The organism is Microbacterium sp. AC026 (genome assembly GCF_979258475.1).
Window position 1 is genome coordinate 1 of record NZ_OZ409857.1, and the last position, 57,671, is coordinate 57,671.

Sequence of the window (57,671 nt, forward strand, 5' to 3'; positions counted from 1 at the left end):
ACCCGCTGACGGGGACGATCGATGCTCCGATCGGCCGGCATCCGAATCACTCCTGGAAGTTCGCCGTCGTTCCCGACGGCAAACCGTCGGTGACGCACTATGAGACCCTCGAGGCCTTCCCGGGAGCCTCGCTGCTCGAGATCCATCTCGAGACCGGACGCACGCACCAGATCCGCGTGCACATGGCGGCCCTGCGGCACCCGTGCGCGGGCGACCCGCTCTACGGAGCAGATCCGACGCTGTCGGCACGGCTCGGACTCACCCGACAGTGGCTGCACGCGCACAAGCTCGCCTTCACCCACCCGGCGACGGGGGAGTGGGTGCAGTTCGAGTCGGGGTACCCCGCGGATTTCGAACGTGCCCTGGAGATCCTGCGCGGCGAGTGAATCGACGCCGTCGATGTCGGCGATGTGGGTCAGACTGAGCCCATGAGCATCGAGGTGCGACCTGCTACCGACTTCGACGACGTGGCCGCTCTCGTCGGCCCCAAGAAGCCGACGTCGAACGTGTGCTTCTGCCTGAGCTACCGCATCGGCAGCGCCGAGAACAGGGCGCTGCGAGGCGATAAGCGAGCGGAGCGCGTGCGTGAGCTCTGCCACCAGGATCCGCCTCCAGGCGTGATCGCGTACCTCGACGACGAACCCGTGGGCTGGGCGGCGGTGCATCCGCGCAGGGAGACGAGCTTCGCGCGCAACAGACTGATCCCGCATGTCGACGATCTCGATGTGTGGTCGCTCTGGTGCATCCGCGTCCGTCCAGGCCATCGGAAACAGGGCATCTCGCACGCTCTGATCGACGGAGCGGTGGCTCATGCGAAGAAGAGCGGCGCGCCCGCGATCGAGGGGTATCCGGTCGACAACCGTGGCGAGACGGTGAATCTCACGATGGCCTACGTCGGCACGATAGGGCTCTTCGAGAGTGCCGGATTCGCGAAGGCGGCCGATACCGGCTCGACGCTCGACGGCTTCCCGCGGGTGCTCATGCGACTCGATCTGCGAGATCCGCGGAAGAGAGCGAAGAAAGCGTGAACCCGACTGCACGTCAGAGGCAATACATAGTGTGAGCACAGACAGTGAGATCATCCGGCGGTCGCTGAGTCGGCCTGAGGCGTTCGCCGAGCTGTTCGACCGACATGCACGTGCGGTGAACGCGTTCGCGACATATCGGGTGGGTGCCCATGCCGCCGAGGACGTGCTCAGCGAGACCTTTCTCGTCGCCTTCCGCCGTCGAGGGGACTTCGACCTGAGCAAGCACTCAGCCTCTCCCTGGCTGCTCGGAATCGCCTCGCGGCTCATCCGTCGGCACAGAGCCGTCGAGGCACGGCATTGGCGCTCGTTCGCCGCGGTCGTCGGGGAGGACCATACGTCGCTCGGTGGACTCGATGACGCGATGCGGCGCGTGGACGCCGAGCGCGAAGTGCGTGCCCTGCGGCAGAAGATCGCGGCGTTGTCCCCGAAGGATCGGGAGACGCTTCTGCTCTACGCCTGGCAGGGGCTGAGCTACGAAGACATCGCGGAGACTCTCGGTGTGCCTGTGGGCACCGTGCGCTCCCGGTTGAATCGCGTTCGCACGCGACTCGATCCGGCGCGAAAGGCCCGTTCGTTCGAGATGCAGCAGGAAGGAGAAGTCCGTGGACGTGTTTGAGAAGGTTCAGAAGACCAAGCCGGATGTCGATGGTGTGGACTCGCATCTCGACTCGGCCCGCGCTCGACTGATGAGCGAGATCGCCGCGGGGAAGACCTCGGTGTCCGCTCGCCCTGCCGCACCGAAGCGGCTCGTGGCCGGCGTGCTCGTGGGCGCCGCACTGGCGGCCACGGCGGGCGTGCTGGTGATCACGGGACTCACCGAACAGCCGAAGCCCGTGATCGAGGCCGTTCCGACGCGGGAGCCAGGACAGACGCTGAAGCCGTCGCCGACGCCCGCGCCGACACAGGAGCCGATGACGGCTGCGGGGGCCTTCGGTGCCGCCGCGACTGCGGCTCGGTCCTTCACCGGCCTGACGCTGGCACCGGGACAGTACCTGCGCGTGCACACGCAGTCGGAGCAGATCGTCTATCACCAGCCCGATCCGAACGGCGGGCAGTATCAGGCGGATCGGTCGAACGCTCAGAACGCCTGGCGCGGAAGCTCCTCCTGGAACTCCTATGCGCCGGCCGACCCGACGCAGCAGTGGTTCTTCGCCACCGATCAGCCCTGGACGGTGAGCGACACCTTCGGGCCGGACGCCGCGGCGCTCGCCCAGGCGCACAAGGAGGCGATGGCCTCGGGCGGCGATCCGTACTTCTCGAACGGGCCGTCAGCACCCTGGGCCACCCCGGACGGGTACGGGCTCGTGGCGTTCTTCTCGGCGATGCCCACGGACCCGGCGGCGCTCATCGCGTGGATCCGAGAGAATCAGGGGATCGTCGCGGGCGATCAGGACTACAAGGTCGGGTGGGTCCTCATCGAGCTTCTGTCGTACAACATGGGGTCGGGGGCTGAGCGGGCGACGATGTACGACGCCCTCAGCATGCTTCCCGGGTCTGAGATCGTGTCCGCCGATGCGACCTCGGCGACGCTGCGGTTCTCGGCGTCGACAGAGGCTCTGTCGGGTCAGCCAGCGGTTCAGCGGCGCTCGATCACGATCGACACGACCACGGGGCTCGTCACGGAGACGACCGCGGTGCTCGACGTCGCCTCTTCGCTGATCCCCGCCTCCCTGGCAGACGAGAGGCATGTCTTCACCGTGAGCGTCGTGGACTCGCTCCCTGAAGCGACGCAGGACCCCGGAGCGGCAGGTGCGGCGACGCTCGATGTCGGATGCCGAAAGTAGACTCGAAGGCATGGCATCCGACTCCTTCGTCCACCTGCACGTGCACAGCGAGTACTCGATGCTCGACGGGGCGGCGAAGATCGCGGCGATGACGCAGGCGGCGGCAGATTACGACATGCCGGCCATCGCCGTGACCGATCACGGCAACACCTTCGCGGCGTTCGAGTTCTACAAGGCGGCGAACGCCGCGGGCGTCAAGCCGATCATCGGTCTCGAGGCCTATGTGACTCCCGGCACGCATCGCAGCGACAAGACGCGTGTGCAATGGGGCTCCCCGGATCAGAAGAGCGACGATGTCTCCGGCTCCGGTGCCTACACCCACATGACGATGTGGAGCGAGAGCACGCAGGGGATGCACAACCTCTTCCGTCTCAGCTCGCTGTCGAGCATGGAGGGCTACTACTTCAAGCCCCGCATGGACCGGGAGCTCCTGCAGACATACGGCAAGGGCCTGATCGCCACCACAGGATGCCCCTCGGGTGAGATCCAGACGCGACTGCGCCTCGGCCAGTACGACGCCGCACGTGCGGCGGCCGCCGAGTTCCAGGACCTGTTCGGCAAGGAGAACTACTTCGCCGAGATCATGGATCACGGTCTCTCCATCGAGCGCAGGGTCATGACCGATCTGATCCGGCTCGCGAAGGATCTGAACATCCCGCTCGTCGGCACCAACGACTCGCACTACACGCACCAGCATGAGGCCGATGCCCATGAGGCGCTGCTGTGCGTGCAGTCCGGTTCGACGCTCGACGATCCCAACCGGTTCAAGTTCGACGGCGACGGGTACTACATCAAGACCGCCGCAGAGATGCGTCAGCTGTTCCGCGACCACCCCGAGGCCTGCGACAACACGCTGCTCATCGCCGAGCGGTGCGAAGTCGAATTCAACACCGCGGCCAACTACATGCCGCGCTTCCCCGTGCCGGACGGCGAGACGGAGGACAGCTGGCTCATCAAGGAGGTCGAAGCGGGCCTCCACTACCGATACCCGAGCGGCATCCCCGACAAGGTGCGCAAGCAGGCCGAGTACGAGACCGGCATCATCCTGCAGATGGGGTTCCCCGGCTACTTCCTCGTCGTCGCCGACTTCATCAACTGGGCGAAGGACAACGGAATCCGCGTCGGTCCGGGCCGTGGCTCGGGCGCCGGGTCGATGGTCGCCTATGCCATGAAGATCACCGACCTCGACCCGCTCGAGCACGGTCTCATCTTCGAGCGCTTCCTCAACCCCGACCGCGTCTCGATGCCCGACTTCGACGTCGACTTCGATGACCGTCGCCGCGGCGAGGTCATCGACTACGTGACGAGGAAGTACGGCTCCGAGCGCGTCGCTCAGATCGTCACCTACGGCACGATCAAGTCGAAGCAGGCTCTGAAGGATGCGGGGCGTGTGCTGGGCTTCCCGTTCAGCATGGGCGAGCGGCTGACGAAGGCGATGCCGCCGCCCGTCATGGGCAAGGACATGCCTCTCGACGGCATGTTCGACTCGGCGCACCCCCGCTACAAGGAGGCGAGCGAGTTCCGTGCGCTCATCGAGACCGATCCCGAGGCGAAGACGGTCTTCGACCGCGCCCTCGGTCTCGAAGGTCTGAAGCGCCAGTGGGGCGTGCACGCCGCCGGTGTGATCATGTCGTCCGAGCCCCTGCTCGACATCATCCCGATCATGCGCCGCGAGCAGGACGGCCAGATCGTCACCCAGTTCGACTACCCGTCCTGCGAGTCGCTCGGGCTGATCAAGATGGACTTCCTGGGGCTCCGCAACCTCACGATCATCTCGGACGCTCTCGACAACATCCGCACCAACCGCGGGGAGGAGCTCGACCTCGAACACCTCGCCCTGGATGACCGCGGCGCCTACGAGCTGCTCGGTCGCGGCGAATCGCTCGGCGTCTTCCAGCTCGACGGCGGGCCGATGCGATCGCTGATGCGCCTGATGCGTCCGGACAACTTCGGCGACATCTCCGCGCTCATCGCGCTGTACCGCCCGGGTCCGATGGGTGCGAACTCGCACACGAACTATGCGCTGCGCAAGAACGGCCAGCAGCCGATCACACCGATCCACCCGGAGTTCACCGAATCGCTCGCCGACATCCTCGACGAGTCCTACGGCCTGATCATCTACCAGGAGCAGGTGATGGCCATCGCCCAGCGCGTGGCCGGGTTCTCGCTCGGCCAGGCCGACATCCTGCGCCGAGCGATGGGCAAGAAGAAGAAGTCCGAGCTCGACAAGCAGTTCGAGGGCTTCCAAGCCGGCATGCACGCGAACGGGTACTCCGACGGTGCCGTCAACGCGATCTGGGAGATCCTCCTCCCGTTCTCGGACTACGCCTTCAACAAAGCGCACTCGGCGGCATACGGGGTCGTCTCGTACTGGACCGCCTACCTCAAGGCGCACTATCCCGCCGAGTACATGGCCGCGCTGCTCACCAGCGTCGGCGACTCGAAAGACAAGATGGCGCTCTATCTCAACGAGTGCCGTCGAATGGGCATCAAGGTGCTCCCGCCCGATGTCTCAGAGTCGATCAAGTACTTCGCCGCTGTCGGCGACGACATCCGATTCGGGCTCGGTGCCGTCCGCAACGTCGGCAGCAACGTGGTCGAGGGCATCATCGCGGCCCGCAAGGATGAGCGATTCTCCTCGTTCCATCACTTCCTCGAGAAGGTCCCGCTGCACGTCTCGAACAAGCGCACGGTCGAGTCTCTGATCAAGGCCGGCGCGTTCGACTCGATGGGCGACTCGCGCCGTGCGCTGCTCGAAGTCCACGAGGATGCCGTCGAGGCGGCTGTGGATCGCAAGCGGAACGAAGCACAGGGTGCGATCGGCTTCGACTTCGACAGTCTGTATGACGGAATGGAAGAGGCGCCGCCTGCCAAGGTGCCCGCCCGCCCCGAATGGATCAAGAAGGACAAGCTCGCTTTCGAGCGCGAGATGCTCGGGCTCTACGTGTCGGACCACCCCCTGGCCGGGCTCGAGGTGCCTCTGGCGAAGCACGCGTCGATCTCGATCCACAACCTCATCAACTCGGAGGACATGCAGGACGGTGAGCAGGTCACCGTCGCCGGTCTCGTCACGAGCGTGCAGCATCGCGTCGCGAAGGCCAGTGGCAATCCGTACGGAATGATCACCGTCGAGGACTTCAACGGCGAGGTGACGGTCATGTTCATGGGCAAGACGTACACCGAGTTCCAGCACATCCTGCAGCAGGACTCGATCCTCGCCGTGCGCGGCCGGGTGTCGAAGCGTGATGACGGACTCAACCTGCATGCGCAGTCGGCGTTCGCGCCGGATGTCGGTTCCTTCGACGCCGCGGGTCCGCTCTCGCTCGTGCTCGCCGAGCAGAGGGCGACGGAGCGGGTGATGCACGAGCTCGCCGACGTGCTGCGCCGTCACAACGGGGACACCGAGGTCGTGCTGCGGGTGCACCGCGGCGGCACGGCGAAGGTCTTCGACGTGCCGATGCCGGTCAAGGTCTCGGCCGATCTGTTCGGAGATCTCAAATCGCTGCTCGGGCCGACCTGCCTGGGCTGAGCACCAGCGGACGCTGCCGCTCGATGGGTCCTCACGGACGCACCGGGTAGTATCGGGACGCGTTCGGGTGCACGACGACTAAGGCTCTGCACCGTGGCGAAAGGACCCTCCCCATGAGCACGGAATCACCCTTCCTGAACAGTGACGACTCAGCTGCAGACCGGTCGTCGGCGTCAGACGAGTCACCTCTCGACGAGGACTTCTCCGATGACGACGGCGTCCTCTATGACGATGAGGTGACGCCGGAGTACGGCATCCTCGGATTCACCCTGCGGGAGCTGCTCATCGTCGGCGTGTGGCTGATCGCCTTCATCGCGTCGTTCTTCCCGTACGTCGGGGACTCGTCCATCTGGGGTGCCGGAATCCAGTGGGTCCTCCCGATCGGCGTGCCGACGGTCGCCGTGTTCCTGCTGGTCCTCCGCCGTTTCTCACCCGACGGCATCCGCCGGGTCGGCTCGCTGGGGATCGACCAGTTCGCTTCCGTGGCGTTCTCCGTCTCAGCGGTCTTCTGGCTCGGCGCACTCTGGAACGCCGTCGCGTTCGCGATCGAGTTCGGTGTCTTCGGGCTGCCCTGGAACGGCGTCGTTCAGCTGCTCGCAGCGCTCGCGCTCGTCGTCCTCACGGTCTTCGCTCCGCTGGTGCCCGGCCTCAAGGAAGACTTCCAGGGCCGACTCGTCACGCTCGCGCACCGCAACGCCAATCCGGTCCGACCGGTCATCGCGCGTCCCCGCCCCGAGCCTGCCGCCCCGGGCGCCGACGCTCCCGTCGCCGTCGAGGCCGATACTTCGGCCGACACGGACCTGCGACCTGCGTCGTACGCATCGCCCGCCTCGTCGAGCGATGTCGCTCCTGAGGCCCACACCGCCGCGACGGATGCCGCGCCGACGGCCTACGCGACGGACGCTGCACCGACGGCCTACGTGACGGACGCCTACGGGACGGACGCCGCGCCGACGGCCTACGGGACGGACGCCGCACCGACGGCCTACGCGACGGACGCTGCCCCGACCGCCTACACGACACCCTCGGCGGAGGGGATCGACGTCGAACTGTCCCGTGAGCAGGCGACCGATGAGGTCGCCCGTCTCGATATCGCCGAGCAGGTGCCACTGTCCTCCCACGCGTCGGGCGGGGGGACCGGGACCGAGGAGACGACCTCCGATGAGGAGTACACCCCGGCGTACTCGCGCCGGTCGCGCGGCCAGGAACCCGAGATCGTGTCCGACACCGGAAGCATCGAGTCGCTTCTCGGTGCGACCGCGCGCGATGTCTCGTCGCCCGAGACGACCGCGTTCCCCGCCGTCGAACACGACTCGGACTTCGCCGCGACGAGCCCTCAGGACGCCTACTCGACCCCGCAGCCCTTCTGGATCCTCGCGCCGACCGAGCGGGACGTGCATGACGAACGCGGCGAGGTCATCTTCCGAATCGGACCGAATGCGTGGGCGCTCGTCATCGAGGACCGCGGTGGCGCCTATGTCATCCGACACGACGACGGTCGCATCGGCTACCTGCACGACATCTCAGACATCACGAAGGGCTGATCTTGCGCACGATCGATCTGCGAGGGCGCACGCTCTCGCCGGCTGACATGCTCGCGGCCGTGCCGCGAGCCACCCAGGCACGGGCCGAGGCTCTCGACACCGCCACGCGCATCGTCGAGGACGTGCGCGAGCGCGGCGAAGAGGCGCTGCGCGGGCAGGCTGAACGCTTCGATCGTGTCACGGGTCATGAGATCCGCGTGCCCGCGCAGCACATCGCCGATGCTCTCGAGACCCTCGCGCCTGCTGTCCGCGATGCCCTCGACGAGGCGATTCGCCGGGTGCGCATCGCCTCCGAAGCCCAGGTTCCCGAACGTCGGATCACCCGGATCGGCGCCGGCGCGACGATCACCCAACGCTGGCAGCCTGTGCACCGCGCGGGCGTGTACATCCCCGGCGGCAAGGCGGTGTATCCCTCCAGCGTCATCATGAACGTCGTCCCCGCCCAGGTCGCGGGCGTCGAGCAGATCGCGCTCGCTTCACCGCCCCAGGCGGATCAGGGAGGTCGCGTCCACCCCACGATCCTCGCCGCGGCAGGCCTCCTCGGCATCACGGAGGTGTACGCCATCGGCGGCGCCGGCGCCATCGGTTCCTTCGCGCACGGCGTCGCCGGCATCGGACTCGACCCGGTCGACGTGCTGTCAGGGCCCGGCAACAACTACGTCGCCTCCGCCAAGCGGGCGGTGGCCGGGGTCGTCGGCACGGACTCCGAGGCGGGGGCCACCGAGATCCTCGTCGTCGCAGATGCCGCCGCCGACCCGCGTCTCATCGCCGCCGACCTCGTCAGTCAGGCCGAGCACGACGAGCAGGCTTCGGCCGTCCTCGTCACCGACTCTCCTCAGCTCGCCGATCGTGTCGCCGAAGAGGTGGCGCGGCAGGCCGGCGCGACCCGTCACGCGACCCGGGTGGCCGCAGCTCTCGACGGACCGCAGTCCGCGATCGTGCTCGTCGACGACCGTGCCATGGCCACGGCGTTCAGCAATGCGTACGCTCCCGAGCACCTCGAACTTCACCTCGAGGATGCCGAGGACTCCGCCGACAGCTTCACGAGCGCAGGTGCGGTGTTCGTCGGCGACCACACGCCGGTGAGTCTGGGCGACTACATGGCGGGCAGCAACCACGTTCTGCCGACCGGGGGACAGGCGCGCTATGCGCCGGGACTCGGCGCCTACACGTTCCTTCGTCCGCAGCAGGTGATCTCCTACGATCGGGCCGCCCTGGCCGAGGTCCGTGAGGGGGTCGTCGCCCTCGCCGAGACCGAAGTGCTCCCCGCGCACGGCGAGGCGATCGAGGCGCGTTTCACCGCGTAGGATCGGTCAGATGCACTGCCCCTTCTGCCGTCACTCGGACTCTCGCGTCATCGATTCCCGCACCAGCGACGACGGTCTCTCGATCAGGCGCCGTCGTCAGTGCCCTGAGTGCGGCGGGCGTTTCACGACCACCGAGACGGCCAGCCTCAACGTCATCAAGCGTTCGGGCGTCATGGAGCCGTTCAGTCGCGAGAAGGTGATCTCCGGCGTGCGTAAGGCGTGTCAGGGGCGCCCCGTGACCGAGGCCGATCTGGCGGTCCTCGCTCAGCGTGTCGAGGAAGCCGTGCGGCAGACAGGTGTCTCGCAGCTCGATACGAACGAGATCGGCTTGGCCATCCTCGGACCCCTCCGCGACCTCGATGAGGTCGCATACCTGCGGTTCGCGAGCGTGTATCAGGCTTTCGACTCGCTCGAGGATTTCGAGAGCGCCATCACGGATCTGCGTGCCGACCACGTCAAGCCGGAGCCTGCCGACCGGTAATCTGGCAGGGATGTATCCGCTGCTCTTTCGCGCTGTCCTGTCGCGCTTCGACCCCGAGTTCGCCCATCACGCCGGTATGGCGGTGATCCGCGTGCTCGGAGTGCCGCCGCTCTCCTGGGCGACGCGGGCACTGACGAAGCCGGATCCGTCGCTGCGTGTGGACGCACTCGGACTGAGCTTCTCCTCGCCCTTCGGCATCGCCGCCGGGTTCGACAAGAACGCGATCGGTGTCCGCGGTCTTGCAGCGCTCGGCTTCGGGCACGTCGAGGTCGGCACCGTCACCGCGATCCCGCAGGAGGGCAACCCGAAGCCCCGACTGTTCCGGCTGATCGCCGATCGTGCGGTCATCAACCGCATGGGATTCAACAACGAGGGCGCGGATGCCGCGGCCCGGCGCCTCGCGCGGTTGCGTCGCGGCGCCCCTGACACGGTCATCGGAGTCAACATCGGCAAGAGCCGGGTCGTCGACGTCGAGGACGCCACTGCCGACTACGTCGCTTCGGCGACGCGGCTGGCCCCGCTGGCCGACTACCTGGCCGTCAACGTCTCGTCCCCGAACACCCCGGGTCTTCGGGGACTGCAGGCGGTGGAGACGCTGGCTCCGCTGCTCCGGGCGGTGCGCGCGGCATCCGGAAAGACTCCGCTGCTCGTCAAGATCGCCCCCGATCTGGCTGACGACGAGATCGCCGCGATCGCGAAGCTCGCCGTCGACGAGGGCCTCGCCGGCATCATCGCGCACAACACCACGATCAGCAGGGATGGACTCACGACGGACGCGGCGACGGTCGCGGGCATCGGAGCGGGCGGCCTCTCCGGCGCGCCCCTCAAGGAGCGCTCGCTTCAGGTGCTGCGTCTGGTTCGCTCGACCGTGCCCGCCGAGTTCTGCGTCATCGCCGTCGGGGAGTGGAGACGCCCGCGGACGTGCAGGAGCGACTCGAAGCGGGCGCGACGCTCGTGCAGGGCTACACGGCGTTCCTGTACCGCGGTCCGTTCTGGGGACGCGAGATCAACCGGGGCCTGGTCGCACGCTGAGAAGCTGCGCGTACGAACGAGAGAGGCGCCTCGTGCTCATAGAGCACGAGGCGCCTCTCTCGATGATTCAGGGGATCAGGCGGGGCGGTCGCCGCGCTTGACCTGCGGCTTCGGCAGACGCATGAACCGCATCTGCAGCGACCGCATCGCGGCGTACCAGCCGAGACCGCGCTCCATGCGGTCCTTGCCGAACTTCGCGGCGACCTTGCGCTTGACGCGCATCCCCAGCAGGACCATGCCGCCGATCGCGAGGATCAGGTACGCCATCATGACCAGGTACGCCCAGCCGGCGATCGCGAAGCCGCCGATGGCGAGGTTGGCCGGAAGGAGCGAGATGAGGATGACGAGCACCATGACGCCCATCACGAACTCGGCGGGGTGCCATCCGGCGTCCACGTAGTCGCGGACCCAGCGGCGCTGCGGGCCCTTGTCGCGAGCCGGGAGGTACTTCTCCTCGCCGGCCGCCAGACCGGCCTGCGCGCGGTTGCGTCGCTCGCTGAGCTCGGCGCGCGCTGCGGCCTTGGCCTCCTTGGTGTTCGCGACCAGAGGACGGCGGCGGGCCGCTTCCTGCTCGGCCCGGGTCGGCGTCGCGCGTCCCTTGCCCGACGCGGTCGTCTCGGCGGCGTCGTCGTTCGTCGAAGGGGGGACAGGGGTAGTGGCCACGAGGTTCCTCGGTTCAGTGAAGGCGGATCACCTTAAGATTACTCGCATGACATCTCCTGCCCAGCCCGGTGACCAGAATCTGTCCAGCGAACGCGAGCCGGCCGTCCTCGAGGCCGCAGCCACAGGGTTCCCGGCCGCGCTGAGCGACCTGGGCGCACTCGTCCGCATCCCCGGCATGGCCTGGCCCGCGTTCGACCAGACGCAACTCGAACGCAGCTCGGAGGCGGTCGCCGCGCTCGCGACGGCGACGGGGGTCTTCGACGACGTGCGGGTGCTGCGCGCCGCGATCCCGGGCACCGACGAGCACGGGCAGCCTGCCGTGCTCGCGACGCGTGCTGCGCGCAACGGCAAGCCGACGATCCTGCTCTACGCGCACCACGACGTGCAGCCTCCGGGAGACGACGCGCTGTGGGAGACGCCGCCGTTCGAGCCAACGGTGCGCGACGGACGCCTGTACGGGCGCGGAGCCGCCGATGACAAAGCGGGCATCATGGCGCACATCGCCGCGATCCGCGCTGTGGCCGAGGTCGTGGGCGACGATCTCGAGCTCGGGATCGCGATGTTCATCGAGGGGGAGGAGGAGTACGGATCGCGCTCCTTCGCTCAGTTCCTCGCGGACAACAAGGAAGCGCTCCGGGCGGATGCGATCGTGGTCGCCGACTCTGGCAACTGGGATTCGGTCACCCCCGGCCTCACCGTCTCGCTCCGTGGCAATGCGCGCTTCACCGTGCGCGTGCGCACCCTCGACCACGCGTCCCACTCGGGCATGTTCGGCGGAGCGGTTCCGGACGCCATGATGGCCACGGTGAGGATGCTCGCCACGCTCTGGAACGAGGACGGCTCCGTCGCCGTCGAGGGGATGACCGAGCGCGACGCGCCGACGCCGGAGTACACCGAGGACACGCTCCGCGATGAAGCGGGTCTTCTTCCTGGCACGTCTCCGGTCGGCGGCGGCAGCATTCTCAGCCGGATCTGGAACAAGCCGGCGGTCACGGTCATCGGGATCGATGCGACGAGCGTCGCCGCGGCGTCGAACACCCTCCTTCCCGAGGTGACGGTGGTCGTGAGCGCGCGCGTCGCGCCAGGTCAGACGGGGAGGAGGCGTATGCCGCCCTCGAGGCGCATCTGCGCGCGAACGCGCCGTTCGGTGCGGAGCTGACCTTCACCGACGTCGACCTGGGAAACGGCTTCCTCGTCGACACCAGCGGCTGGGCGGTCGCCCTCACCCGCGATGCGATGCGCGACGGGTACGGTGTGCCGCCGGTCGACCTCGGCGTCGGCGGTTCGATCCCGTTCATCGCTGATCTGGTGCGGGAGTTCCCCGACGCGCAGATTCTCGTGACCGGCGTCGAGGACCCGCACTCGCGTGCCCACAGCCCGAATGAATCGCTGCACCTCGACACGTTCCGCCATGCGGTCGCGACCGAGGCTCTGCTGCTCTCGCGCATGAACGACATCATCATCTGAGCCGCATCCGCGAGCCTGAGGGTAAAATCGAGATACCAGCCGTGCGAGCGCGGCCCGTCACAAGGAGCGACATGAGCGACACCACACTGACTTCGGCAGAGACCACCCAGGCGCACGGCGTGAAGCTGACCGATGCCGCGGCCACGAAGGTCAAGAACCTTCTCGAGCAGGAGGGCCGCGATGACCTGCGTCTGCGCGTAGCCGTTCAGCCCGGCGGATGCTCCGGCCTGATCTACCAGCTGTACTTCGACGAGCGATTCCTCGAGGGCGACGAGACCGTCGACTTCGACGGCGTCGAGGTCATCATCGACAACATGAGCGTCCCGTACCTCGACGGCGCCTCCATCGACTTCAAGGACACGATCTCGGAGCAGGGCTTCACGATCGACAACCCCAACGCCGCAGGCAGCTGCGCCTGCGGAGACAGCTTCCACTGATCCGAACCCCTCCGCCAACCTGCGTGGTTGGCATGAATCAGGTGTGAGGTTGCCCTAGACTTGGGTGTGCCCTGTCCGCAATCTGAAAGGTGCATCGTGCCCTCGAAACGCCGCCTTCGTTGGGCCGCTCTCCCCCTGGGAGTAGCGGCAGCCGTGGCCCTGGCGGGATGTACTGCCACTGAGCTGAACGGTTACCTCCCGGGCTTCGTGGAGGGTGAGCCTGCGGCCACCAACCAGACCGAGCGCGTCTCGTCGCTCTGGGTCAACTCCTGGATCGTCCTCCTCGCCGTCGGCGTGATCACCTGGGGCCTGATGGCCTGGGCCGCGATCGCCTACCGTCGCCGGAAGGGTCAGACCGGACTGCCCGTGCAGATGCGGTACAACATGCCGATCGAGATCTTCTACACGGTCGTGCCGCTGATCCTCGTGCTGGGCATGTTCTTCTTCACCGCGCGTGACCAGTCGGCGATCGAGACGAAGTGGGACGAACCCGACGTCGAGATCACGGCCATCGCCAAGCAGTGGGCGTGGGACTTCCAGTACGACGGTGAAGAAGAGGACAACTCCGACGCCGTCTGGACGATGGGAATCCAGGCCCAGCCGGACGCGGACGGCACCATCGATCAGGCGCAGCTCCCGACGCTGGTGCTGCCGGTCGACCAGAAGGTCACGATCAACCTGCAGTCCCGCGATGTCATCCACTCGTTCTGGATCATCGACTTCCTGTACAAGAAGGACATGTACATCGGGAAGGACAACTCCTGGTCCTTCATCCCGACCCGAGTCGGCGAGTACGCCGGCAAGTGCGCCGAGCTCTGCGGCGAGTACCACTCGATGATGCTCTTCAACGTCAAGGTCGTCGAGCAGGACGAGTACGACGCCTACCTCCAGACTCTCGAGGAGGAAGGCAACACGGGAGACATCACGGACGCGTACGACCGTCTGTCGAACTACCCGGGGACCACCGCCCCGACCTCCGAGGAAGGAGAGGAGTAAGCCATGTCGACCACTGAAGCCCCCCGCACCGACGAGGCCCTCGCTCTCGACCCACCACCCTGCCCGCACGTCAGGCTGCTCTCATGAGCTCGTCGCGTGTCGAGCAGAAGGGCAACATCGTCGTCAAGTGGATCACCTCCACCGACCACAAGACGATCGGGTACATGTACCTCATCGCCTCGGTGCTGTTCTTCCTCCTCGGCGGCGTGATGGCACTCGTCATCCGTGCAGAGCTCTTCGCTCCGGGAATGCAGATCATCCCGACCAAGGAGCAGTACAACCAGCTCTTCACGATGCACGGCACGATCATGCTGCTGATGTTCGCGACACCGCTGTTCGCCGGATTCGCCAACGCGATCCTGCCGCTGCAGCTCGGCGCCCCGGACGTCGCCTTCCCGCGTCTGAACGCGTTCGCGTTCTGGCTGTTCCTCTTCGGCTCGACGATCGCCGTCGCCGGCTTCCTCACCCCGCAGGGTGCGGCCTCGTTCGGATGGTTCGCCTATCAGCCGCTCGCCAGTGCGTCCTTCTCTCCGGGTGCCGGTGGAAACCTCTGGATGCTGGGTCTCGGCATCTCGGGCTTCGGAACGATCCTCGGCGCCGTGAACTTCATCACCACGGTGATCACGATGCGCGCACCGGGTATGACGATGTGGCGCATGCCGATCTTCTCGTGGAACACGCTCATCACGAGCCTCCTCATCCTGATGGCCTTCCCGGTGCTCGCCGCCGCGATCTTCGCCGCAGGTGCGGACCGCGTGCTCGGCGCTCACATCTACGACCCGGCCAACGGCGGTGTCCTGCTCTGGCAGCACCTGTTCTGGTTCTTCGGTCACCCTGAGGTCTACATCATCGCTCTGCCGTTCTTCGGCATCGTCTCCGAGATCTTCCCGGTCTTCAGCCGCAAGCCGATCTTCGGATACAAGACGCTCGTGTACGCGACGATCGCGATCGCCGCACTGTCCGTCGCCGTGTGGGCTCACCACATGTACGTGACCGGCTCTGTGCTGCTGCCGTTCTTCGCCCTCATGACGATGCTCATCGCAGTGCCGACGGGAGTGAAGATCTTCAACTGGATCGGCACGCTGTGGCGTGGATCGGTGACCTTCGAGACCCCGATGGTGTTCGCACTCGGCTTCCTGGTGTCGTTCGTCTTCGGTGGCCTGACCGGTGTCATCCTCGCGGCTCCGCCGCTTGACTTCCACCTGTCCGACTCGTACTTCGTGGTCGCGCACTTCCACTACGTCGTCTTCGGCACCGTCGTGTTCGCCATGTTCGCCGGGTTCTACTTCTGGTGGCCGAAGTGGACCGGACGCATGCTCAACGAGCGCCTGGGCTACGTGCACTTCTGGATGCTGTTCATCGGCTTCCACATGACGTTCCTCATCCAGCACTGGCTGGGCGTCGACGGCATGGTGCGTCGCTACGCCGACTACTCGCCGGAAGACGGATGGACGTGGGGCAACCAGGTCTCGACGATCGGCGCGATCATCCTCGGTGCCTCGATGCTGCCCTTCTTCCTGAACGTGTGGATCACGGCTCGCAAGGCTCCGAAGGTCACGGTGAACGACCCGTGGGGCTACGGCGCTTCGCTCGAGTGGGCGACGTCCTGCCCGCCGCCGCGTCACAATTTCACCTCGATCCCGCGTATCCGCAGTGAGCGTCCCGCGTTCGACCTGAACCATCCCGAGGCTGCGGAGTTCACGCCCGCTGCGCCCGGCGAGCGAGAGGGCCACTGAGCCATGCGCGACAATGTCATCCTCTGGTGGGTCCTGACCGCCTTCTTCGCCCTGGTCGGCGTCGTCTACACCGGCTGGCACATCCTCGCCACGCCGTCGGACAACTTCGCCGCGCGGATCGAATGGGTCGGCACCGTGGCGCTGTTCTTCGCCGCGTTCATGGGCGCGATGATCGCGTTCTACCTCGACCGCACGCACAAGGCACAGAACGGCGAATTGCCTGAGGACATCCTCACGAGCGACATCGACGACGGAGACCCCGAGCTCGGCGAGTTCAGCCCCTGGTCCTGGTGGCCGATCGTCCTCGCGGGTTCCGCTGCCGTCTTCGTCGTGGGACTGGCCGTCGGACACTTCCTGCTTCCGATCGGCCTGGCGATCTTCGTCGTCGCGATCGTCGGCTGGGTCTACGAGTACTACCGCGGGAACTTCGCCCGCTGATCTGCATGCAGAAAGCCCCTGGGATCTCCATCCCAGGGGCTTTCTGCATGTCCTGTCGCTACGCGCGGCTGCGGACACGGGCGATGCCCGTCAGCGGGTCGACAGGCCGACGGTGGACGCCGTCGGCGTCCTCCACGGGATAGCCCTCCCTGACCCAATACTCGAACCCGCCGATCATCTCGCGAACGGCGTAGCCGAGCTTCGCGAACTCCAGAGCGCCCTTCGCGCCGGCGTTGCACCCCGGGCTCCAGCAGTAGACGACGACGGCGGCGTCGAGGGGGATCTCGACAGGAGCGCGGCTCGCGATCTCGCTGTAGTGCATCTGTGTCGCTCCAGCGACGCGTCCCTGCGCCCACGCTTCCTCTGAGCGGACATCGATGATGACGATGTCGTCTTCGGAGCGGAGAGCGGCATACACATCGCTCGCATCGGTCTCGTAGGCGAGCTTGGCGGCGTAGTAGTCAGCGCGATCGATCATGCGCTCAGCCTAGGCAACGGCGCGAGGTCCCGCCGTCATCATCCGGACGGCGGCGCACTGGAATCCGCCAATGTGGAGTGCAGGCTCAGAGCTCCGCTGTCATCTGGACGCGGCGTCCGTATCGGTCGAGGCCGAGGGAGGCCTCGGTCTCCACCAGGCCGCGCTGGAACGGCGTCTCGGGGATGCTCTCGAGGAACCCGCAAGACGAGTAGAAGGGCGCGTTCCACGGGATCTCGGCATAGGTCCGCAAGGTCATGCGCGTGTAGCCGCGATCCCGCGCCTCATCGAGTGCAGCGCTCACAAGGCGGCGTCCGAATCCCTGTCGTCCCACGGTGGGGAGGACAGACAGCTGTTCGAGGTGCGCATGACCGTCGGAGTCCAGGACATGGACGAAACCCACAGGGGAGGAGCCCTCTGACTCTTCCAGAACGAGAACGAATCCCGGCCCGGCGAGGCGTTCGGCACCGTTCGCAGCGGGAGGCCATACTGGCGCCCCCAGACTGTCGATCAGGAGAGCGTCAGCCTGGGCCTCGATGGCGGTCAGGAGCTCCGCATCCTCGGACGTGGCGGGCCTGATCGCAGCGCTCATCGGTTCGTCTCCGCGATCGCAGCGACCGCTTCGATCTCCACCAGCTGGTCGTCGTACCCCAGCACGGTGACGCCCATGAGGGTGCTCGGTACGTCGTGCTCCGCGAAGGCCTCGTGAACGACGTTCCATGCCGCGACCAGATCAGCCTGAGACGACGACGCCACGAGGACCCGCGTGCTGATGACGTCGGCGATCGTGGCGCCACTGGCGCGCAGCGCGAGATCGAGGGTCTCCAGGCAACGTGACGCTTGCGCGGCGTAGTCGCCGGGGGCCGTGGTGGTTCCGTCGTCCTCGAGCGGGCAGGCGCCCGCGAGGAAGATGAGTCGGGAGCCCGCCGGAGCAGTGGCGGCGTAGGCATAGGGGGCGGCAGCGAGATCGGCGGATCGGATGAGTTGGACTGCGGAGCTCATGACACGATCCTTCCACGTTCACTTGAGAGCCTCCCGGACATGAAGAAGGCCCTGTCCGAAACGGACAGGGCCTTCTTGCGGGGAGCGGCGATGTTACTCGTCGTCCTCGGACTTCTTCTTGCGAGGCTTCCTCACCGGCTCGGTCGCGATGACCGTGCTGGGAGTGTTCGCCGTCTCGTCGACGTGCGTCTCGCTGACGGTGATCGGAGCGTCGGGGACGCCGGCGCGCTCATGGGCGCCCTGGATCTCCGCCGCCTCGGTCTCATCGTTCTGAGCCGTGACGTGGTGCTGGTGAGCGTCCGCAGCTTCGATCTCCGCCTGCGTGAGCGGCGCGAGCCGGTCCTCGAAGAACCACCGTGAGATGGAAGAACGGAGGTTCTCCGTCCACGAGATTCGTCCCTTCGCGTTCGGACGCACGACCAGAGGCTCGTAGTTGTCCACATCGATGAGCTTCCAGCGGTCGTACGTGTCGACCGGCTGGTGCACCTCGATGAACTCGCCGCCGGGAAGGCGGACGATGCGTCCGGACTCGAAACCGTGCAGCACGATCTCGCGGTCCTTCTTCTGCAGCGCGAGGGCGATCCGCTTGGCGATGAAGTAGCCGAGGACCGGTCCGACGAACAGCAGCGCCTGGAGCGCGTGGATCACGCCCTCCATGGTCAGCATGAAGTGCGTCGCGATGAGGTCGGAGGATGCTGCAGCCCACAGGACGGCGTAGAAGATCACGCCGGCGACGCCGATCGCGGTGCGGGTCGCCGCGTTGCGCGGACGCTGAGCGATGTGGTGCTCGCGCTTGTCTCCCGTGATCCACGCCTCGATGAAGGGGTAGATCGCGACGAGCACGATGAAGAGCCCGAGGACGACCAGCGGCAGCAGGATCCCGAACGACCAGGTGCGATCGAGGAAGACCACGTCGAGGTTGGACGGAGCGAGGCGCAGGGCGCCGTCCGCGAATCCGATGTACCAGTCAGGCTGAGTACCGGCGGAGACGGGGGAGGGGTCGTACGGGCCGTAGTTCCAGATCGGGTTGATCTGGAAGAACGTCGCGATCAGCACGATCGTGCCGAAGACGATGAACAGGTAGCCGCCCATCTTCGACATGTACACCGGCATCATCGGGTAGCCGACGACGTTGTCGTTCGTGCGGCCGGGGCCGGCGAACTGCGTGTGCTTGTTGACGATCATCAGCATGAGGTGCACGGCGATGAGGCCGATCACCAGCAACGGCAGAAGCAGGATGTGCAGCGTGTACAGGCGTCCGACGATGTCCGTACCCGGGAACTCGCCGCCGAAGAGGAGGAACGAGGTCCAGGTGCCGATCAGCGGGATGCCCTTGATCATGCCGTCGATGATGCGGAGGCCGTTGCCCGAGAGCAGGTCGTCGGGAAGCGAGTATCCGGTGAAGCCCTCGGCCATCGCCAGGACGAACAGCACGAAGCCGATCACCCAGTTGAGCTCGCGGGGCTTGCGGAACGCACCGGTGAAGAACACGCGCAGCATGTGCACGCCGATTCCCGCGACGAAGACGAGTGCGGCCCAGTGGTGGATCTGGCGAACCAGGAGACCACCGCGGAGGTCGAACGAGATGTGCAGCGACGACTCGAGTGCCGCCGACATCTCGATGCCGCGCATCGGAGCATAGGCGCCCGTGTAGTGCGTCTCGACCATGGAGGCCTGGAAGAAGAACGTCAGGAAGGTTCCGGACAGGAACACGACCACGAAGCTCCACAGCGCGATCTCGCCGAGCATGAACGACCAGTGGTCGGGGAAGATCTTGCGGCCGAGCTCCTTGACGAAGCCGGAGATGCTGGTGCGCTCATCGATGTAGTTCGACGCGGCGCCGACGAATCGGCCGCCGAGAGGCGCCTTGTTGTCCTTGTCCTCTTTGGACAGCGTTGCGGTGCTCAATGGCGCTCCCAGAAGCTCGGGCCGACGGGCTCGGTGAAGTCACTGCGTGCGACGAGGTAGCCCTCGTCGTCGACGGTGATGGGCAGCTGCGGCAGCGGACGCGCGGCAGGTCCGAAGATGACCTTGGCGTGATCCGTGACGTCGAACTGCGACTGGTGGCAGGGGCAGAGGAGGTGGTGCGTCTGCTGCTCGTAGAGTGCCACCGGGCATCCGACGTGCGTGCAGACCTTCGAGTACGCGACGATGCCGTCGTACGACCAGTCCTTGCGGTCTTCGGCCTCGATGAGCTGCTCGGGGCGCAGGCGCATCATCAGCACGATGGCCTTGGCCTTCTCCTCGAGGTAGCCGTCGTGGTGGCTGAGCTCTGCGAGATCCTCGGGGATCACGTGGAATGCGGATCCGAGGGTCACATCCGCTGCGCGGATCGGGGTGCCGTCGGGGTCGCGCACGAGACGCTGGCCCTTCTCCCACATGGTGTGCTTCAGCAGCGTGACCGGATCGCCCGCGGTGGGGTCGTCGGGTGTGCTGTGCGGAGCGAGACCGCGGAAGAGCGTGACACCGGGGATGATCGAGGCCACGATCGCCGCGAACAGCGAGTTGCGGATCATCGTGCGTCGTCCGAAACCGGACTCCTCGTTGGCCGTGGCGAACGCCTCGACGACGGCCTCTCGCGTCGAGTCCTTGCCCCGGGTGGGGTGACGGTGCTCGATGTGCTCCTTGTCGCTCATCAGCGCCTTGGACCAGTGGATCGCGCCGATGCCGATCGAGAGCAGCGCGAGTGCGATGCCCAGACCGATGAAGAGGTTGTTCTGACGGATGTCGATGAGCGCGCCGCTCTCGATGGGGAAGAGCATGTAGGCGGCGACCGCCCAGATGCTTCCTGCCAGCGAGAGATAGAACAGCGTGTAGACCGTGCGCTCTGCAGCCTTCTCAGCGCGCGGGTCCTTGTCGGTCATCCGCGCGCGGTGCGGCGGCAGCCCCGGGTTCTGCACGGGATCGCTGACTGCGACACCCAGCCCCGGAGAGGGCTGGTAGGCCCTGTCAAGAGCCTGCGAGTCGTCGTCGTGTGCCATGGTGCTCCTCGTACGTTCCTCTTCGATGAATAAGCGTCAGTTGGACTTCGCCGTGATCCACACGGTGATGGCGACGAGCGCGCCGATGCCGAAGATCCAGACGAACAGGCCCTCGGAGACGGGACCGAGCGAACCGAGCGAGAAACCGCCGATCTGCACGGACTGCTGCTGGTAGAGCAGAGCCGAGATGATGTCGCGCTTGTCTTCGTCCGACAGGTTCATGTCGCCGAAGACGGGCATGTTCTGGGGACCGGTGACCATGGCCGCGTACATGTGCAGCGCGCTGGTCTCGGTCAGTGCGGGGGCGTACTTGCCCTCGGTGAGTGCTCCTCCGGCGGCCGCCACGTTGTGGCACATCGCGCAGTTGACGCGGAACAGCTCCGCTCCGTTGGCGACGTCGCCTTCACCGTCGAGGATGTGGTCCTCGGGGAAGGTGGGGCCGGGAGCCGACTCCTGCACGAATGAGGAGATCGCGAGGATCTGCTCCTCGGTGAACTGCGGCTCCTTCTGCGGCGCCTGGGGCCCCTGCATCTGCAGCGGCATGCGGCCGGTCGACATCTGGAACTCGACCGCGAGCTCGCCGACGCCGTAGAGGCTCGGTCCGTTCGCCGTGCCCTGCAGATCGAGACCGTGGCAGGTGGCGCAGTTGGCCGTGAACAGCTTCTCGCCGTCCTCGACGGTGAGCGTGCTCGCCGCGGTGGTCTGGGTGTCGGTCGCAGCGAAGGCTGCGGACGTTCCGGCGTACACGGCGCCGGTGATCATGAGGCCTGCTCCGATGAGGGCTGCCGCAGCCAGGGGACTGCGACGGCCATTCGAACGGCGCTTCTTCTCTCGTGCCATCTCGGGGATCAGCTCCGCTCTTATTTCAGGAAGTAAATGACGACGAACAGCACGATCCAGACGACGTCGACGAAGTGCCAGTAGTAGGACACCACGATCGAGGAGGTCGCCTCCTTGTGCCGGAAATTCTTGACGGCGTACGCACGGCCGATGACGAGGAGGAAGGCGATCAGACCGCCGGTGACGTGCAGGGCGTGGAAGCCGGTCGTCAGGTAGAACGCGGATGCGTACGAGTCAGCGCTGATCGGCATCCCTTCTGCGACGAGCTGCGCGTACTCCCAGACCTGCCCGGAGACGAAGATCGCGCCGAGCGCGAAGGTGAGGAAGAACCACTCGACCATTCCCCAGCCGAACAGGCGGCGGCGGCCGGCGCCGTTCTTCTGTCCCTTGGCGATGCGGTACGGCTGCAGGTCCTCGGCCGCGAACACGCCCATCTGGCACGTGAACGAGGAGAGCACGAGGATCGCCGTGTTCACGAACGCGAACGGGACGTTCAGCAGTTCGGTGCGGTCGGCCCAGAGCTCTGGGGAGGTGCTGCGGAGCGTGAAGTAGATCGCGAAGAGTCCCGCGAAGAACATCACCTCGCTGCCGAGCCACACAATGGTGCCGACAGCTACCGGGTTGGGGCGCTTGATCGTTCTTGCCGCCGGGGCATACGTCGCTGAGGTCGTCACCATTCCATTATGGCCGATCTCCGGGCGTGATTCTCGCACCGGAGGCTCTCGTTTCGCCCGCGAACGACTTAGGGGACCCTAAGAAAACGCTGCGAATCCTCGGTGAATACGCGGGAAACGAGGGATGATCGACGTCCGGCGCCCGTTCCGCAAGAGTCTGCACGTTTTCCCTGCGCCGATAGGATCGCACACATGGCTGATTCCCTGACCTGGTCCGACGTGCTCACCACTCTTCTGGAGCGTCGCGACCTCAGCGTCTGGGAATCGACGTGGGCGATGCGTCAGATCATGCGGGGCGACGTCACGCAGGCGCAGCTCGCCGGTTTCCTCGTCGCCCTCCGCGCCAAGGGAGAGACGATCGATGAGATCGTCGGATTCCGTGATGCGATCCTCGAGGCGGCGGTGCCGCTGCCCGTGTCGCCCGACGTCCTCGACATCGTCGGCACCGGCGGTGATCGTGTCGGCACGGTCAACGTGTCGACCACCGCGGCGGTCATCATCGGGGCGACCGGCATCCCGGTGGTCAAGCACGGCAACCGCGCAGCCAGCTCCGCCTCCGGCTCATCCGACGTGCTGAGCGCGCTCGGGCTGGAGCTCACCCTCGATCCCGCGGCGGTGTCGTCGATCCTCGACCGCACGGGCATCACGTTCGCCTGGGCGGGCGCCTTCCACCCCGGGTTCAAGCACGCGGGCGCCGTCCGTGCCGAACTCGGCGTCCCCACCGTCTTCAACATGCTCGGCCCCCTCTGCAACCCGGCTCGGGCCGAGGCGAACGCCGTCGGGGTGGCGCAGCTCGAGCGCGTCCCCCTCATCACGGGAGTGTTCCGGACGCGGGGCGCCACGGCCCTGGTGTTCCGCGGAGACGACGGCCTCGACGAGCTGACGACCACGGGGCACAGCCGCATCTGGGAGGTCACGCGCGGTGACATCCACGAGCACGATCTCGATCCTCGAGATCTCGGGATCCCGATCGCGGACCTCGCGGATCTGATCGGCGGAACGCCCGACCACAACGCGGCGGTGCTGCGCCGGACGCTCGAGGGGGAGACGGGCGCGGTGCGAGACATCGTGCTCCTCAACGCGGCGGCCGGGATCGTCGCGTTCGAGCTGTCCCAGGACGCGACTCAGGTACAGCGACCGATCCTCGAGCGTCTCCGCGAGGGCTACGAGCGGGCAGCCGCGGCGGTCGACGACGGTCGCGCCATAGCGAAGCTCGACGAATGGATCGGCGTCAGCCGCGAGCTGGCATCCGCATAGGAGATGTGATGGACCCGATCGCCGCCCTGCTCGAGATCGCCTCGCTGCTGGAGCGGGAACGCGCGTCGCGGTACCGGGCGAAGGCCTTCCGTCAGGCAGCTGCGACCCTGCAGCAGCTGCCGGAGGACGTGCGCTCGGATCCGACGAGGCTGCGCGCGGCGAAAGGGATCGGCGAATCGACCTTCGGAGTCATCCGACAGGCGCAGAGCGGAGAGGTTCCCGACTATCTCGTGGAGCTCCGAGGCGACGTGGAGCCCGAGCGCGTGTCGGCCCTGAGAGCGAAGCTCCGAGGGGACCTGCACGCGCACACCGACTGGTCGGACGGAACCACTCCTATCGGCGTGATGGCGTCAGCGGCGCGGGCTCTCGGTCACGAGTATCAGGCGATCACAGATCATTCCCCGCGTCTGCGGGTCGCCCGCGGACTCTCCGCGGAGCGGCTGCGCGAGCAGATGCCGCTCGTGAGGGCGGAATCGCGTGACGGGTTCACGCTGCTGGCGGGGATCGAGGTCGACATCCTCGAAGACGGCGCGCTGGATCAGGAGGACGCCCTCCTCGGGGAGCTCGACATCGTGGTCGCATCCGTCCATTCGAAGCTGCGGATGGACGCCCGGCCCATGACCGCACGGATGATCGCCGCCGTGAGCCACCCGCGCGTGAACGTGCTCGGGCATTGCACCGGACGGCTGGTGCAGGGGGACCGAGGCACTCGTCCGGAATCGCAGTTCGATGCCCGTGCCGTCTTCTCCGCATGCGCCGAGAACGGCGTCGCGGTCGAGATCAACTCCCGGCCGGAGCGTCAGGACCCGCCCGACGATCTGATCGCGATCGCCCTCGAGGCCGGCTGCCTCTTCTCGATCGACTCGGATGCGCACGCACCGGGTCAGCTCTCGCTCCTCGATCACGGTGCCGAGCGTGCCGAGAAGGCGGGGGTGCCTGCCTCCCGCATCATCACGACCTGGGGTCTCGACCGACTGCTGGCCTGGGCGAGCTGAGTCAGGCGTCGATCGTCGCGATCGCGGCGACGGCCCTGGTCATCGAGCCGCCCAGGTTCCACCGCTCAGCCAGTGCGGTCGCAGCATCAGCCTCGGACGGGTCGAGCGGACGCAGCGGGTCGCTCGGCGAGGTGATCGGGAGGTCGGTCGCGACGGCGACGACGGTGGGGGCGACCTCGAGGTACGTCGCGGCGGCGAGCACCTTCGCCCGGACCCCGGCGCTCATCCCCTCACCCGCCTCGGCAGCCGCGCGGATGCCGGCGAGATCGCCATGGGCCTGCAGGAGCGTGGCCGCGGTCTTCTCGCCGACGCCGGCCACGCCGGGAAGTCCGTCCGATGCGTCGCCGCGCATCGTCGCGAAGTCGGCGTACTGGCTCGGCAGCACGCCGTACTTCGCGACGACCACGGCATCCGTGACGATCTCGAGATTGCTCATGCCTCGTGCGGTATAGATGACGCGCACGTTCCTCGCGTCGTCGACGAGCTGGAACAGGTCTCTATCGCCCGTGACGATGTCGACCGGCATGGTGGCGTGCGTCGCGAGCGTGCCGATCACGTCGTCCGCTTCGTGCTCCGCGACGCCGATGATCGGGATGCCGAGCAGGGCGAGAGTCTCGCGGATGAGGGGGATCTGCGCCTCGAGGGGGTCGGGGACCTCCTCGACGTCGGGCCCCGCGGGCACGACCTCGACGACACGGTGCGCCTTGTAGCTGGGGATCAGGTCGACTCGCCACTGGGGTCGCCAGTCGTCATCCCAGCACGCGACCACATGGGTCGGCTCGTACAGCGTCACCAGCTTCGCGATGATGTCGAGGAGTCCTCGTGCGGCGTTGATCGGGGAGCCATCCGGCGCCGTGACCTTGTCGGGCACCCCGTAGAACGCACGGAAGTAGAGGCTTGCGGTGTCGAGCAGGAGGAGCTTGTCGGCGCGGGGCATGCAGACAGTCTGTCAGCGCGCCGAACGCGGATGGTATCGAGTCCGTCATATCGTCTCGGGATCTGATAACCTTGACTGTCACTCGTGGCGTGCCTATGCATGCCCGGGAGGCAGAACCCAATCAATCGCTGCAGAGCTCATGATCGGCCGTGCGCGGCCGGAGCCCTCAGCCCGAGTCTCCATTCACAAGGACAACCCACTACATGACTACCGCAACGACCGCCCCGGCCACCAAGCAGGTCGCCATCAACGACATCGGATCTGCTGAGGACTTCCTGGCCGCGGTCGAGAAGACCCTGAAGTTCTTCAACGACGGCGACATCATCGAAGGCACGATCGTCAAGATCGACCGCGATGAGGTCCTCCTCGATGTCGGATACAAGACCGAGGGCGTCATCCCCTCGCGCGAGCTCTCGATCAAGCACGACGTCGACCCGAACGAGGTCGTCAAGGTCGGCGACGAGGTCGAGGCCCTGGTTCTCCAGAAGGAGGACAAGGAAGGCCGTCTGATCCTCTCCAAGAAGCGTGCTCAGTACGAGCGTGCCTGGGGAGACGTCGAGAAGATCAAGGAGAACGACGGCGTCGTCACCGGTACGGTCATCGAGGTCGTCAAGGGTGGACTCATCGTCGACATCGGCCTCCGCGGCTTCCTGCCGGCCTCGCTCATCGAGCTGCGCCGCGTCCGCGACCTCACGCCGTACCTCGGCCAGGAGATCGAGGCCAAGATCCTCGAGCTCGACAAGAACCGCAACAACGTCGTGCTCAGCCGCCGTGCGCTGCTCGAGCAGACGCAGTCGGAGTCGCGCACCACGTTCCTGAACAACCTGCACAAGGGTCAGGTCCGCAAGGGTGTCGTGTCGTCGATCGTCAACTTCGGTGCATTCGTCGACCTGGGCGGCGTGGACGGCCTCGTGCACGTCTCCGAGCTGTCCTGGAAGCACATCGAGCACGCCTCCGAGGTCGTCGAGGTTGGCCAGGAGGTCACCGTCGAGATCCTCGAGGTCGACCTCGACCGCGAGCGCGTCTCCCTGTCGCTGAAGGCTACGCAGGAGGACCCGTGGCAGGTCTTCGCCCGTACCCACGCGATCGGACAGGTCACGCCGGGTAAGGTCACCAAGCTCGTTCCGTTCGGTGCGTTCGTTCGCGTCGCAGACGGCATCGAGGGCCTCGTCCACATCTCCGAGCTCTCCAGCAAGCACGTCGAGCTGGCCGAGCAGGTCGTGTCGGTCGGCGAAGAGGTCTTCGTCAAGGTCATCGACATCGACCTCGAGCGTCGTCGCATCTCGCTCTCGCTGAAGCAGGCGAACGAGGCAGTCGACGTCAACGGCACCGAGTTCGACCCGGCGCTCTACGGAATGCTCGCCGAGTACGACGAGGCCGGCGAGTACAAGTACCCGGAGGGCTTCGACCCCGAGACCGGTGCGTGGAAGGAAGGCTTCGACACCCAGCGCGAGGCATGGGAGCAGGAGTACGCTGCAGCCCAGGCTCGCTGGGAGGCGCACAAGGCTCAGGTTGCCAAGGCAGCCGAGGCCGAGGCGGCCGCTGGCGACGACTTCGGTGGTCAGGTCTTCTCGAGCGAGGCCGCAGGCGCGGGCACGCTCGCGGATGACGAGGCTCTCGCGGCTCTCCGCGAGAAGCTCTCGGGCGGCAACGCTTAAGCATCACGCTCTGAACGGGCCGTCATCCTTCGGGATGGCGGCCCGTTCTGCGTCTCGACGCGTCCTCGGATCTCCATGACCGATCATTACGCTCGCATTCGTCACATTCCGGCGGGTTGGACAGCATGGGGACATGACCTCTCTGCTCTCGGCGCCCTCGACGGCCGGCGCGTCGGCGATCGCCGGCACCGCACAGCCGGTGCGCCTGCAGGGGGTGGAGCGCAGCTTCACGCTCTCCCGCGGCCGGCGCGACGTCCTCCGCGCGGTCGACGTCGACGTCGCCGCCGGTGAGATCGTCGCCATCGTCGGTCCCTCCGGGTGCGGCAAGTCGACGTTGCTGCGGCTCGTCGGGGGACTGGATGCGCCGACCGGCGGCAGCATCCGCATCCAGGACACGCGCGTGGCCGACGTCGACGAGCGCACCGCCGTCGCGTTCCAGGAGCCCCGCCTGCTGCCATGGCGGACCATCGCCCAGAACATCGAACTCGGTCTGCCCCGTGGCACCGCGCGCCGCGAAGGCCGGGAACGTGTTCGGGAGCTCATCGAGCTCGTCGGCCTCGAGAAGGCCGCTGATCAGCGGCCACGCGAAGTGTCGGGTGGCATGGCGCAGCGCGCCTCGCTCGCACGCGCCCTCGCTCGCAATCCTGGCGTGCTGCTGCTCGACGAGCCGTTCGGTGCGCTCGATGCGCTCACCCGCCTGCGGATGCACGATCTGCTCCTCAAGATCCATGCGGCTGAGCCGACCACCGTCCTCCTCGTCACGCACGATGTCGAAGAAGCCCTCTATCTCGCCGATCGTGTGCTGCTGTTGCGCACGCTCGGCGACGCCGACACGGAAGCGCCGTCCATCGTGCGCGCGATCACCGTCCCCGGCATCCGACCCCGGGACCGCGCCGATCGCGGTCTCGCCGACCTCCGCGCAGAGCTCCTCGAAGGACTCGGCGTGGACACCCACCACCGCACCGCCACCGAGGAGACCCGATGAGCACCATCACCCGACGAATCATCCCCGCGATCGCTATCGCAGGGACGATGATGCTCGTCGCCACCGGCTGCGTCGCCGGTGAGAACGCCACCGCCTCGGACTCGTCGTCCGACGACGCGGCAGCCTCGGGGAGTGGTCGGCGGACACTCTGTCCATCGACTTCGCGACCTACAACCCGCTCAGCCTCGTGATCCGCGACCAGGGGATCCTCGAGGAGATCCTCGGCGACGACGTCGAGGTCGAGTGGGTGCAGTCCGCGGGATCCAACAAGGCGAACGAGCTGCTGCGCTCCGGCTCGATCGACGTCGGCTCCACGGCCGGCTCGGCGGCACTGTTCGCCCGATCGAACGGCTCACCGATCCAGGTCATCGACATCTTCTCGCAGCCCGAATGGTCGGCGATCGTCGTCGGCCCCGACAGCGACATCACCTCGGTCGAGGACCTCGCGGGCAAGTCGGTCGCGGCGACGAAGGGAACGGACCCCTATTTCTTCCTGCTCCAGTCTCTTGAGGAAGCAGGCCTCTCGGTCGACGACGTCGAGGTCCAGAACCTCCAGCACGCCGACGGCCGTGCCGCTCTCGACAGCGGCTCGGTAGACGCCTGGGCGGGCCTCGATCCCATCATGGCCGCGGCCGAGGTGGAATCGGGCGATGAGCTCATCTACCGCAACGTGGACTTCAACACCTACGGCTTCCTCAACGCCACCGAGGACTTCATCGAGAACCACGCGGACCTCGCGCAGGCGGTCGTCGACGCATACGAGCAGGCGCGCGAGTGGGCCCTCGAGAACCCCGACGAGACCGCGGCGCTGCTCGCCGAGGTCGCAGGGATCGACCCCGCGGTCGCGACGACCGTCATCGAGGAGCGGTCGAACCTCGACGTCAGCGGCATCCCCGGTGAGGCGCAGATCGCCGTGCTCGAGAAGATCGCGCCGGTGCTGGTCGAATCCGGAGATGTCCAGGGTGGCGAGGCTTCGGTCGAGAAGGCTCTCGACTCCCTCATCAACGCTACCTTCGCCGAGAAGGCGGTCGGCGGCGAGTGATCACTCCCGACCAGCGCGTGGTGGTGCCCGCGGATGCACAGGACGCGATCGACGCGGCGCGCGGAGTCCGGCGTCGTGACGAGGCCGGTGCCCGTCATGCCTGGGATCGACCCGCCGTGCGTCTCGTCGGCGGACTGTTGCTTCCGCTCATCATCGTCGGTGCCTGGCAGCTGGTCACGACCACCGGGCTCGTCGCGCCCTACCTGCTCCCTTCGCCGGCATCCGTCTTCACCGCGGGGTCGAGCTGGCCGAGCGCGGCACGCTGTGGACGCACGTCGCCATCTCGGTGCAACGGGTCCTGCTCGGGTTCGCGGTCGGTTCTGTCATCGGACTCGCGGTGGCCGGCATCGTCGGTCTGTCACGGGTCGGCGACGTGCTGCTCAGTCCGACGCTCTCCGCGATCCGAGCGGTGCCGTCGCTCGCCTGGGTGCCGCTGCTGATCCTGTGGATGCAGATCGGCGAGGAGTCCAAGGTGACGCTGATCGCCATCGGCGCCTTCTTCCCGGTCTACACGACTGTCGCGTCCGCACTCCGCCACGTCGACCCGCAGCTGGTAGAGGCGGGACGCTCGTTCAGTCTTCGCGGATGGTCTCTCTTCCGCACGGTGCAGCTGCCGGCCGTCGTGCCGTCGGTCGCCGCGGGGCTCCGGCTGGCGCTCGCGCAGGCGTGGCTGTTCCTCGTCGCCGCCGAGCTGATCGCGTCGTCGATGGGACTCGGCTTCCTGCTGACCGACTCGCAGAACAGCGGCCGCGTCGATCGGATCATCCTCTCGATCGTCCTGCTGGCGCTGCTCGGCACGATCACCAATGCCATCCTCGTGGTGGTCGAGAAGTACCTGCTCCGCCGGTGGATGTGACGATGGCCGAGGCGCGCCTGCACGAGACCCGTGCGTACCCGGCCCCTGCTGCGTTCGCCGCTCAGGCGAACGTCGCCGACGAGGTGTATGCGAGGGCCGCCGCGGACCCCACGGCCTTCTGGGAGCAGGCCGCGTCCCGACTCGACTGGGCAGAGCACTGGCACACGGCCCACGAGTGGGATCCGCCTGCGGGCGATGACGTCCCGGCGGCGCGCTGGTTCGTGGGCGGGCGCCTCAACGTGGCATACAACTGCGTCGACCGTCATGTCGACGCCGGGCGCGGGGACAAGATCGCCCTCCACTTCGAAGGAGAGCCGGGGGACAGGGCTTCGGTCACGTACGCGGACCTCCAGCGTCGCGTCTCGCAGGCGGCGAACGCGCTGACCGCGCTCGGCATCGAACCGGGCGACCGGGTGGTCGTCTACCTGCCCGTGCTGATCGAGACGGTCGTGATCACGCTCGCATGCGCACGGATCGGCGCCGTGCACTCACTGGTGTTCGGCGGCTTCTCGGCCGAAGCGGTGCGCTTCCGTCTGATCGACACCGGCGCCAAGCTGCTCGTCACGAGCGACGGGCAGTTCCGCCGCGGCACCGCGACCGAGGTGAAGTCGACGGCCGACATCGCCGCAGCGGATCTGCCGGACCTCGAGCATGTGCTGGTCCTGCGGCGCACCGGCCAGGACGTGCCGTGGACCGACGGCAGAGACGTCTGGTGGCACGACACGGTCGGCACAGCCTCGTCCGACCACATCGCGCAGGCGTTCGACTCCGAGCATCCGCTGTTCATCATCTACACATCGGGGACCACCGGAAAGCCCAAGGGCCTCGTGCACACCTCCGGTGGCTACCTGACGCATGCGAGCTGGGCACACTGGGCGCACTTCGACGCGAAGCCCGACGACGTGCACTGGTGCACGGCGGACCTCGCGTGGGTGACCGCTCACACCTACGAGATCTACGGGCCTCTCTCCAACGGGCTGACCCAGGTGATCTACGAGGGAACGCCGGACACCCCCGATCGCGAACGTCATCTCGAGATCATCGAGCGGTACGGCGTGACGGTGTACTACACGGCGCCGACGCTGATCCGCACCTTCATGACCTGGTTCGGGCCCGAACTCCCGTCGGGTCACGATCTCTCGACCCTCCGTCTGCTCGGGACCGTCGGCGAGGCGATCAATCCGGAGGCCTGGATCTGGTTCCGCCGGAACTTCGGGCGCGATGAGCTGCCGGTCATCGACACCTGGTGGCAATCCGAGACCGGGGCGGCGATGATCGCGCCGCTGCCCGGAGTCACGACCCTCAAGCCGGGGTCCGCGTCCGTGCCGCTGCCCGGCATCGATGCGACGGTCGTCGACGCGGACGGCCACGAGGTCGCTCCCGGTCGGTCGGGCACCCTCGTGGTGCGCCGCCCGTGGCCGGGTATGGCGAGGACGGTGTGGGGCGACCCTCAGCGCTACCGCGATGCATACTGGTCCGCCTACGCCGGGCACGGCGAACACGGCGGCTACTACGTGGCGGGCGACGGCGCGACGAGAGACGCCGACGGCTACATCTGGATCCTGGGGCGGCTCGATGACGTGGTGAACGTGTCGGGCCACCGGCTGTCCACGATCGAGATCGAGTCCGCGCTGGTGGCGCACGAGACGGTCGGCGAAGCGGGAACGGCCGGCGTCGCAGACCCCATCACAGGCCAGGCGGTCGTCGCCTTCGTGACTCCCTCCGGACGATCCGAGGTGTCGGTCGCCGCGCTGCGGTCGCAGGTGGCGGCTGCGATCGGTCCTGTCGCCAAGCCGAAGCACATCGTCGTGGTCGCCGACCTGCCGAAGACCCGCTCGGGAAAGATCATGCGCCGACTTCTCGCCCAGCTGTGGGAGGCCGAGCAGGATCGTCGCTCGGGACGAGCCCCGGCTCCGCTGGGAGACACGACATCGCTGCAGAATCCGTGGGCCGTCGGCGAGATCGCCGCCGTGCTCGAGAACGTTGAACTGAGGACATCATGACGGAAGAACATCGCTTCGGGTTTCGCACGAGGGCGCTGCATGCCGGCGGGACTCCCGACGCAGCGACCGGCGCAAGGGCCGTGCCGATCTACCAGACGACGTCGTTCGTGTTCGACGACGCGGCGGACGCCGGCAACCTCTTCGCCCTGCAGAAGTACGGGAACATCTACTCGCGCATCGGCAACCCCACCGTCGCCGCGCTCGAGGAACGTCTGGCCTCGCTCGAGGGCGGCATCGGTGCGGTCGCGACCGCCTCGGGGATGAGCGCGGAGTTCATCACGTTCGCGGCGCTCGTCGGAGCGGGCGACCATGTGGTCGCCGCGGCGCAGCTGTACGGGGGCACGGTGACCCAGCTCGACGTGACCCTGCGTCGTTTCGGCGTGGAGACGACGTTCGTCGCGTCGACCGATCCCGCCGACTACGCCGCCGCCATCCGTCCGGAGACCAAGGTCGTCTACGTGGAGATGATCGGCAATCCCTCGGGTGAGATCGCCGACATCGAGGGGCTGGCCGAGGTCGCTCATGCCGCAGGTGTGCCGCTGGTCGTGGACGCCACGCTCGCCACCCCGTACCTCGCGCGCCCTCTGGAGCACGGCGCGGACATCGTCATCCATTCGGTCACCAAGTTCCTGGGCGGACACGGGACGACGCTCGGCGGCGTCGTCATCGAGAAGGGCACCTTCGACTGGGGCAACGGCCGCTTCCCGCAGATGACAGAGCCGGTCGAGTCGTACGGCGGCATCAAGTGGTGGGACAACTTCGGCGAGTACGGCTTCCTCACCAAGCTCCGCACCGAGCAGCTGCGTGACATCGGCCCGGCGCTGAGCGCGCAGTCGGCGTTCAACCTCCTTCAGGGAGTCGAGACGCTGCCGCAGCGGATCGATGCGCACCTTGCGAACGCGCGGATCGTGGCCGAATGGCTCGACTCCGACCCCCGGGTCGAGTATGTGACGTGGGCGGGTCTCGAGCATCACCCGCACCACGAGCGCGCAGCGAAGTATCTGCCGCTCGGTCCTGGTTCGGTGTTCGCGTTCGGGGTCAAGGCCGACGACGGTCGCTCGGCGGGCGAGACGCTCATCGAGAATCTTCAGCTGGCATCGCACCTCGCGAACATCGGGGACGCGCGCACGCTCGTCATCCACCCGGCATCGACGACCCACCGTCAGCTCACGGAATCGCAGCTCGTCGCGGCGGGCGTGCGACCGGACCTCATCCGCATCTCGGTGGGCCTCGAGGACGCAGAAGACATCATCTGGGATCTTGACCAGGCCCTCACGACAGCGACAGGAGCCACTCGATGAGCGGAATCGAGACCACCGGCGCCGACGCCTGCGCGCTGCCAACCGCCCAGGATTCTGTGGCCTGCGCCCTGCCCGCATCCGCGCCGGCGCACCCGGATCGGACCTGGGAGGGTCCCAGCCAGCAGCAGCGCTTCGGCATACTGCGACGCGCGAAGTCGGTCGCCATCGTCGGCGCGTCGAACAATCCCGCGCGCGCCTCGTATTTCGTCGCGACGTACCTGCTCTCCAGCACCGCATACGACGTCTATCTCGTCAACCCGCGGGAATCGGAGATCCTCGGTCAGCCGGTCTACGCCTCGCTGTCCGACCTGCCGGTGGTCCCGGACGTCGTCGACGTCTTCCGCCGCCATGACGACCTGCCCGGCGTCGCCCAGGAGGCGATCGAAGCCGGGGCGCAGACCCTGTGGCTGCAGCTGGGATCGTGGAACGAGGATGCCGCGGCGATCGCCGAGGGCGCGGGGCTCTCCGTGGTGATGGATCGGTGCATCAAGATCGAGCACGCCCGGTTCCACGGAGGCCTCCACCTGGCCGGTTTCGACACCGGCGTCATCAGCTCGCGACGGCAGCTGCTGGCCCGCTGATCCGCGATCTCAGCCCCGTTTAGACTGGCGAGATGCCTCTCATCGCGCTCACCGGCGGCATCGCCTCGGGCAAGTCGACCATCGCACGACGACTCGCAGAGCTCGGCGCGGTGGTCGTCGACGCCGATCAGATCGTCCGCGACGTGCAGTCGCCCGGCTCCGAGGTTCTGGCACGGATCGAGGATGCCTTCGGCGCGGACGTCATCTCGGCGGACGGCGCACTCGACCGCGCCGCCCTGGGGGCCAAGGTCTTCGCCGATCCGGAGCAGCTGGCACGACTGAACGCGATCGTGCATCCGGCCGTCCGTGCCGAGTCGCAGCGACGATTCGAGGCGGCAGCGGCCGCCGAACCGGGCGGTGTGGTCGTGTACGACGTGCCCCTTCTGGTCGAGGCGCGCGTCGATGACCCCTGGGACCTGATCGTCGTCGCCCATGCGCCTGCCCAGGAGCGCAGACGGAGGCTCGTGGAATTGCGCGGCATGGCGGAACAGGCTGCGCAGGAGCGGATCGATGCGCAGGTCTCGGACGAGCGTCGGCTGGCGATCGCCGATGAGGTCGTCGACACATCCGGATCCCTGGAGCAGACGATGCTGCAGACCGATGCCCTGTGGAAGCGGATCCGCTCGTCGTGACCTTCACCGGTCACGCACCCGGATCCCCTGCCTATCGGCGTCTCATCGTCGGGCTCTTCTTCGCCGGCATCGCGACATTCGCCCAGCTCTATTCGCCGCAGGCCGTTCTGCCGCAGCTCTCGTCCGATCTCGGGATCACGCCTGCCACCGCGGCACTCGCTGTATCGGCCGCGACGCTGGGTCTCGCGGCGGCGGTGATCCCGTGGTCGATGGTCGCGGATCGCATCGGCCGAGTGCCGGCGATGGGGACCGGCATCCTCGCCGCTACCGTTCTGGGTCTGGTCGCTCCGCTCAGCACCGGCATGGAGATGCTGCTGGCGCTGCGCCTGCTCGAGGGCATCGCGCTGGGCGCCGTGCCGGCCGTAGCGCTCGCGTACCTCAGCGAGGAGGTGAGTGCGCGTCATGCCGCGGCGGCCGCGGGGAGCTACATCGCCGGGACGACCGTGGGTGGTCTGCTCGGTCGCGTCGTGTCCGGATTGGCGGGAGAGCAGTGGGGGTGGCGTGCGGGAATCTGGGTCGTGGCCGGTGTCTGCGCGATGGCGGCCGCTCTCTTCCTCTGGCTGACGCCGAAGGCCCGGGGGTTCGTGCCCGGTCGGCTTCGCCAGGGTGCGACAAGCGGGATGCTCGCGCGTCTCGTGTCGCCGATGCGCTCCGCACCGCAACTCGCCCTCTACGCGCAGGGCTTCCTCCTCATGGGAGCGTTCGTCGCGGTGTACAACTACCTCGGATTCCACCTCATCGACGCGCCGTTCTCTCTTCCGAGCTGGCTGGTGACCCTGCTCTTCCTCGCCTACCTCGCGGGCACCGTCTCGTCACCGACCGCCGGTGCTCTCGCATCTCGCTTCGGTCGGTACCCGGTGCTGCTGTGCTCGATCGCGGTGATGGGGATCGGAGCGCTCGCCATGCTCAGCCAGGCCGCGCTGCCGGTGGTCCTCGGGCTGCTGCTCTTCACGGGCGGCTTCTTCGGCGCACATGCGGTTGCGTCGGGGTGGGCTCCGGCCGCTGCCACGCCGGACAGTCGTGCGCAGGCATCGTCGCTCTACTACTTCGGCTACTACGCGGGCTCGAGCCTGTTCGGATGGGCGCTGGGCATCGTGTTCGGCAGGGCGGACTGGGCGTGGTTCGTGGGCGCGATCATCACGATGTGCGCGGTGTCGGCGGCACTCGCGGCGCGCGCGCTCCGGTCGTCGCCGACAGGACGCAGATGATCGCGAGGCGGCACCGCCGCGCAGCCGCTCGCCGGCGCGACCGACCCGAAGGACCAGCACCATGCGCATGAGGCATCTTGCAGCGTACGACCACGAGCTGCGCACGGATGCGGAAGTGGTGCATGCCCTCGATGTGGCGACGCGCGGACCGCTGCGTCTCGCCGCCTTTCCGGGCGGGCGCGGGTTCGTGTCCTACGCCGATCTCGGCGGGGTCGATCAGGGCGGCATCGAGACGCTCGTCGATGCCGCGCTCGCGCACTTCGGGAGGCGGAGCGAGATCGACTCGATCGAGTGGAAGACGCGCGGGCATGACCGGGCACCGGGGCTCGGCGGGACTCTCGAAAGACGAGGCTTCGTGCCGGAGGAGACGGAGTCGGTGATGATCGGCGAGGCGGAGCTGCTCGCCCAGCCGGTGTCGCTCCCCGCCGGAGTCGAGCTTCGGCGCGCGCGAACGGAGACCGAGGTGTTCGCGATGGAGGAGATGCAGGGCAGGGTGTTCGGCGATCCCCGGTGGCGGGTGCGGGTGGAGACGACGCTGCAGCGCATCCGCGAGGACGACACGGTGGAGCTGTGGACCGCCGTCGCCGGAGACGAGGTGATCAGCGCTGGACGGCTCGAACCGGTCACGGGCACGCGATTCGCCGGTCTGTGGGGAGGTGCGACGCTGCCCGAGTGGCGGGGCCGCGGCGTCTATCGGGCTCTGACGGCCCAGCGGGCGCGATCCGCCCTCGCCCTCGGCAAGGTGTATCTGCACTCGGATTCCACGGAGTTCTCGCGGCCGATCCTCGAGCGGGCCGGGCTCGTCACGGTCACGACCACCACTCCCTACGTGTGGACGCGGTCGACTGACTGACGGGCAGAGATTCCGCTGGGGGCTCTCGTGGCCCCGATGTCGGTGGCCCGGCATACGCTGGAGGTATGCAAACCACGCGCAGCGTCCGTCCTTTCGAGGTCATCAGCGAATACGCGCCCGCCGGCGACCAGCCGAAGGCCATCGCCGAGCTCGCGTCGCGCATCAATGCCGGCGAGACAGACATCGTCCTGCTCGGTGCCACGGGTACCGGAAAGTCCGCGACGACCGCCTGGCTGGTCGAGCAGGTGCAGCGCCCGACGCTCGTCCTCGCGCACAACAAGACTCTCGCCGCGCAGCTCGCCAACGAGTTCCGCGAGCTGATGCCGAACAACGCCGTCGAGTACTTCGTCTCCTACTACGACTACTACCAGCCGGAGGCGTACGTCCCGCAGACGGACACCTTCATCGAGAAGGACTCGTCGATCAACTCCGAGGTCGAGCGTCTCCGCCACTCGACGACCAACTCGCTGCTGAGCCGTCGGGATGTGATCGTGGTCTCGACGGTCTCCTGCATCTACGGTCTCGGTGCGCCGGAGGAGTACCTCCGGGCGATGGTCGCGCTCCAGGTGGGGGAGCGCTACGACCGGGACGCGCTGATCCGACAGTTCATCTCGATGCAGTACAACCGGAATGACGTCGACTTCTCCCGAGGCAACTTCCGCGTGCGGGGAGACACCATCGAGATCATCCCCGTATACGAGGAGCACGCGATCCGCATCGAGCTGTTCGGCGATGAGATCGAAGCGCTCTATTCGCTGCATCCGCTCACCGGAGAGGTGATCGAGAAGCTCGACTCCGTGCCGATCTTCCCCGCCTCGCACTACGTCGCCGGCACCGACGTGATCCAGCGCTCCATCGGCACGATCGAGCACGAGCTCGAAGAGCGGCTCAAGGAGTTCGAGCGTCAGGGAAAGCTCCTCGAGGCCCAGCGCCTGAGGATGCGCACCACGTTCGACCTCGAGATGCTGCAGCAGCTCGGGTTCTGCTCGGGCATCGAGAACTACTCCCGGCACATGGACGGGCGCCAGCCGGGCGAGCCGCCGCACACGCTGCTCGACTTCTTCCCTGACGATTTCATGCTCGTGATCGACGAGTCGCACGTGACGGTGCCGCAGATCGGTGCGATGTACGAGGGCGACGCCTCTCGCAAGCGCACGCTCGTCGAGCACGGCTTCCGGCTTCCGAGCGCGATGGACAACCGGCCGCTGCGCTGGGACGAGTTCAAGAACCGAATCGGACAGACCGTCTATCTCTCTGCGACACCGGGCAAGTACGAGATGGGGATCGCCGACGGCGTGGTCGAGCAGATCATCCGCCCGACCGGACTCGTCGACCCGCACATCATCGTGAAGCCGTCGAAGGGGCAGATCGACGACCTCCTCGAGGAGATCCGGCTTCGGGTCGAACGCGACGAGCGTGTGCTCGTCACGACACTCACGAAGAAGATGTCCGAGGAGCTCACGGACTTCCTCGGCGAGCACGGCGTACGCGTGCGATACCTGCACTCGGACGTGGACACTCTGCGACGGGTCGAGCTGCTCAGTGAACTGCGTGCCGGGGTGTACGACGTCCTCGTGGGAATCAACCTGCTCCGAGAGGGGCTCGACCTGCCTGAGGTGTCCCTCGTCGCGATCCTCGACGCCGACAAGGAAGGCTTCCTCCGGTCAGGCACCTCGCTCATCCAGACGATCGGTCGCGCGGCGCGAAACGTCTCCGGCGAGGTGCACATGTACGCCGACAAGATCACCGACTCGATGGCGAAGGCGATCGAAGAGACCGATCGCCGCCGCGAGAAGCAGGTCGCGTACAACCTCGAGAACGGTATCGACCCTCAGCCGCTGCGTAAACGGATCGCCGACATCACCGAGGTGCTCGCGCGTGAGGGCGCCGACACCGCTGAGATGATGTCCGGGCGCGGGAGAGCGACCGGCAAGGGCAAGTCGCCGACGCCGAACCTGCGGCGCACCGGCATCGCCGCAGAAGGAGCTCAGCAGCTCGAAGCGGTGATCCAGGACCTCTCGGATCAGATGCTCGCGGCTGCCGCCGAGCTCAAGTTCGAGCTCGCCGGGCGGTTGCGCGACGAGGTGCAGGACATGAAGAAGGAACTGCGCGCGATGGAGAAGGCCGGCCACGCCTGAGAAGCTCGGAGGCACCAGGATGGATGCAGCGGGCGAGGAGCTCGCCGATCGAGTGCGAGCGCTCCTCACACTCGATGAGGACGTCGAGGAGAAGCGCATGTTCGGCACGCGCGCCTTCCTCCTCGATGGGCACATCCTCGTCGGAGCGCGCGCGGGCGGGGTTCTGCTCGTCCGGGTCGATGGCGAGCACGGTGACTCGCTGATCACCCGCCCCGGGGTGGCGGTCCCGGTCATGGGCGCGCGGACGATGGGCACCAGCTGGCTCGATGTGTCGCCGAGCGTGCTCGTCGACGACGATGATCTCGCCTCGTGGCTCGACGTCGCACGCCAAGACGCGCAGCGCGACGACTGAGAGCGAGAGTCTCAGCTGACGCGCGAGAACGAGTCTCAGCCGACGGGTGAGATCCCCTGTCAGGGGCAGTGAACGAGGGTCTTCGGACCTGAACGGTCGATCTCGTGCTCGCTCATCGGTGCACCGCACAACGGGCAGGCGCGCTCTGCCCGCTCGGACGGGCTCGGCGGGGGAGTCTTCTCGTAGGGGCCGACGGAGGCGGGGCCCGCGAAGCGGATCAGATTCGAGTTGATCCACGCGTACAGTCCTCCGGCCTCGCGAATCCGAGTGCGGAGCGGAGGTCGATCGTCAGAACTGGCCATGTTGCTTAGTGTACTAACTATTAGGGTCAATGTATATTCGAAGCCGTGACCGCATCGGACGACCTGCTCAAACTCGACAATCAGCTCTGCTTCGCCCTGGTGACCGCAGCGCGCAACGTCGTGGCGATCTACCGGCCGATCCTCGAGCCGCTCGGGCTCACGCATCCGCAGTATCTCGTGATGCTGGCGCTCTGGGAGCGTGCTCCGCGTCCCTTGAACGATCTTGCGGCTGACCTCGCTCTCGAGCCGGCGACGGCGTCTCCCCTGGTGAAGCGTCTGGAAGCCGATGGGCTGGTCGCCAGACAGCGCAGCGTCGAGGACGAGCGCCGTCTCGACATCACCCTCACGGACACGGGTCGAGCTCTGCGAGATCGCGCTCTCGACGTTCCTCGACAGGTGATGGCCGCCGTGGGGATGGATCTCGAGCAGGTAGCCACACTGCGCGACGGGTTGTCGGCATTCGCGGGTCGCCGCCCCGCCATGGAGTGACCGCACCGTAGGGTGTGGGCATGCCGAGCGAACCCCAGACGCGTCTTGCGCGCCGGAGCGTCGATCGCATGGTCCTCTCGACTCTCGTCGTGGGACTCTTCGTCGTGGCCATGATCGCTGCGGCGATCCAGGGCGCGCCGACGTTCCGCCCCGCCGCGCCGATTCCTCAGGGGACAGCGGAGCCGCTGCCGTCCAGTGATCCGGGTGCCACCGGGGTTCCCGAGCCGATGGAGATCGACTCCACCGCCGCCGCGGTCGTTCAGACGCTCGCCGTGATCCTCATGGCGCTGGTCGCTGCGGGGCTCATCGCGCTCCTCGTGATCGCCGCGAGAGCCCTGCTGCGAGCGTGGCGGGATCGCCCGCTGGGCCGCCGTGACGCGGCCGCGGTCGCATCCGAGGTCGATCACCTCACCTCGGCGCCGGAACCCGAGATCGCCGTCGCTGTGATGCAGCGCGGGATCGCCGGGGCGCTCATGCGGATCGACGAGCGCGCCCGAGCGTCGGATGCCATCGTCGCCGCGTGGATCGGGCTCGAAGAGAGTGCCGCAGACGCAGGGGTGAAGCGAGCGGCGACCGAGACTCCCGGCGAGTTCGTGGTGCGGATCATCACTCTGCGGCCCGGGGTGGCCGGGGACGCCGCGTCGCTGCTGCGTCTCTACGAGAGCGTCCGGTTCGGAGCCGGGTCGGCCGACGAGGGTGACCGGGCCTCGGCGAGAGAGGCCCTGCGACGGATCGAGGAGGTGTGGCGGTGACTATCCGCAGAACGCTGGTCGCAGCGGGGGCGGCGGTCCTCGTCGCTCTGGCGCTCCTCGGCTTCGGCTTCACCTGGCCGTTCGTGATCGCATGGGGTCTCCTGATCGGTGCGGTCGGTCTGCTCGCGCAGCTCGCGATGCCACTCGAGCCGGGGTTCGACGCGCCGCGCATAGACGTGGAGCCGGATCGACGACCTACCGAGATCTCCCGCATGGCGTGGGCACTGAACACACACACCGGCATCGCGGGAGCGCAGATCACGCGCCGTGTCGGGGTGATCCTGCGTCAGCGGCTGATGCGCCACGGAGTGGATCCGGATGACCCTGCCCACCGCGACCGACTCCCGCGGCTGATCGACCCGGGAGTCTGGGAGCGCCTGACGGGACCGGAGACGACGATCGTCGACGTCGAGAGGGCGCTGGACGCGATCGATCGACTGGATCCCACCTCGCCGGACGAACCGTCACCCCGGTTGCACGTACCGACCCCCGACCACGGGCGGCCCTCACCGCCGCGTCGATGAAGGAGATGCCATGACGAGCCCCGCAGAGATCGCCGCCACCGGAGCCCGGATCCTGGCCGCCGTGCGAACAGTCGTCGTGGGCATGGACGACCCGGTCGAGATCGCTCTGGCCTCAATCCTCGCCGGCGGTCACGTGCTGTTCGAGGATGTGCCGGGCCTGGGGAAGACGCTCGCCGCGCGCAGCCTCGCCTCGGCGCTGGGGCTGTCGTTCCGGCGCTTGCAGTGCACTCCGGACATGCTCCCCGGCGATGTCACGGGGTCGTACGTCTACGCTCCGGACTCGGGGGACTTCGTCTTCCGGCCGGGGCCGATCTTCACCGGACTGCTGCTCGCCGACGAGATCAACAGGACCACGCCGAAGACGCAGTCGGCGATGCTCGAGGCGATGGCGGAGCGTCAGGTGACCGTCGAGGGCAACAGCTTCGCCCTGCCCGCGCCGTTCCATGTGATCGCGACGTCGAATCCGATCGAGTACGAGGGCACGTACGCGCTGCCCGAGGCACAGCTCGACAGGTTCATGGTGCGGCTGTCCGTCGGCTATCCGGCGGCGGAGAGCGAGGCCCGCATCCTGGAGAACCGCGTGAGCAGGCGCCAGGAGGCTGCTCACATCGCTCCGGTCATCGACGCCGCTCAGCTCATCTCCCTGCAGGAGGCCGTCGAGGCCATCCACGTCGACCCGGACATCTCGCGCTACTGCGTCGAGATCGCACGCGCCACCCGGACCGCGGCCAACGTCGAGGTCGGTGCGTCGCCGCGCGGTTCTCTGGGGCTGCTGCTGCTGGGACGAGCGCTCGCGGCTCTGGCTGGCCGCGACTTCGTCCGTCCGGACGACATCAAGCGGATCGCCGTGCCCGTGCTGGCGCATCGTCTCACGCTCACACCCCAGGCGTGGGCTCAGGGCGCGTCGGCATCCGATGTGGTGCGCTCGGTCGTCGGACAGGTTGCTGTTCCGCCGACCGTCGGAGTGCTCGGATGACGGACGGGCCCGACGCGGGGCGTCGCGGTCCTGTGTTGTCCGTGGCGATCGGAGGCGCTGCCCTGCTCGCCGCGGTCGGCCTTCTCGCGGGAAGACCCGACGTGGTGGCGATGGGGCTTCCTCTGGCCATCTGGAGCGGTCTCGCGATCGCGCGGGGCACATCCGGCGCGGTGGCGAAGATCGCGATCGACCCGGTGCCCGGGCGCGATGGCGAGCTGCTCACATCGATCGCGGTGGACAGCGATGCGGATGCCGTCGAGGTGGTGGTCGTGCAGTCGGAGCGTCGCAGCAGACGCGTGATCGTGCCCGGCGGTGGCTTCACATTCACTGCGCGGAGCAAGGTCCTGCACTCCGGTCCGACGATCCCGGTCCAGGCGGCAGCGAGGGGTTCTCCTTCGAGGGAGCGGCGCTCTCGTCGACGTCGGACCTCGCCGCCATCAGGCGTCAGGTGGCCCCGCCCCGCCGATCACTCGACGCGCTCCCGCTGCCGCGACGACTGACGGGGTCGCACGGCGCGCACGAGGGGCGCCGGGCTGGTCAGGGCGGCGACTTCCGGGACATCCACCCCTTCGCGCCCGGCGACGAACTCCGCCGCGTGGACTGGCGGGCGACGGCGCGGATGTCCCGCCGGCCAGGCGATCTGCTGGTCCGTCGGACCAATACGCTCAGCGACTCGTCGGTCGTGGTCGCCATGGACACGTCTGAGGATCTGGGTGAGGTCGTCGCCTCGTGGGGGAGCGGCGACCGCGAACGCAGCGGCGTGACCTCCCTCGACCTCGCGAGGGAGGCTGCGCGAGCCATCGCCGACTCGGCCATAGGCGAGGGCGACCGCGTCGCACTTCACGTGCTCGTGCACGGCGGCCGGTCGTTGAGGAGCGGCGGCGGCTCGAGGCACCTGGCACGGGTCGTGGCGGCCATCGCCGCGACGGGCCAGGCGAGAGACGACGCGACTTTCCGTCGCACTCCTCCCGTGCCGCACGGCTCGGTGGTCTTCGTGCTGTCGACCTTCTTCGAGGGCGCCGCCGCTCGGACCGCGCTGATGTGGAGGGCCAGCGGCCACAGAGTCGTCGCCGTCGATGTCCTCCCTCCGCTCGACCGTGCTCGGCTCACCCGTGCGCAGCTGATCGGCTTGCGCACCGTGCTCGCAGAGAGGGGGAACGTGTTCGCGGATCTCCACGGCGCCGGAGTCGACGTGGTCTCGTGGGCCTCGGACCCGTCCTCGGCGATGCGTGCGATCGCGAGGGCCAGGCGATGAGAGCGAACGACACGCTACGGACGGGTCCTTCCGTCCCGGGACTCGTCGTGAGGGGCGCGCTCGTCGTCGCCGTCGCCGCGGGTGCTGCGATGCTGTGCCCGTTGCTCGGATGGCAGGTGGCGGCAGTCGTCCTGGCGATCATCGCCGCCGCTCTTCCGCAGACTTTCGCGGCCTGGGGGTCGATCGGATGCCTCGTGATCGGGATGCTGATCTCGGAGCCCGACGTCGGGCGCGCGATGATCGCTGTGCTCGCGGTGCAGGTGATCCATGTCCTCATGTCGCTCTCCCTCGTGATCCCGGCCGGCTCCCGCGTGATCGTGACCGCCCTCCGTCCGAGCCTGGTGAGGCTGATCGTCGTGCAGGTGATCGCCCAGCCGATCACCGTGGCCGTCATGGTGGTCATGCGCATCGACACCCCCGCGTCGCTGCCGACAGTGCCCTGGGCCGCTGTCGCCGGGGCCGGAGCCGTGGTCGCACTCGTCGCGACCCTGCTCACGCGGGCGAACCGCGGTACTCGAGAGCACTGATCGCTTCCCTGTGAGCCCTCACGGAGCCAATGTCGGTGGCCACTCGTAGACTTGATCAGTGCCTATCGTCCCGGTTGCAACCCCAGGAAAACTCAGTGTCCGCGGTGCCCGCGTACACAATCTCAAGAACGTCGACATCGACATCCCACGCGACTCCCTCGTCGTGTTCACCGGCCTGTCCGGATCGGGAAAGTCCAGTCTGGCCTTCGACACGATCTTCGCTGAAGGACAGCGTCGCTACGTCGAGTCGCTGAGCGCCTACGCGCGTCAGTTCCTCGGTCAGGTCGACCGACCGGACGTCGACTTCATCGAGGGCCTCAGCCCTGCGGTGTCGATCGACCAGAAGTCGACCAACCGCAACCCGCGGTCCACGGTCGGAACCATCACCGAGATCTACGACTACATGCGTCTGCTGTGGGCGCGGATCGGGATTCCGCACTGCCCCGAGTGCGGTGCGCGCATCCAACGTCAGACCGTCCAGCAGATCGCCGACCAGCTCATGGAGCTGCCCGAGCGCACCCGCTACCAGATCGTCGCACCCATCGTCTCGCAGAAGAAGGGCGAGTTCGTCGACCTGTTCCGCGAGCTGGGGGCCAAGGGCTATTCGCGCGCGATCGTCGACGGCGACCTCATCCAGCTCGCCGAGCCGCCCACGCTCAAGAAGAGCTACAAGCATGACATCGCCGTCGTCGTCGACCGCCTCGTCGCGGCAGACGACATCCTCGGTCGAGTCACGGACTCGGTCGAGACCGCGCTCGGGCTCGCCGGCGGCGTGGTGCAGATCAACTACGTCGACGCAGAGGGCGACGACGCGTGGCAGTCCTTCTCCGAAAAGCTCGCCTGCCCGAACGGCCACGCGCTCACCCTCACCGAGATCGAACCGCGCACGTTCTCGTTCAACGCGCCCTTCGGTGCCTGTCCGGCCTGCTCGGGTCTCGGCACCCGCATGTCCGTCGACATCGACCTGATGCTCGGCGACGAGGAGCTCTCCATCCGCGAGGGCGCGATCATCCCGTGGACCACCCAGGGCAAGGGGCTCTTCCAGTACTACGAGCGGCTGCTCGAGGGATTGGCTGACGACCTCAACTTCTCTCTCGACACCCCGTGGCAGGATCTGCGCGTCGACGTTCAGGACGCGATCCTGCGCGGCGACAACTACAAGGTCACCGTCAAGTTCAAGAACCGCTATGGGCGCGAGATGCGCTATGCATCGGGGTTCGAAGGCGTCGTGCCGTACATCGAGCGGCAGTACGCCCAGGCCGAGTCCGACACGCAGCGCTCGCGCTGGGGCGAGTACCTCCGCGAGGTCCCCTGCCCGGTGTGCGACGGCAACCGACTCAAGCCCGAGGTGCTCGCGGTGCAGGTGCACGGGCATTCGATCGCCGAGGTGTCGCACCTGAGCCTTGCCGACGCGCGGTCGTTCATGGAGACCCTCACCCTCACCGATCGTGAGGCGAAGATCGCGGCTCAGGTGCTGCGTGAGATCCGCCTGCGACTCGACTTCCTCCTGCAGGTCGGGCTCTCCTACCTCAACCTCAGCCGGTCCGCCGGGTCGCTCTCCGGTGGAGAAGCGCAGCGCATCCGGCTGGCGACGCAGATCGGCTCCGGGCTCACCGGCGTCCTCTACGTCCTCGACGAGCCGTCGATCGGTCTGCACCAGCGTGACAACCGTCGTCTGATCGACACCCTTCTGAAACTTCGCGACCTCGGGAACACGCTCATCGTCGTCGAGCACGACGAAGAGACGATCGAAGCCGCTGACTGGGTCGTCGACATCGGACCGGGTGCCGGCGTGAACGGTGGAGAGGTCGTGCATTCCGGTCCGTATTCGGCTCTGTTCAACGAGCCGAACTCGATGACGGGCGAATACCTCTCGGGTGCGCGCGAGATCCCCACTCCGGCGAAGCGTCGCAAGCTCGACAAGAAACGCATGCTGAGCGTGGTCGGCGCCCGCGAGAACAACCTCAAGAACGTCAGCGTGAACTTCCCGCTGGGCGTTCTCACGGCGGTGACCGGCGTGTCGGGTTCGGGCAAGTCGTCGCTCGTCAACGACATCCTGTACCAGGTGCTGGCCTCGCGGCTCAACGGCGCCCGCACGGTTCCCGGAAAGCACACGCGTGTGTCAGGGCTCGACAACCTCGACAAGGTCGTGCACGTCGATCAGGCACCGATCGGCCGCACGCCGCGGTCCAACCCGGCCACCTACACCGGCGTGTTCGACCGCATCCGCTCGCTGTTCAGCGAGACCCCCGAGGCGAAGGTCCGTGGCTATCAGCCAGGGCGATTCAGCTTCAACGTCAAGGGCGGTCGCTGCGAGGCGTGCTCGGGCGACGGCACGATCAAGATCGAGATGAACTTCCTGCCCGACGTGTACGTCGACTGCGAGGTCTGCCACGGCAAGCGCTACAACCGCGACACGCTGTCGGTGCACTACAAGGGCAAGAACATCGCCGAGGTCCTCGAGATGCCGATCGCGGAAGCGGCCGAGTTCTTCGAGCCCATTCAGGCGATCCACCGCTACATGAAGACCCTCGTCGACGTCGGGCTCGGGTATGTGCGCCTCGGTCAGTCGGCGACGACTCTCTCCGGCGGCGAGGCTCAGCGCGTCAAGTTGGCCACCGAGCTCCAGCGGCGCAGCAACGGTCGCAGCATCTACGTCCTCGACGAGCCGACCACCGGTCTGCACTTCGAAGACGTGCGCAAGCTCCTCGAGGTACTGAACGGACTCGTCGACAAGGGCAACACGGTGATCGTCATCGAGCACAACCTCGATGTGATCAAGTCCGCGGACTGGGTGATCGACCTCGGGCCCGAGGGCGGCTCGGGCGGCGGCGAGATCCTGGCGACCGGCACTCCCGAGCAGATCGCGCGAGTCGAGGACAGCCACACGGGTCAGTTCCTCGCCGAGATCCTGGGTGAGGGGCGCTCTGCGCGGAAGGCCAGCTGATGGCCGACGTCCTGCCGTACAAGCCGCGGGCTGGTGAGATCCCCACCAACCCCGGCGTGTACCGCTTCCGCGATGCTGATGGACGCGTGCTATACGTCGGCAAGGCCAAGAACCTGCGCCAGCGACTGTCGAACTACTTCGCTCCGCTGCGCACGCTCCACGAACGCACGCGGCGCATGGTCACCACGGCGTCGTCCGTCGAGTGGACCGTCGTCTCGACGGACGTGGACTCGCTGCAGCTGGAGTACATGTGGATCAAGGAGTTCGATCCGCCCTTCAACGTCCGCTACAAGGACGACAAGTCCTACCCGTTCATGGCCGTGACCCTGGGTGATGAGGCGCCGCGCGTGATCGTGACCAGGAACCGCAAGATTCCCGGTGCCCGCTATTTCGGTCCCTATCCCAAGGTCTGGGCGGTGCACGAGACGATCGACCTGATGGTCAAGGCATTCCCGATCCGCACCTGCAGCGACTCCAGCTACAAACGCGCGATGCAGACCGGCCGGCCGTGCTTTCCCGGGCAGATCGGCAAGTGCGGCGGGCCGTGCTCGATGACGGTGACGATCGAGGAGCACCGTGCCATGGTCGATGACTTCGTCGCCTTCATGGCGGGCGGCGATGAGCGCTTCACCCGAGAGCTGACCAAGCGGATGCTGGCGGCGTCGGCCGCGATGGAATACGAGGCCGCCGCCAGATACCGTGACAAGCTCACCGCGATCGAGGCCGTGCTCGGCAAGAGCGCGCTCGTGCTCGCGACCGACGAGGATGCCGACCTCTTCGGCATCGCGGAAGACGAGCTGGCTGCCGCCGTGCAGCACTTCGTGATCCGCGGCGGGCGCGTCCGCGGTGTTCGCGCGATGACAATCGAGAAGGAGATCGACATCTCGACAGCCGATCTCGTCGACCAGGTGCTGCAGCGCGCGTACGGCGATGCGCAGGATGTGCCCCGGCGGATCATCGTGCCGACCCTTCCCGACGACGCGGCCGAGCTCGAGGTCTGGCTGCGCGAGCGGCGAGGCAAGAAGGTCGAGATCGCCATCGCCCAACGGGGGCAACGCGCTGATCTCATGCGCACGGCGACCCTCAACGCGCAGCAGGCCCTGATCAGGTACAAGACCCGTCGTACGAGCGACTACGTCGCACGAACCCAGGCTCTGACCGATCTGCAGGAGGCGTTGGGGATGTCGGAGGCGCCGCTTCGCATCGAGTGCTTCGACATCTCGCACCTCGGTGGCACGAACGTCGTCGCCTCGATGGTGGTCTTCGAAGACGGACTTCCCCGCAAAGACCAGTACCGGTCGTTCAACATCGCCGAGACCACCGACGATACGGACTCGATGTACCAGGTGCTGCGTCGTCGACTCGCCTACCTCGATCGTCCGGAAGAGATCGATGAGCCCGCATCCGCAGCGGTCCCCGTGGAGGCGGGAGACGAGTCCGAGGACGTCGTCGTGGAGGTCAAGCGCAAACCGCGCTTCGCCTATCCGCCTCAGCTGCTGCTGGTCGACGGTGGACAGCCCCAGGTCGAAGCGGCGGCACGTGCACTGCGAGACGCCGGGCACACCGAGATCGCCGTGTGCGGCATCGCCAAACGGCTCGAGGAGATCTGGCTCCCGGGGGAGGACTTCCCGGTGATCCTGCCGCGCACCAGCGAGTCGCTCTACCTGCTGCAGCGGCTGAGAGACGAGGCCCACCGGTTCGCGATCACGCACCAGCGCAAACGACGCAAGAATGACATCACATCGATCCTGGCCGAGGTGCCAGGCCTCGGCTCCTCGAGGATCAAGGTCCTCCTGAAGCACTTCGGCTCCGTCACCGCGCTGCGCTCCGCGCCTCTGGAGGCGATCCAGGAGGTGCAGGGGATCGGTCCTGTCCTCGCACAGAACATCCATACGCATCTCTCCACTCGCTAGGCTGGAGCCAGCGGGGGAGAAGGAGTAACCATGACTGACGGGGACAAAGGCGAGTTCCTCATCGTCACGGGCATGTCGGGCGCAGGGCGCACGACGGTAGCCAACGCACTCGAGGACCTCGGCTGGTACGTGGTCGACAACCTGCCGCCGCAGATCCTCCGACCGCTGCTCGACCTCACGGACATGGGCGGTGACGCTCTGCCGAAGGTCGCAGCGGTGGTCGACGTTCGCGGGCGCAACCTCTTCGACGACTTCCCGGGCGTCGCGAGGGCGCTGAGATCGCGTGGTTCCGTCCGCGTGCTGTTCCTGGACGCGTCGGACGATGTGCTCGTGCGTCGGTTCGAGGCGGTTCGCCGACCCCACCCGCTGCAGGGGGACGGCACTCTGCTCGACGGCATCCGCGTCGAGCGCCAGCGACTGGCGCCGATCCGCGAATCGGCCGATCTCGTGGTCGACACCTCCGCACTCAACATCCATCAGCTCGCCACCCAGGTCTCCGACCTCTTCTCGGAAGCGGGCGCAGCGAGGCATCGTGTGACGCTCATGAGCTTCGGTTTCAAGTACGGTCTCCCGACCGACGTCGACCTGGTCGCGGATATGCGCTTCCTCCCGAACCCGTTCTGGAACGAAGAGCTGCGGGGCCTGACCGGTCAGGACGAGTCCGTCAGGGACTACGTGCTGTCACGCGAGGGCGCCGCCGAGTTCCTCGATTCGTATTCGGCGGCACTCACTCCGGTGCTCGAGGGGTATCAGCGCGAGAACAAGAGCCATTCGACCGTCGCGATCGGCTGCACCGGCGGAAAGCACCGCTCCGTGGCCATGGCGGAGGAGCTGGCCCGTCGGCTCGCCTCCGTGCCGGGAGTGGCCGTCAACGTGCGTCACCGGGACCTCGGCAGGGAATAGCAAGAGCCTCCGTCAGAGTAGGCTGGAGGTTTGCGCCGCGATCCGGCGCGTGAGCGTAGAGGAGTGTCGTGGCACTAACGACCGACGTCAAGGCTGAGCTGGTCAGCATCCGTAATGCACCCCCGACGGTGCGTGTCGCGGAGGTCACCTCGATCCTCCGGTTCGCCGGCGGACTGCACTCCATCGCCGGGCGGGTCGCCGTCGAGGCGGAGGTGGATGCCGAGATCCTCGCGCAGCGTGTCGCGCGCGACCTCGCCGAGATCTACGGAGTCCGACCGGAGATCGCACAGGTGCAGTCGAGCACGGCGAATGACGGCGCGCGATGGGCTGTCCGGGTCATCGCCTCGGGGGAGACCCTCGCACGCCAGACCGGTCTGCTCGACCAGCGTCGGCGTCCGGTCCGCGGACTCCCCAACCGTCTCACCACTGGCTCTCGCGCTGAAGTGGCCGGTCTCTGGCGGGGTGCGTTCCTCGCCGCGGGAACGCTGAGCGAACCCGGCCGATCGGCCATGCTCGAGGTCGCCTGCCCGTCATCCGAGGCCGCCATGGCACTCGTGGGCGCGGCGCATCGCCTGGGTGTCGCCGCCAAGGCGCGCGAGGTGAGAGGCATGCCGCGCGTCGTCGTGCGTGAGGGCGAGGCGATCCGCACCATCCTCAGCGAGATGGGTGCTCAGAAGACCGCGGTCGCCTGGGAGGAGATGCGCCAGCGTCGCGAGGTGCGTGCGGGCGTCAACCGTCTCGTCAACTTCGACGATGCCAACCTCCGTCGCTCCGCGCAGGCCGCCGTCGCCGCCTGCGCGCGCGTCGAGCGGGCTCTGGAGATCCTCGCCGACGAGGTGCCCGACCACCTCAAGATCGCGGGCGAGCTGCGTCTCGCGCACCGCGACGCGAGCCTCGACGAGCTGGGCCACCACGCCGATCCGCCCATGACCAAGGACGCCGTCGCCGGCCGCATCCGCCGTCTTCTGGCGATGGCGGACAAGCGTGCCCAGCAGGAGGGCATCCCGGGAACGGAAGCAGCCGTGCCCGCGGGTCTCGACGTCTGACCACAGCGAACGACATCAGCGAGGCGATCCCTGTCAAGGGGTCGCCTCGCTTCGTCATATGGGGGAAGGATCAGGGTCGGCGACGCGTTGTCGTCACTAGGATGAGTTACGTCCGCTCTACGTCGCACATCGGCGGCGCAGAGGATCGGCAAGCGCCGCGGCGCGGCGCGGATTGGATGAAAGCGACATGGCGACCTACACGCTCCCCGACCTTCCCTACGACTTCGCAGCCCTCGAGCCGCACATCAGCGGCAAGATCATGGAGCTGCACCATGACAAGCATCACGCGACCTACGTCGCCGGCGCCAACACCGCCCTCGAGCAGCTCGCCGAGGCGCGCGACAGCGGCAACCTGGCGAACGTGAACAAGCTCGAGAAGGACCTTGCGTTCAACCTCGGCGGTCACGTCAACCACTCCATCTTCTGGACCAACCTCTCGCCGACCGGCGGCGGACAGCCCGAGGGCGAGCTCAAGGCAGCCATCGACGAGTTCTTCGGTTCCTTCGAGAAGTTCCAGGCGCACTTCACCGCGAACGCCCTCGGAATCCAGGGCTCCGGATGGTCCGTCCTCAGCTGGGACTCGATCGGCCAGCGCCTGATCATCCAGCAGCTGTTCGACCAGCAGTCGAACACGGCACAGGGCACCGTGCCGCTGTTCCAGCTCGACATGTGGGAGCACGCCTTCTACCTCGACTACCTCAACGTCAAGGCCGACTACGTGAAGGCCGCGTGGAACATCGCCAACTGGGAGAACGTCGCCCAGCGCTTCGAGGTCGCCCGCGAGAAGACGAACGGCCTGCTGGTACTGTCGTAATCGGGTCGCGTCCCGACGGGCCAAGTCTCGTCGGGACGCCATCTCAGCCAAAACCCCCGCGCACCGCGCACGCACGATTGCTGCGCACAGCGCACGAGAAACAGGGAGACCTGAGTGTCTGTCAAGATCGGTATCAACGGCTTCGGCCGTATCGGACGCAACTACTTCCGCGCGGCTCTCGCGCAGGGAGCGGACATCGAGATCGTCGCTGTCAACGACCTCACCGACAACAAGACCCTTGCCCACCTTCTGAAGTACGACTCCGTGGGCGGCGTCCTCGATGCTGACATCAGCTACGACGACGAGAGCATCACGGTCAACGGCAAGGCCATCAAGGCGTTCGCCGAGCGCGACCCCGCCGGCCTCCCGTGGGGCGAGCTGGGCGTCGACATCGTCATCGAGTCGACCGGCTTCTTCACCAAGGCCGAGCTGGCCAAGAAGCACATCGAGGCAGGGGCCAAGAAGGTCCTCATCTCGGCTCCCGGCACCGGCGTCGACGGCACGTTCGTCATGGGCGTGAACGAGGACACGTACAACCCGGAGACGGATCACATCATCTCCAACGCCTCCTGCACGACCAACTGCCTCGCCCCGCTGGCACAGGTCTTCAACGACGCCTTCGGCATCGACCGTGGCTTCATGATGACGGCTCACGCCTACACGGCAGACCAGAACCTGCAGGACGGTCCGCACAGCGACCTGCGTCGCGCACGCGCCGCAGCGATCAACATCACCCCGGCGTCGACCGGTGCCGCGAAGGCGATCGGCGAGGTTCTGCCCGAGCTCCAGGGCAAGCTGAGCGGCTCGTCGTACCGCGTTCCGGTTCCCACCGGCTCGATCGTCGACCTCACGCTGATCACCGACCGCGAGAACCTCACGGTCGAAGAGGTCAACGAGGCGTACAAGAAGGCTGCTGCCGACGGACGCCTCGCCGGTTTCCTGCAGTACAACGAAGACCAGATCGTGTCGAGCGACATCGTGCACAACCCGCACTCGTCGATCTTCGACGCCACGCTGACCAACGTCAGCGGCAACCTGGTCAAGGTCTCCAGCTGGTACGACAACGAGTGGGGTTACTCCAACCGTCTCGTCGACCTGACCGAGTACGTGGCAGAGCGTCTCTGAGACATCTCCCATGACTCTGCGCACCCTGGATTCACTGGGTTCGCTCGAGGGCAAGCGCGTCATCGTCCGTTGTGATCTCAACGTCCCCCTGCGGGATGGGATCATCACGGACGATGGCCGTGTCCGCGCCTCGTTGCCTACCCTCAACGCACTGATCAACGCGGGCGCCCGCGTCATCGTGTGCTCGCACCTCGGCCGCCCCGACGGTGCGCCCGACCCGCAGTACAGTCTCGCGCCGGTCGCCCAGCGGCTGTCCGAGCTGCTCGGCAAGCCGGTGGCGTTCGCTCGCGACACCGTCGGCGAGTCGGCGCAGGAGGCCGTGGCCTCGCTCGAGGACGGCGGCATCGTCGTCATCGAGAACCTGCGGTTCAACCCGGGGGAGACCTCGAAGGACGACGCCGAGCGCGGCGCCTTCGCGGCTCAGCTGGCAGAGCTCGGAGACGTCCTCGTCTCCGACGGCTTCGGTGTCGTGCACCGCAAGCAGGCGAGCGTCTACGACCTCGCCGAGCTGCTGCCGTCGGCCGCCGGTCTACTCATCGCAGCCGAGCTGGACGTGCTCGACCGTCTCACCGAGAACCCCGAGCGCCCGTACGCGGTCGTCCTCGGCGGGTCGAAGGTCAGCGACAAGCTCGGAGTCATCTCGCACCTGCTGCCGCGCGTGGATCGCATCCTCGTGGGCGGCGGCATGCTGTTCACCTTCCTGAAGGCGCAGGGCCACGCGGTGGCGTCCAGCCTCCTCGAAGAGGACCAGCTCGAGACGGTCCGCGGCTACATCGCCGAGGCCGAGAAGCGCGGTGTGGAGCTGGTGCTCCCGACCGATGTCGTCGTCGCATCCTCGTTCTCCGCTGATGCGGAGCACGAGGTCACCGCCGCCGACGCCATCGAGAGCACCGCGTTCGGCTCCTCCGGCATCGGCCTGGACATCGGCCCGGAGACGGCTGCGCGGTTCGCGGAGGTCATCCGTGGGTCGAAGACGGTGTTCTGGAACGGCCCGATGGGCGTGTTCGAGTTCCCGGCCTTCGCCGGCGGCACCAAGGCCGTTGCGCAGGCGCTCACCGAGGTCGACGGCCTCAGCGTCGTAGGCGGCGGAGACTCGGCCGCGGCCGTGCGTCAGCTCGGCTTCACCGACGACCAGTTCGGTCACATCTCGACCGGCGGCGGCGCAAGCCTCGAGTTCCTCGAGGGCAAGAAACTACCCGGCCTGGAGGTGCTCGGATGGGTGTGAACACCCGTACCCCGCTGATCGCGGGAAACTGGAAGATGAATCTCGACCACCTGCAGGCGGTCGCCTTCGTGCAGAAGCTGCACTGGACGCTCAAGGACGCCAAGCACGAGGACGGCTCGGTCGAGGTTGCGGTCTTCCCGCCCTTCACCGACATCCGCAGCGTGCAGACGCTCATCGACGCCGACAAGATCCCGTTCGCCCTCGGCGCGCAGGACCTCTCGGCTCACGACTCCGGCGCCTACTCCGGCGAGATCTCGGGAGCCTTCCTGGCGAAGCTCGATGCGAAGTACGTGATCATCGGTCACTCGGAGCGCCGTGAATACCACGCGGAGTCCGATGACGTCGTCGCGGCCAAGACGAAGGCCGCGCTGAAGCACGGTCTGTCGCCCGTCATCTGCGTCGGGGAGACGGCTGAGGACCTCGAGAAGTTCGGGGCCAGCGCAGTGCCCGCGGGGCAGCTCGAGGCCGCTCTCCAGGGTCTGTCGAAGGATGCGGACATCGTCGTGGCGTACGAGCCGGTCTGGGCCATCGGCTCCGGGCAGGCAGCGACGCCGCAGCAGGCGCAGGATGTCTGCGCTGCGCTGCGCACGGTGATCGCCAAGGTTCTCGGTGACGACGCTGCGGCGCGCACCCGGATCCTGTACGGCGGATCGGTCAAGGCGGCCAACATCGCCAGCTTCATGCGCGAGCCTGATGTCGATGGCGCACTCGTCGGAGGCGCGAGCCTCGTGGTCGACGAGTTCGCGGCGATCATCCGCTTCGAGAAGCACGTCGGCGTGTGAGTGTGGCGGGGCTCCGGCCCCGCCGCACCGTATACTTGACCGTTACCGGGGCAATCCTGCCCCAGCGAAAGGCTCTTCCTCGTGGAAATTCTCGAGTTCGTCCTGCAGGTGGTGCTGGGCATAACCAGCGTCCTGCTGACTCTCCTCATCCTCCTCCACAAGGGTCGCGGTGGCGGCCTCTCCGACATGTTCGGTGGAGGCATGACGTCAGCTGTCGGCTCGTCGGGTCTCGCTGAGCGCAATCTCAATCGCTTCACGGTCATCCTCGCTCTGGCGTGGTTCGTGTCGATCGTGGCGCTCGGTCTCATCACGAAGTTCGAGGTGATCTGATGGCTACCGGCGGCAACGCGATCCGAGGGACCCGAGTGGGTTCCGGCCCCATGGGCGAGCAGGACCACGGCTACCACGCCGACCGCATCGCGGTCTCGTACTGGGACGGTCTCGGCAACGAGACGGTCCGCTACTTCGCCGCGGGGCTCCCTGAAGAGGAGATCCCCGAGACGATCGACCACCCGCAGTCCGGTCTTCCGGCGGGTCGCGACAAGGCCAACCCGCCTGCCCTCGCGAAGCCGGAGCCCTACAAGACGCATCTCGCGTATGTGAAGGAGCGTCGCACCGACGCAGAAGCCGTCCAGCTTCTCGAAGATGCGCTCACCCAGCTGCGTGAGCGTCGGGGTCAGTGACCTCGATCTGATCTCCTGACAGAAGCCGCCGCGATCCGATCGCGGCGGCTTCTCTCGTACCAGCCGGACGTGCTCAGCGGCACCCGTACGCGGCGTCGATGTAGGACTGAGGTGGGTAGCCGTACGCCCAGACGCCGTTGGCATCGTCGGTGAAGCCCATGCTGATCGCCCACGCCGTGGCCCACTTCTCGATGCTGTCCTGCGTCGACGAGTCGTACAGGTCCTCGCACTTCACGCTGATCGCGTGGCCGACCTCGTGGGCGATGAGAGCCTTGCTCCGGTCCGCCGGCCACTGCTCGGCGACCGAGTTCGACAGCTCGATGGCGGCGCGGTCGGGATCGTCCCACCACCAGGTCGTGAGGCCTCCCATGCTGCCGTTGGAACCGGCGTTGTTGACGATCTGGTTCCAGTCGAACTCGAGCAGCACCCCGGGTGCGAGCGACCGGGCGAACGCCTCGATCTCGAGGCGATCGCCCTGCAGAGGTCCCGCCTTCTCGGCGAGTTCGGCCTGTTCGGTCGCCACGACCTGTCCTGCGGCGTCCTGCATGGACACCAGTGATTCGACCGCCGTCACATCGAGGAGCATGGTGTCGGGTACTCGCGACGCCGCATCGCGCAGGGCGATGACGGCGTCGTTCTTGGCCGAGAGGTGTGCCGACTCGAAAGCCGGGGCTGCGTCGGCCGCCGAGCGCAGGAGGGCCACGCCGGCCTCGGTCACTTCGGCACTGGCGGCGGTCATCGCAGGTGTCGCCGCGTCGAGGTCGGCAGCCAGCTCGTCCAGGTCGCCGGCGTCGACGGCGAGCTGATCGGATGCTGCGAAGAGCTCCCAGAACGCCGACGGCTTGGAATCCGCCGAAGCCAGCGGTTCGGTGAGCAGTTCCTCCGCCGGACCGGCGGCTTCTTCGGCATCCGTCGACGCCGTCGTGAGCGCGTCCCTCGCGGAGGGCACAGTGAGAACGCCGGTATCGGCCGTCTTCAGCAGATCAGCGACATCGATGACGGACGTGAGCGTGTCGAGCTCCTGCTGGACCGTCGTCGCGCTGTCGCGAGCCGAGGCCGCTGCTGCGTCGAACTCGGCGCGTGCTCCGTCGTATCCGAGGTTGGCGGTGACCTGGAGCACGCCGACGGCCGCCGCGACCAGGACTCCCGCAGCGCCCAGCATGAACCCGATGCGCCGTCCTCGGCGATTCGGTGCTGCGCCGTCGGTGCTGGCGAAGTGCGGGGAGTGCGTGGCCTCCGGCGGGGAGGTGGCCACGTCGACGGATGCAGTCATGCGGGGGACCTCCGTGGGGAACCGGCTCATGATGACTCTAATCAGTGAGCCGTCCGGTGCGAGAACCCCGGGGACGAGAAGCGCCCCCGCATCGCGGGGGCCTTCTCGAGTGGAGGGGCTGACGAGAATCGAACTCGCATCATCTGTTTGGAAGACAGAGGCTTTACCACTAAGCTACAGCCCCGTTGTCAGCTGCATCCGGGAGGACTGTGCCGACTCATCGATCATAGCGGACTGACGGAGGTGCTCGTGTCCGTTAGACTCGGTGGGGCTGAATCTGCATGCGGATTCCCCGGGGCGTAGCTCAGTTTGGTAGAGCGCCCGCTTTGGGAGCGGGAGGTCGCAGGTTCAACTCCTGTCGCCCCGACATGGCTTCAACGGCCTGACAGCCGCGATTCAGCGCGGAAATCACAAGGAGAGCACACCAGAATGGCGAACAGCACCGTCGAGAAGCTGACCCCGACCCGGGTCAAGCTCAGCATCACGGTCACCCCTGACGACCTCAAGCCCAGCATCGCGCACGCCTACGAGCACATCGCTCAGGACGTCCAGATCCCCGGCTTCCGCAAGGGCAAGGTCCCCGCTCCGATCATCGATCAGCGCATCGGTCGTGGCGCGGTCATCGAGCACGCGGTCAACGAGGGCCTCGACAAGTTCTTCCGCGACGCGACCGTCGAGCACAAGCTCCGCGTCGTCGGACGTCCGGCCGCCGACATCACCCAGTGGCCGAACGAGAAGGACTTCTCGGGCGACCTCCTGGTCGACATCGAGGTGGACGTGCGTCCCGAGATCGAGGTCCCGGCATTCGACGGCATCACCCTGACGGTCGACGCCGTCGAGGCCGATGACGCCGCGCTCGACGCAGAGCTCGAGAACCTGCGCGCGCGCTTCGGAACGCTCGTTCCCGTCGACCGTCCCGCCGC

General features: G+C 67.2%; 53 protein-coding genes, 2 tRNA genes and 4 pseudogenes (1 of these 59 running past the window's edge). 47 read left to right on the top strand and 12 right to left on the bottom strand.

The window, feature by feature from the left end; all coding sequences use genetic code 11:
- From ACZZ93_RS00005 to ACZZ93_RS00045, 9 genes and pseudogenes are all read left to right on the top strand, one after another.
- Positions 1-386 (top strand): RluA family pseudouridine synthase (locus ACZZ93_RS00005; RefSeq protein WP_463510227.1); only part of this gene is annotated, 386 nt, incomplete at its 5' end.
- Positions 387-428: 42 nt separating this feature from the next.
- Positions 429-1,028, top strand: a complete 600-nt coding sequence (locus ACZZ93_RS00010) for a GNAT family N-acetyltransferase (RefSeq protein ID WP_463510228.1) — start codon at positions 429-431, stop codon at positions 1,026-1,028.
- 31 nt (positions 1,029-1,059) lie between these two features.
- Entirely contained in the window at positions 1,060-1,644 is a 585-nt protein-coding gene (locus tag ACZZ93_RS00015) for an RNA polymerase sigma factor (protein ID WP_072591451.1), read from the top strand.
- Entirely contained in the window at positions 1,631-2,812 is a 1,182-nt protein-coding gene (locus ACZZ93_RS00020) for a hypothetical protein (protein ID WP_463510229.1), read from the top strand. Before ACZZ93_RS00015 ends, ACZZ93_RS00020 begins: the two co-directional genes overlap by 14 nt.
- Before the next feature lie 10 nt (positions 2,813-2,822).
- Positions 2,823-6,341 carry a DNA polymerase III subunit alpha gene (gene dnaE, locus ACZZ93_RS00025; protein WP_053096735.1) on the top strand — a complete coding sequence of 1,173 codons (3,519 nt, stop codon included), beginning with the start codon at positions 2,823-2,825 and terminating at the stop codon, positions 6,339-6,341.
- A gap of 113 nt (positions 6,342-6,454) precedes the next feature.
- Positions 6,455-7,885 carry a hypothetical protein gene (locus ACZZ93_RS00030; RefSeq protein WP_400341160.1) on the top strand — a complete coding sequence of 477 codons (1,431 nt, stop codon included), beginning with the start codon at positions 6,455-6,457 and terminating at the stop codon, positions 7,883-7,885.
- A complete protein-coding gene (hisD, locus tag ACZZ93_RS00035; protein ID WP_463511711.1) occupies positions 7,885-9,192 on the top strand; it encodes a histidinol dehydrogenase in 1,308 nt (435 codons plus the stop codon). The genes ACZZ93_RS00030 and hisD overlap by 1 nt, the downstream gene beginning before the upstream one ends.
- Positions 9,193-9,202: 10 nt before the next feature.
- A complete protein-coding gene (gene nrdR / locus ACZZ93_RS00040; protein WP_053096729.1) occupies positions 9,203-9,673 on the top strand; it encodes a transcriptional regulator NrdR in 471 nt (156 codons plus the stop codon).
- A 10-nt stretch (positions 9,674-9,683) separates the two neighbouring features.
- Positions 9,684-10,705: pseudogene (locus tag ACZZ93_RS00045) on the top strand (quinone-dependent dihydroorotate dehydrogenase).
- A 75-nt stretch (positions 10,706-10,780) separates the two neighbouring features.
- On the opposite strand, the gene ACZZ93_RS00050 reads toward ACZZ93_RS00045, so the two are convergent.
- Entirely contained in the window at positions 10,781-11,368 is a 588-nt protein-coding gene (locus ACZZ93_RS00050) for a DUF3043 domain-containing protein (RefSeq protein WP_463510230.1), read from the bottom strand.
- Positions 11,369-11,414: 46 nt separating this feature from the next.
- On the opposite strand from ACZZ93_RS00050, the pseudogene ACZZ93_RS00055 reads away from it, so the two are divergent.
- The 5 genes and pseudogenes from ACZZ93_RS00055 to ACZZ93_RS00075 all read left to right on the top strand — a co-directional run bounded on the left by ACZZ93_RS00055 (position 11,415) and on the right by ACZZ93_RS00075 (position 16,442).
- Positions 11,415-12,835, top strand: a pseudogene (locus ACZZ93_RS00055) (M20/M25/M40 family metallo-hydrolase).
- A gap of 71 nt (positions 12,836-12,906) precedes the next feature.
- The gene (erpA, locus tag ACZZ93_RS00060; RefSeq protein ID WP_053096720.1) at positions 12,907-13,272 is read left to right on the top strand and encodes an iron-sulfur cluster insertion protein ErpA; all 366 of its coding nucleotides are present in this window, start codon (positions 12,907-12,909) and stop codon (positions 13,270-13,272) included.
- A 96-nt stretch (positions 13,273-13,368) separates the two neighbouring features.
- Positions 13,369-14,268: an aa3-type cytochrome oxidase subunit II gene (ctaC, locus tag ACZZ93_RS00065; protein WP_053096718.1), complete on the top strand. Its 900-nt coding sequence runs from the start codon at positions 13,369-13,371 to the stop codon at positions 14,266-14,268.
- A gap of 83 nt (positions 14,269-14,351) precedes the next feature.
- Positions 14,352-16,004, top strand: a complete 1,653-nt coding sequence (gene ctaD, locus ACZZ93_RS00070) for an aa3-type cytochrome oxidase subunit I (RefSeq protein ID WP_150115182.1) — start codon at positions 14,352-14,354, stop codon at positions 16,002-16,004.
- A 3-nt stretch (positions 16,005-16,007) separates the two neighbouring features.
- Positions 16,008-16,442, top strand: a complete 435-nt coding sequence (locus ACZZ93_RS00075) for a cytochrome c oxidase subunit 4 (protein WP_053096714.1) — start codon at positions 16,008-16,010, stop codon at positions 16,440-16,442.
- Between the two features lie 58 nt (positions 16,443-16,500).
- Here ACZZ93_RS00075 and ACZZ93_RS00080 read toward each other — a convergent pair whose 3' ends face one another.
- The 7 genes from ACZZ93_RS00080 to ctaE form a co-directional block, all read right to left on the bottom strand.
- Positions 16,501-16,920 carry a rhodanese-like domain-containing protein gene (locus ACZZ93_RS00080; protein WP_463510231.1) on the bottom strand — a complete coding sequence of 140 codons (420 nt, stop codon included), beginning with the start codon at positions 16,918-16,920 and terminating at the stop codon, positions 16,501-16,503.
- Between the two features lie 85 nt (positions 16,921-17,005).
- Positions 17,006-17,509, bottom strand: a complete 504-nt coding sequence (locus tag ACZZ93_RS00085; protein WP_463510232.1) for a GNAT family N-acetyltransferase — start codon at positions 17,507-17,509, stop codon at positions 17,006-17,008.
- Positions 17,506-17,919, bottom strand: coding sequence for a RidA family protein (locus tag ACZZ93_RS00090; protein WP_463510233.1), 414 nt, complete (start codon positions 17,917-17,919; stop codon positions 17,506-17,508). The genes ACZZ93_RS00085 and ACZZ93_RS00090 overlap by 4 nt, the downstream gene beginning before the upstream one ends.
- A gap of 93 nt (positions 17,920-18,012) precedes the next feature.
- Positions 18,013-19,827, bottom strand: coding sequence for a cytochrome bc1 complex cytochrome b subunit (gene qcrB / locus ACZZ93_RS00095; RefSeq protein ID WP_463510234.1), 1,815 nt, complete (start codon positions 19,825-19,827; stop codon positions 18,013-18,015).
- The gene (qcrA, locus tag ACZZ93_RS00100; RefSeq protein ID WP_042538395.1) at positions 19,824-20,900 is read right to left on the bottom strand and encodes a cytochrome bc1 complex Rieske iron-sulfur subunit; all 1,077 of its coding nucleotides are present in this window, start codon (positions 20,898-20,900) and stop codon (positions 19,824-19,826) included. Before qcrA ends, qcrB begins: the two co-directional genes overlap by 4 nt.
- A 36-nt stretch (positions 20,901-20,936) precedes the next feature.
- Positions 20,937-21,740, bottom strand: a complete 804-nt coding sequence (qcrC, locus tag ACZZ93_RS00105; RefSeq protein ID WP_053096702.1) for a cytochrome bc1 complex diheme cytochrome c subunit — start codon at positions 21,738-21,740, stop codon at positions 20,937-20,939.
- A gap of 20 nt (positions 21,741-21,760) precedes the next feature.
- Complete coding sequence (ctaE, locus tag ACZZ93_RS00110; protein WP_053096700.1) at positions 21,761-22,417, bottom strand: aa3-type cytochrome oxidase subunit III; 657 nt, start codon at positions 22,415-22,417, stop codon at positions 21,761-21,763.
- A gap of 189 nt (positions 22,418-22,606) precedes the next feature.
- On the opposite strand from ctaE, the gene trpD reads away from it, so the two are divergent.
- Both trpD and ACZZ93_RS00120 read left to right on the top strand, forming a co-directional pair.
- Positions 22,607-23,671, top strand: coding sequence for an anthranilate phosphoribosyltransferase (gene trpD / locus ACZZ93_RS00115; RefSeq protein ID WP_053096699.1), 1,065 nt, complete (start codon positions 22,607-22,609; stop codon positions 23,669-23,671).
- An 8-nt stretch (positions 23,672-23,679) separates the two neighbouring features.
- Positions 23,680-24,666 carry a PHP domain-containing protein gene (locus ACZZ93_RS00120; protein ID WP_463510235.1) on the top strand — a complete coding sequence of 329 codons (987 nt, stop codon included), beginning with the start codon at positions 23,680-23,682 and terminating at the stop codon, positions 24,664-24,666.
- 1 nt (position 24,667) lies between these two features.
- Here the strand turns inward: ACZZ93_RS00120 and ACZZ93_RS00125 are convergent, their stop codons facing one another.
- Positions 24,668-25,603, bottom strand: coding sequence for a 5'-3' exonuclease (locus ACZZ93_RS00125; protein ID WP_056278945.1), 936 nt, complete (start codon positions 25,601-25,603; stop codon positions 24,668-24,670).
- Positions 25,604-25,806: 203 nt separating this feature from the next.
- On the opposite strand from ACZZ93_RS00125, the gene rpsA reads away from it, so the two are divergent.
- The 12 genes and pseudogenes from rpsA (at position 25,807) to ACZZ93_RS00185 (ending at position 39,212) form a co-directional block, all read left to right on the top strand.
- The gene (rpsA, locus tag ACZZ93_RS00130; protein ID WP_053096692.1) at positions 25,807-27,261 is read left to right on the top strand and encodes a 30S ribosomal protein S1; all 1,455 of its coding nucleotides are present in this window, start codon (positions 25,807-25,809) and stop codon (positions 27,259-27,261) included.
- 133 nt (positions 27,262-27,394) lie between these two features.
- Positions 27,395-28,246: an ABC transporter ATP-binding protein gene (locus ACZZ93_RS00135; RefSeq protein WP_053096690.1), complete on the top strand. Its 852-nt coding sequence runs from the start codon at positions 27,395-27,397 to the stop codon at positions 28,244-28,246.
- Positions 28,243-29,288: pseudogene (locus tag ACZZ93_RS00140) on the top strand (aliphatic sulfonate ABC transporter substrate-binding protein). Before ACZZ93_RS00135 ends, ACZZ93_RS00140 begins: the two are co-directional and overlap by 4 nt.
- Positions 29,289-29,335: 47 nt before the next feature.
- Positions 29,336-30,144: pseudogene (locus tag ACZZ93_RS00145) on the top strand (ABC transporter permease).
- A gap of 2 nt (positions 30,145-30,146) precedes the next feature.
- Positions 30,147-32,147 (top strand): acetate--CoA ligase, encoded by a 2,001-nt coding sequence (gene acs, locus ACZZ93_RS00150; RefSeq protein ID WP_463510236.1) that lies wholly within the window; start codon positions 30,147-30,149, stop codon positions 32,145-32,147.
- Positions 32,144-33,448, top strand: a complete 1,305-nt coding sequence (locus ACZZ93_RS00155) for an O-acetylhomoserine aminocarboxypropyltransferase/cysteine synthase family protein (RefSeq protein ID WP_056278941.1) — start codon at positions 32,144-32,146, stop codon at positions 33,446-33,448. The genes acs and ACZZ93_RS00155 overlap by 4 nt, the downstream gene beginning before the upstream one ends.
- Positions 33,445-34,029: a CoA-binding protein gene (locus ACZZ93_RS00160; RefSeq protein ID WP_083569349.1), complete on the top strand. Its 585-nt coding sequence runs from the start codon at positions 33,445-33,447 to the stop codon at positions 34,027-34,029. Before ACZZ93_RS00155 ends, ACZZ93_RS00160 begins: the two co-directional genes overlap by 4 nt.
- Positions 34,030-34,061: 32 nt before the next feature.
- Positions 34,062-34,661: a dephospho-CoA kinase gene (gene coaE, locus ACZZ93_RS00165; RefSeq protein ID WP_072591439.1), complete on the top strand. Its 600-nt coding sequence runs from the start codon at positions 34,062-34,064 to the stop codon at positions 34,659-34,661.
- Complete coding sequence (locus ACZZ93_RS00170) at positions 34,658-35,869, top strand: MFS transporter (protein ID WP_463510237.1); 1,212 nt, start codon at positions 34,658-34,660, stop codon at positions 35,867-35,869. Before coaE ends, ACZZ93_RS00170 begins: the two co-directional genes overlap by 4 nt.
- Positions 35,870-35,936: 67 nt before the next feature.
- Positions 35,937-36,722: a GNAT family N-acetyltransferase gene (locus ACZZ93_RS00175; RefSeq protein ID WP_400341154.1), complete on the top strand. Its 786-nt coding sequence runs from the start codon at positions 35,937-35,939 to the stop codon at positions 36,720-36,722.
- A gap of 65 nt (positions 36,723-36,787) precedes the next feature.
- The gene (uvrB, locus tag ACZZ93_RS00180; RefSeq protein ID WP_053096678.1) at positions 36,788-38,860 is read left to right on the top strand and encodes an excinuclease ABC subunit UvrB; all 2,073 of its coding nucleotides are present in this window, start codon (positions 36,788-36,790) and stop codon (positions 38,858-38,860) included.
- Between the two features lie 19 nt (positions 38,861-38,879).
- Positions 38,880-39,212: a TfoX/Sxy family protein gene (locus ACZZ93_RS00185; protein WP_463510238.1), complete on the top strand. Its 333-nt coding sequence runs from the start codon at positions 38,880-38,882 to the stop codon at positions 39,210-39,212.
- A 59-nt stretch (positions 39,213-39,271) separates the two neighbouring features.
- Here the strand turns inward: ACZZ93_RS00185 and ACZZ93_RS00190 are convergent, their stop codons facing one another.
- Positions 39,272-39,514, bottom strand: a complete 243-nt coding sequence (locus tag ACZZ93_RS00190) for a hypothetical protein (protein ID WP_053096676.1) — start codon at positions 39,512-39,514, stop codon at positions 39,272-39,274.
- A 45-nt stretch (positions 39,515-39,559) separates the two neighbouring features.
- On the opposite strand from ACZZ93_RS00190, the gene ACZZ93_RS00195 reads away from it, so the two are divergent.
- The 17 genes from ACZZ93_RS00195 to ACZZ93_RS00275 all read left to right on the top strand — a co-directional run bounded on the left by ACZZ93_RS00195 (position 39,560) and on the right by ACZZ93_RS00275 (position 55,475).
- The gene (locus ACZZ93_RS00195) at positions 39,560-40,003 is read left to right on the top strand and encodes a MarR family winged helix-turn-helix transcriptional regulator (RefSeq protein WP_053096674.1); all 444 of its coding nucleotides are present in this window, start codon (positions 39,560-39,562) and stop codon (positions 40,001-40,003) included.
- Positions 40,004-40,023: 20 nt separating this feature from the next.
- On the top strand, positions 40,024-40,755 hold the full coding sequence (locus tag ACZZ93_RS00200; protein WP_463510239.1) for a DUF4129 domain-containing protein: 732 nt from the start codon (positions 40,024-40,026) through the stop codon (positions 40,753-40,755).
- Entirely contained in the window at positions 40,752-41,279 is a 528-nt protein-coding gene (locus tag ACZZ93_RS00205; RefSeq protein ID WP_463510240.1) for a hypothetical protein, read from the top strand. The genes ACZZ93_RS00200 and ACZZ93_RS00205 overlap by 4 nt, the downstream gene beginning before the upstream one ends.
- Before the next feature lie 10 nt (positions 41,280-41,289).
- Positions 41,290-42,255 carry an AAA family ATPase gene (locus ACZZ93_RS00210; RefSeq protein ID WP_463510241.1) on the top strand — a complete coding sequence of 322 codons (966 nt, stop codon included), beginning with the start codon at positions 41,290-41,292 and terminating at the stop codon, positions 42,253-42,255.
- A gap of 41 nt (positions 42,256-42,296) precedes the next feature.
- Complete coding sequence (locus ACZZ93_RS00215; RefSeq protein ID WP_463510242.1) at positions 42,297-42,755, top strand: hypothetical protein; 459 nt, start codon at positions 42,297-42,299, stop codon at positions 42,753-42,755.
- Entirely contained in the window at positions 42,704-43,510 is an 807-nt protein-coding gene (locus ACZZ93_RS00220; RefSeq protein WP_463510243.1) for a DUF58 domain-containing protein, read from the top strand. Before ACZZ93_RS00215 ends, ACZZ93_RS00220 begins: the two co-directional genes overlap by 52 nt.
- A gap of 47 nt (positions 43,511-43,557) precedes the next feature.
- Positions 43,558-44,037, top strand: a complete 480-nt coding sequence (locus tag ACZZ93_RS00225; protein WP_233277335.1) for a hypothetical protein — start codon at positions 43,558-43,560, stop codon at positions 44,035-44,037.
- A 58-nt stretch (positions 44,038-44,095) separates the two neighbouring features.
- Positions 44,096-46,984, top strand: a complete 2,889-nt coding sequence (gene uvrA / locus ACZZ93_RS00230) for an excinuclease ABC subunit UvrA (protein WP_463510244.1) — start codon at positions 44,096-44,098, stop codon at positions 46,982-46,984.
- Positions 46,984-48,897, top strand: a complete 1,914-nt coding sequence (gene uvrC / locus ACZZ93_RS00235) for an excinuclease ABC subunit UvrC (RefSeq protein ID WP_463510245.1) — start codon at positions 46,984-46,986, stop codon at positions 48,895-48,897. The genes uvrA and uvrC overlap by 1 nt, the downstream gene beginning before the upstream one ends.
- A 30-nt stretch (positions 48,898-48,927) precedes the next feature.
- Positions 48,928-49,800 (top strand): RNase adapter RapZ, encoded by an 873-nt coding sequence (rapZ, locus tag ACZZ93_RS00240; protein ID WP_053096659.1) that lies wholly within the window; start codon positions 48,928-48,930, stop codon positions 49,798-49,800.
- A gap of 68 nt (positions 49,801-49,868) precedes the next feature.
- Positions 49,869-50,846: a DNA-binding protein WhiA gene (gene whiA / locus ACZZ93_RS00245; protein WP_285363332.1), complete on the top strand. Its 978-nt coding sequence runs from the start codon at positions 49,869-49,871 to the stop codon at positions 50,844-50,846.
- A 187-nt stretch (positions 50,847-51,033) separates the two neighbouring features.
- The gene (locus tag ACZZ93_RS00250; RefSeq protein WP_042540783.1) at positions 51,034-51,660 is read left to right on the top strand and encodes a superoxide dismutase; all 627 of its coding nucleotides are present in this window, start codon (positions 51,034-51,036) and stop codon (positions 51,658-51,660) included.
- 114 nt (positions 51,661-51,774) lie between these two features.
- Complete coding sequence (gene gap, locus ACZZ93_RS00255) at positions 51,775-52,785, top strand: type I glyceraldehyde-3-phosphate dehydrogenase (RefSeq protein WP_053096657.1); 1,011 nt, start codon at positions 51,775-51,777, stop codon at positions 52,783-52,785.
- Between the two features lie 10 nt (positions 52,786-52,795).
- A complete protein-coding gene (locus ACZZ93_RS00260; protein WP_187249801.1) occupies positions 52,796-54,010 on the top strand; it encodes a phosphoglycerate kinase in 1,215 nt (404 codons plus the stop codon).
- Complete coding sequence (gene tpiA, locus ACZZ93_RS00265; protein WP_463510246.1) at positions 54,001-54,792, top strand: triose-phosphate isomerase; 792 nt, start codon at positions 54,001-54,003, stop codon at positions 54,790-54,792. The genes ACZZ93_RS00260 and tpiA overlap by 10 nt, the downstream gene beginning before the upstream one ends.
- A gap of 81 nt (positions 54,793-54,873) precedes the next feature.
- On the top strand, positions 54,874-55,122 hold the full coding sequence (gene secG, locus ACZZ93_RS00270) for a preprotein translocase subunit SecG (RefSeq protein WP_053096652.1): 249 nt from the start codon (positions 54,874-54,876) through the stop codon (positions 55,120-55,122).
- Positions 55,122-55,475, top strand: coding sequence for an RNA polymerase-binding protein RbpA (locus ACZZ93_RS00275; protein WP_042540778.1), 354 nt, complete (start codon positions 55,122-55,124; stop codon positions 55,473-55,475). Before secG ends, ACZZ93_RS00275 begins: the two co-directional genes overlap by 1 nt.
- 73 nt (positions 55,476-55,548) lie before the next feature.
- Here ACZZ93_RS00275 and ACZZ93_RS00280 read toward each other — a convergent pair whose 3' ends face one another.
- Both ACZZ93_RS00280 and ACZZ93_RS00285 read right to left on the bottom strand, forming a co-directional pair.
- On the bottom strand, positions 55,549-56,748 hold the full coding sequence (locus ACZZ93_RS00280; RefSeq protein WP_463510247.1) for a hypothetical protein: 1,200 nt from the start codon (positions 56,746-56,748) through the stop codon (positions 55,549-55,551).
- A 110-nt stretch (positions 56,749-56,858) separates the two neighbouring features.
- Positions 56,859-56,932, bottom strand: a tRNA-Gly gene (locus ACZZ93_RS00285).
- Positions 56,933-57,041: 109 nt separating this feature from the next.
- On the opposite strand from ACZZ93_RS00285, the gene ACZZ93_RS00290 reads away from it, so the two are divergent.
- Positions 57,042-57,115: transfer RNA gene (locus ACZZ93_RS00290), tRNA-Pro, on the top strand.
- Between the two features lie 62 nt (positions 57,116-57,177).
- Positions 57,178-57,671 carry the beginning of a trigger factor gene (tig, locus tag ACZZ93_RS00295; RefSeq protein ID WP_056278929.1) on the top strand. 1,027 nt of this gene lie beyond the right edge of the window, so the window shows 494 of its 1,521 coding nt (coding positions 1-494); the start codon lies at positions 57,178-57,180; its stop codon lies off the right edge, out of view.

Coding starts and splice junctions, on each gene's coding strand:
- nrdR (WP_053096729.1), top strand. CDS start 9,203: ATGCACTGCCCCTTCTGCCGTCACTCGGACTCTCGCGTCATCGATTCC.
- dnaE (WP_053096735.1), top strand. CDS start 2,823: ATGGCATCCGACTCCTTCGTCCACCTGCACGTGCACAGCGAGTACTCG.
- ACZZ93_RS00280 (WP_463510247.1), bottom strand. CDS start 56,748: ATGACTGCATCCGTCGACGTGGCCACCTCCCCGCCGGAGGCCACGCAC.
- ACZZ93_RS00200 (WP_463510239.1), top strand. CDS start 40,024: ATGCCGAGCGAACCCCAGACGCGTCTTGCGCGCCGGAGCGTCGATCGC.
- ACZZ93_RS00190 (WP_053096676.1), bottom strand. CDS start 39,514: ATGGCCAGTTCTGACGATCGACCTCCGCTCCGCACTCGGATTCGCGAG.
- tpiA (WP_463510246.1), top strand. CDS start 54,001: ATGGGTGTGAACACCCGTACCCCGCTGATCGCGGGAAACTGGAAGATG.
- ACZZ93_RS00160 (WP_083569349.1), top strand. CDS start 33,445: ATGAGCGGAATCGAGACCACCGGCGCCGACGCCTGCGCGCTGCCAACC.
- qcrA (WP_042538395.1), bottom strand. CDS start 20,900: ATGGCACACGACGACGACTCGCAGGCTCTTGACAGGGCCTACCAGCCC.
- uvrC (WP_463510245.1), top strand. CDS start 46,984: ATGGCCGACGTCCTGCCGTACAAGCCGCGGGCTGGTGAGATCCCCACC.
- ACZZ93_RS00010 (WP_463510228.1), top strand. CDS start 429: ATGAGCATCGAGGTGCGACCTGCTACCGACTTCGACGACGTGGCCGCT.
- ACZZ93_RS00120 (WP_463510235.1), top strand. CDS start 23,680: ATGGACCCGATCGCCGCCCTGCTCGAGATCGCCTCGCTGCTGGAGCGG.
- ACZZ93_RS00250 (WP_042540783.1), top strand. CDS start 51,034: ATGGCGACCTACACGCTCCCCGACCTTCCCTACGACTTCGCAGCCCTC.
- qcrC (WP_053096702.1), bottom strand. CDS start 21,740: ATGGCACGAGAGAAGAAGCGCCGTTCGAATGGCCGTCGCAGTCCCCTG.
- ACZZ93_RS00085 (WP_463510232.1), bottom strand. CDS start 17,509: ATGAGCGCTGCGATCAGGCCCGCCACGTCCGAGGATGCGGAGCTCCTG.
- coaE (WP_072591439.1), top strand. CDS start 34,062: ATGCCTCTCATCGCGCTCACCGGCGGCATCGCCTCGGGCAAGTCGACC.
- rapZ (WP_053096659.1), top strand. CDS start 48,928: ATGACTGACGGGGACAAAGGCGAGTTCCTCATCGTCACGGGCATGTCG.
- trpD (WP_053096699.1), top strand. CDS start 22,607: ATGGCTGATTCCCTGACCTGGTCCGACGTGCTCACCACTCTTCTGGAG.
- ACZZ93_RS00135 (WP_053096690.1), top strand. CDS start 27,395: ATGACCTCTCTGCTCTCGGCGCCCTCGACGGCCGGCGCGTCGGCGATC.
- ctaD (WP_150115182.1), top strand. CDS start 14,352: ATGAGCTCGTCGCGTGTCGAGCAGAAGGGCAACATCGTCGTCAAGTGG.
- ACZZ93_RS00090 (WP_463510233.1), bottom strand. CDS start 17,919: ATGAGCTCCGCAGTCCAACTCATCCGATCCGCCGATCTCGCTGCCGCC.
- ACZZ93_RS00260 (WP_187249801.1), top strand. CDS start 52,796: ATGACTCTGCGCACCCTGGATTCACTGGGTTCGCTCGAGGGCAAGCGC.
- ACZZ93_RS00185 (WP_463510238.1), top strand. CDS start 38,880: ATGGATGCAGCGGGCGAGGAGCTCGCCGATCGAGTGCGAGCGCTCCTC.
- acs (WP_463510236.1), top strand. CDS start 30,147: ATGGCCGAGGCGCGCCTGCACGAGACCCGTGCGTACCCGGCCCCTGCT.
- erpA (WP_053096720.1), top strand. CDS start 12,907: ATGAGCGACACCACACTGACTTCGGCAGAGACCACCCAGGCGCACGGC.
- ctaE (WP_053096700.1), bottom strand. CDS start 22,417: ATGGTGACGACCTCAGCGACGTATGCCCCGGCGGCAAGAACGATCAAG.
- ACZZ93_RS00125 (WP_056278945.1), bottom strand. CDS start 25,603: ATGCCCCGCGCCGACAAGCTCCTCCTGCTCGACACCGCAAGCCTCTAC.
- ACZZ93_RS00075 (WP_053096714.1), top strand. CDS start 16,008: ATGCGCGACAATGTCATCCTCTGGTGGGTCCTGACCGCCTTCTTCGCC.
- ACZZ93_RS00030 (WP_400341160.1), top strand. CDS start 6,455: ATGAGCACGGAATCACCCTTCCTGAACAGTGACGACTCAGCTGCAGAC.
- ACZZ93_RS00080 (WP_463510231.1), bottom strand. CDS start 16,920: ATGATCGATCGCGCTGACTACTACGCCGCCAAGCTCGCCTACGAGACC.
- rpsA (WP_053096692.1), top strand. CDS start 25,807: ATGACTACCGCAACGACCGCCCCGGCCACCAAGCAGGTCGCCATCAAC.
- ACZZ93_RS00175 (WP_400341154.1), top strand. CDS start 35,937: ATGAGGCATCTTGCAGCGTACGACCACGAGCTGCGCACGGATGCGGAA.
- ACZZ93_RS00275 (WP_042540778.1), top strand. CDS start 55,122: ATGGCTACCGGCGGCAACGCGATCCGAGGGACCCGAGTGGGTTCCGGC.
- ACZZ93_RS00155 (WP_056278941.1), top strand. CDS start 32,144: ATGACGGAAGAACATCGCTTCGGGTTTCGCACGAGGGCGCTGCATGCC.
- ACZZ93_RS00210 (WP_463510241.1), top strand. CDS start 41,290: ATGACGAGCCCCGCAGAGATCGCCGCCACCGGAGCCCGGATCCTGGCC.
- uvrB (WP_053096678.1), top strand. CDS start 36,788: ATGCAAACCACGCGCAGCGTCCGTCCTTTCGAGGTCATCAGCGAATAC.